The organism is Arthrobacter sp. StoSoilB13 (assembly GCF_019977255.1).
Taxonomy (GTDB): domain Bacteria; phylum Actinomycetota; class Actinomycetes; order Actinomycetales; family Micrococcaceae; genus Arthrobacter.
Genome location: NZ_AP024647.1, coordinates 1,262,361 through 1,319,575 on the forward strand (window position 1 = coordinate 1,262,361; position 57,215 = coordinate 1,319,575).

The following is a 57,215-nucleotide window of genomic DNA, read 5'->3' on the forward strand; positions in this document are numbered from 1 at the left end:
CCGGCGGTGGGCCACTGATGGTACGGCCATCGATGGCCGCCCGTCCGCTGCTGGCCGGATGAAGCCCGGCCAGGCATTTCAGGAGGGTCGTCTTTCCGACGCCGGAGGGACCGACGATGCAGACAACCTCGCCGGCATCCACGGTGAAAGTAAGGTCTTCGATGACTGCATGGGATTTTTCGCCACTCCCGTAGCTCTTGGCCAGGTGAGCCACGTCCAACCGTGGAGTGGTCGCGTTGATGCGGGTTTCTGGTTGCTGTGCCATGGCGGACTTTCTGTTTCGGGTGGAAAGGCTCGGGGCCTGTCGGATGCTCATGCTGCACGCGCCATGCGCCGGGAGCCGATGTACCAGGAGAGGACCTTGCGCCTGAGCAGGCTGAAGAGGACATTGACAAGGAATCCGATGACGCCCAGGAGCAGGATCCCGGCCCACATGTCCGCTGTCATGAAGCTCTGCTGCGCGAGCAGCGTCATGGCTCCAATGCCTTGGGAACTGCCCAGCATCTCGCTGGCGATCATCACGATGAAGGCAACCTGAAGGCTGACCTGCAAGCCGGAGAAGATTTGCGGCGCCGCCGCGGGAAGCAGGACGTTCAGGACGCGCTCCTTCCGGGTCAGCCTATAGACCCTCGCCACATCCATGAGGTCGTTGCCCACCCCACGGATACCGTCCACGGTGGCGATCATCGTTGGGAACAGCGCGGCCAGCGCGATGCTGGTCACGCGCATCTGGGTGCCGAATCCAATGAGGGAGATGAAGATCGGCACCAGGGCAACCGGCGGTATTCCCCGAAGGAAGTGGATCAACGGATCCACCATCCAGCGAACCGGGGGAACAAGAGCCGTCACGAACCCGATGGCAATCCCCGCAAAGGCTGCGATGGCAAATCCCAGGAACAGGTTTCCCAGGCTCAGCAGCACATCTGACTGGAAGTGCTCAAAGAGCCAGAGCTCCTGGAACCGGCCAACGATGGTGCGCAACGGCGGGAAGAAGGGGTCAAGGGAGCTCTCGGACTGGAACCACCAAGCCACCAACAACAGCACGGGCGCTCCGGCGCCGATCAACCAATTTCTCATTGTGGGGTTTCTCATCACGGCACCACTTCACGGTAGGACTCATGCCAGTGCAGGACACGGCGCTCGGCCAGCCGCGTGGCACCTTGGAACAGGAGGCCCAGAACGCCCAGGACGATCACCAGGCCGTAGAGGCTGGCATAATCACCGGCCGCCTGGGCTTGGTAAATGCTTTGGCCCAGGCCCGGGCCACCGCCGAGCAGACCCGCTACCACAGTGACCACCAAGGCGGCCGGGGCAGCAACCCGCATGGCTGTTCCGATGTAAGGCATGGCGCTGGGCAGGACCACGCGGGCCAGGATTTCGGGCTCGCGCATGCCGTAGGAGCGGGCAGTGTCCCTGGCAACGGGATCGGTGCTCTGGACTCCGTCGACAGTCTGCATGACGATCGGGAGGAGGCAGCCGAACACCACCAGGAACAAGGACATCTCCCCGGTTGGGCCCAGTACCAGCACCGCCAAGGGAAGAATGACGATGGGCGGAACGGGCTTCAGGAACTCCAGCACCGCCAAGGTAGCGAACCTGACGGTCTCAAAAGTCCCGACAAGCAGGCCCAGGATGACGCCTGCCACCGCGGACAAAGCCAGCGCGAGCAGGGCGATCCCGATCGTGGCTCCCAACGAGGACCAGAACGTAGCCGTCCCCAGGATGGTTGCCAGGGTGCTGAAAACAGTGGTGGCTGGCGGCAGGGCATTTCCTGCCACCTTTGCCTCGGCAAGGACCTGCCAGATGACCAGCGCTGCCGCAATGCCCAGCGCACTGAAGGTCAATGGGCGGATGGACCCTTTCATAATGAGCCTCCCATGTTCGGTTCGCGCCTACTTTCCGAAGACAAGATCGCCCGGCAGCTTCACGGGTGCACTCAGGAAACCGAGGTCCGCAAGGTTCTTGTTGGCCCTTTCAATGTCCTCCGTGCGGACGTCCTCAGGCCAGTAGTTCACTGCTCCTGATTTGACGACGTCCAGCGGGGTCTTGGTGATCTCGGCGCTGAGTTGCTGTGCCTCTTCGATGTGGCCATTGGCGTAGGCATTGGCCTTATAGATAGCTGCCTTGAAACCCTGCAAGGCCTTCTCCTTGGATTTCACGGTGTTGGCACCCGAAACCCAGAGGCCGATTGCGCCCTGTTCAAAGAATTCGACGCCCGGCGATGCCAGCAGCCTGTTGCCCTCGGACATCGCCTTCGACGTGAAAGGTGCAACGAGCGACGCTGCATCGACGCGTCCCGAGTTCAGGGATTGAAGGGCCGATGAAGGATCCAGGACCATCCAGTTCACCTTCGCGGGATCGCCGCCGTCGTCCTTGACGAGCTTGCTGACGGTGACTTCCAGTTGTGCCTTGCGGGCCGGGACGCTGACGCTCTTGCCTTCGAGGTCTTTTGGCCGGGAGATCGACGATGCCTTCTGGACCAGGAGCCCTGTGTCATCGACCCTGTTGAGGTCGCTGGATTTCCCTGCGCCGTCTTTATAGCCATCAGCAGCAGCGATGATTTTCAGTGGCACGTTCTGGCTCAGCGCATTCAGCAGCGGGATGGAGGGTGTATAGGTGAGATCGATCTGGCCGCTCTGGGCGGCTGCAATACCGGCGGGCGGGTTGGCAATAACGGAAGTCTCGACATTGAGACCTTGTTCCTTGAAGTAGCCCTTGTTGATGGCGAGCTGGATCGCGGCATCGGATCCGATACCGATGGTACCCACCTTCAGTGTGGTGGTCCCGTCAGCGGCCGGGGTGGAAGCCGGGCCTGACCCGCCGCCGCAGGCAGCAAGTGCCATGGACAGGACTGCGGCCAGTGCCAAAGGAAAACTGCGTCGCATGTGGTGCTCCTTGAATCGCGAAATGGTTGGAACGGAGGGGTTTTGTTCTAGCTGTTGGATTGGTGGACTATGCGGCCACCGCTCAGGGTGAGCCTGACCTCGGCGTCGAGGAGCTTCTCGATCTCCTCGTCATCCGGCCAGGGGTTTGACAGCAGGCAAAGATCTGCGGCCATTCCCGGTATCAGTGCTCCTTTGAAATGTTCTGCGTGGTCTTGCCAAGCTGCGCCTATGGTCATGGCGGCGAGCGCTTGGAGTCCGGTGATCCGTTCAGGATCGCCGGGGCTGCCTGGCGTGGAGCGGGTGGCACGACGAACAGCAGCCGCCACAGTCCGGCGCCAGTCGGGACTGGTGACGGGAGCGTCAGAGGCCAGGTTGAAGTGCACGCCGGCCTCCAGAGCGGAATGCAGTGGCTGGTGGCGGGAGAACCGTTCCTCGCCCAGTACCTGGCGCATCATGTCCCCGGCTTCCTCGCGGATCAGCGGGTTGGTGCTGTAGCCGATGTGGTGGGAAGCCATGGTGGCCAGGGTTTCGGTATCAGTGAAGGCGCCATGGATGATGTAGTGGCGATTTCCTGCCACTTTGGAGCCGGCTTCAGCGGTTCCATCGGCCGCCGCCACAATCGCTTCCACGGCCGCGGATGTGGCGGCGTCGCCCGTTGCATGGACTCCTGCCTGCAGTCCCGAGTCGTTGATAAGCCGAAGTATCCGGTGGAGTTCGGCAACTCTTTGGGCGTCATCGGCACCTTGGATCACCAGGTGGCCATGCGTGCAGGCGTTTCCATATGGTTCGCTCATCCACGCGGTACCACTGCGCGGAATGCCGTCGGCGAATATCTTGACGCCGGCAATCCGCAGCTGCTCCGGATCGATGCCCCGGTTCACGTAAGTGTTGGCCAGTCCGCTTCGCAGGCCCTCGTCGATGGCCTTCGCATCGGCTCCCCCGGTCCCCGCGAACAGCATCAGGACATTGATCCTTAGTGTCAGTTCACCATCTGCGGCGAGGTCACCTAGTAACTCAAGTGCCGCCGTCGAGCCCGCACCGTCCATAAGTCCGGCACTGGCAGGGCCCAAACCCGGATCTGTCAGCGACGTAATGCCCAGCGAGTGCAACTGTTCCTGCAATTGCAGCAGCGCAGGGCGAAGCGTCGCGTTCGGCACCGGCGGCATCATCTTTGAAACCAGTTGCATGGCGCCGTCCTGAAGAAGGCCAGTTGGGCTGCCATCGCCGGCCCGCACCACTGTGCCACCGTCGATGTCTGCCGTAGCAGCAGTGATGCCCGCCCGACGCAGCGCTTCACTATTGGCGAGAAGTTGATGGCCTGTGCGGTCGAACGCAACCACCGGGGTACCGGGGCGGCAATCCAGCAAATATCCGCTTGCTGGTCCGAGCAGCACTTCGTCCCAACCATGCGCACGAACCCAGCCGTCCTCCCCTGCTGGCGCCCTGTTGATGATGTCCACCACAGCCGCCCAATCCGGTGCGATTGATGGATCCAGCCGCACGTAGCCAAATGCGGCCATTGCCGCCGAAACGAAATGCAGGTGGGCGTCATTGATTGCGGGAATGAGAGCGCCTCCGGCGGCATCCACAACCACGGTGCCGGGCCCAACCGCCCTCGCAGTGTCTGTACTTCCGAGTGCCAGAATGCGTCCATCCCTGATGGCCAGGGCGTCTGACATCCGGTCCGGTTTTGCCGGGTCCATCGTGTGGACCGAGGCATTGACGATCACCAGATCGGCAAGTTCTTGCATCGGTTCTCCTCAGGTCACTGCATCCCATGTGATGCAGGCAACAAGTTCTAGAAAGAAGTATGTCGTCTGACTGGGTCACTTGACTAGGTTTTCCGGTAAAATTCTTTTCAGGGGTCTTTCCAAAGGCTCCACGGCATTGCCAGGAGCCAGCCCGGGCGCAGAACGCCTAGGATCGATGAGACCGATGATCAGCGTGCCTGATCACGGATATGACTAAGGACAGGAAGGGGCGCGGATGGCCAGGGTTCCCGCCGAAGCAAGGCGGCTGCAGTTTGTTGAGGCTGCGGCACGGGTCATTGCCCAGGATGGGCTCGCCTCGGCTACAACGCGCCGGATCGCCAATGAAGCCGACGCGCCGCTTGCGGCACTCCACTACTGTTTCCGTAGCAAGGACGAGCTTCTGGAAGAGGTCTACAACTTCCTCAGCCGCGATTATGCGAAGGCATTGGAACCAGTGGCTGATCCCGGATTGGGCCTGCGCCATATGATCGGAGCCCACGCCCGGCGAATCTGGACGCGCATGCTGGAGAATCCGCATGAGCAGGTGACCACCTTCGAGCTTTTGCTCCGGCGATTCCGCGTCGAGGTCGATGACCAGCCCCAGGCCCTGCTGATGAACCGCTCCATGTACGACGGCTGGGTCAGTTCAACCCTGGAACTGTTCCGGGGCGCGGCAGATGCCGCCGGCGAGCCAGTCCCCCACAATCTTGAGGACGTCACCCACCTCTTCATCTCCGGTATAGACGGCATCAGCATGCAGCATCTGGCCGACCCCGACGAAGAACGGTCAATGCGCCTTGTGGAGCTAATGGCCCGCTCCCTCGCCGGAGCACTGGACTACGACTGAGGCTGACGCTTCATGACCAGGTAAGTCAGAACTCCAAGCACGAACAAGCCCGCTGCGGCAGCCAGGGACACGACGAAGGCTGCACCAGGCCCCTGCGCCTGCGCCAACTGCCCGGCAAGGTAGGAACCAAGCGCGGTACCGGCCACGATCCCACTGGCAAGGGCCGTCATCACCGTGGCCATCCGGCCGGCCGGGGCAACCACGCCACCGATGCTGAACACCGTGACCATGACTGGTCCCACCGGGATGCCCAGCAAAAGCAGCACGAACACCATGGGCCAAATGCCTGCAGGAACCAGCAACAACAGTGCGAACAAGGACATCGCCAAGGCAGCTGCTACCCATCGGGCGGCAAGGCTGAAGCGCTGCGGCCAGAACGCAACGGACAGCGCCGCCACGGCTGAGCTCAAGCCCATGACGGAGTACAGGAGGCCGGCAATTTCCGCCGTAGCGTACTGGGCAGAAAAGGCGCTCAGGGCGTTCTGCGTAGCACCAAAAAACGTGCCCATGCACACCATTGCCACAACCGGCACAGCCACAACCGCGCCCGCCCGGCGACCCCCTCGCTTTGCTGCACGTTCACGGGAATTACCCACGACGGCGCCGGCAGCCTTACGGGGTGCCGGCACCACGGCATTTTGGCTGGGGTGGACGGCGAAGGCGGGTACAAGGGTGATGGTCATGAGCGCTGCCAACGCCAAAGGCAGCCAAGGAGCAATGAGGCTGGCCAGAATTCCAACCAGGGCAGGTCCGAGCACGAACGTAATCTCGTCAGCAGTGCCCTCGTAGGAAAGTGCCGTGTCCAGATCGGCACGGCTGGCCGCCACGCTCCGGCCTCCGTTCGCCGGCACTCCCGCTCCTGCTGCAGGAGCATCCTTCGTGGAAACAGTGGCCATGCGGACCGATGACAGGTTCCGGGTGGTCAGCGCCATCCAGCGAACACGGGCCATGGGGCCGACCTGCGGGCAGCTCGCCCCGGCCAGGAAACCTGCCACTAGCACGCCCGCAGCGTCCAGCACGGAGGCAGAAGTCGGGGTCATATAGGCGGCGCCAAGAAGGCCGAGGACGGCCAGAGTGTTAACAACTGCCGCAACGAGCAAAACGATGCGCTGGCCGGCACGATCGGCCAATGACCCGAGGACGGGAGCTCCCACTGCTGACCCGATACCCACTGCTCCGGCAGCCATGCCGCCAATTGCGTAGGAATGACTCACCGCTGTTACCAAGGTCAATGTACCCACGGTGAGCATTGCCAACGGGAGTCTTGCGAAGAGGCCAAGAGGCAGGAACCCTGGCCCTGCGAGTTCAGGCAGCCGCGCGAACCTTCCGGGCAGGCGGGACCGGTTGGTGGACGGCGTTGGGGTCTGATGTGAAGGCAGTGGCTTGGAAGCCAAAGAAGATTTTTCCATTGTTCCGGGTTCGCTAAAGTCTGCGCATCGTCCCTCCTCCCGATGCGCGCAACCCGGTGTAACGGATCAAGTCTATAGGATCCGGGCTCAGGCAGGCATTTCTTCGGCAACAACCACCGAGGAACCATGCCTGCCCTTGATTACGTGCAGCTGACTGCTGATGCGTTGCTTCATTTCTGCGACATGGCTGACCAGCCCGACAACCCTGCCGCCGTCGCGCAGCCCCTCCAAGGCGTCCATGACCTGTTCCAATGCTTGCTCGTCCAGGCTTCCGAACCCTTCATCGACGAAGAGCGTCTCAATATCCACTCCCCCGGCCTCCTGCTGTACAACGTCAGCCAGGCCCAGGGCCAATGACAAGGAGGCCATGAAGGATTCTCCGCCTGAGAGCGTGGATGTGTCACGACGCTGGCCCGTCCATTCATCCACCACTTCCAGTCCAAGACCTGATTTCTGGTTGCGTGCCGCCCGGGCGTCGGTGTGTTGCAACGTGTAGCGGCCATCGCTCATGGCAACCAGCCTCTCCGAAGCTGCGATGGCCACCTGCTCCAGCCGGGCAGCCAGGACATAGCTGTTCAAGCTCATGCGGTAACTGTTATCCCCTGCGCCACGAAGGGTGTCTGCAAGCCCACCCAACAAGATGGCATGCTCGCGCGGTTCCCTCCCCGCCTCGGCCAGCTTTTGATACTCGGCGCGGATCCTCTGCACAGACTGGACTGCTTTATGTGCGAGCCCCGCGGAAAGCGCAAGCGCCTTTGCCGCGTCCATGGCATGGGCAGCCCCAGTCCTGGCGACGCTGAGCTCGTCCTCCGGCAGGGGAAGCTCGCCGATGCTGACTTCCTTCGCTGCCATGACGAGTTCCTCGGCGGCAAACAGCTCATCCAGCCGGGCAGCTTCGGCCTCGAAATCCGCGAGTGCGTTCTCCAATGCCACAACATCCGACGGTGGCATGAGCTGGCGACGCACATCCTCGACCGATGAAAAACCGGACCCGGGCAGTGCCCGTTCCAAGGCAGCAAGCGCCTCCAGGCGCGCAGCTGCGGCACGTTCGAGTTCGTTCGCGGCATCTACGGCAGCCTGAAGCAACAAACCCTGGGATGTGAGAGCTTCTGCCCGCTCACGAAGGCTGGCGAAGCCCTGTCCCAGGCCGGCCAGCTCGTTTTCAAGCGCAAGATACTGTTCCTGGAGTAACTCGACAGCAGAGCTTGCTTGCACTGCGGCATTCGTTGAAGCGGCATGTTCCTCTTGCAGGAGGGTCATGCGTTTGATGAGGCCCTCATGCTCTTTGCGGAGCTTCTCCAACGCGACAGAGGCCTTTCGGGCTTCGGTCGCCGCAGCTTCGGATGCGACCAAGCGGGCGGCTGATTCCTCTGGATCTGCGGAGCCACCCTGGGCAGCCAGGCCCGCCAGCAGCTGCGCGGCTCTTGATACCTCCTCCGCGATGCGTCCCAGGGCTTTCTCGCTGGCTTCAAATAGTTTGCTGGCTTCTTCCTCTTCCTGGGCGATGGAAAGTGCAGAACGAGCTGCGGCCGCGGGATTCGGATGCTCGTTGCTGCCACAAACGGCGCAAGGCTGTCCAGGCACAAGGGCTGCCGCGAGTTCACCGGCCGCATTGGCCAAGCGCGCCTCCCTCATGTCAAGCCATGCTTGCCTGAGGTCCTGCGTTTTGTTGCGGGCACGGGCGTGGCGCTCAGTGACGTCCTGCAACCCGGCGGCGGCAGCTTCATGACGGGACACAACCGACACCAGTTCGGCCGCAGCGGCCGCCTCCCGTTCCAGGTCTTCGATCCGTGCAGCCGAGGGTTCCAGTGCTTCCATCCCCGTCTTCACCGCCGCTTCCTCGGCTCGAAGGTGTTCCAGGGACTCTGCTGCTGCCTGGGCGGCCGCCAGGTGGCTTGAGTGTTCTTTTCGCTTGGCTGCGAGCCGCGTGGCCACCTCTTCCATGCGCCGTTCATCTGGAAGCCGGGCTTCGAGGACGGCAAGGGTGGTCTTTACTGTCTCAAGCGCAGCAACAGGATGTGCAGCATCCAAACCTTTGGATTCAAGCTGCTCCCGGGAGCTGTCCCTCTCCTCCAAGGCCGAACGGAACTTACGTTCCGTGGCCTCCACGGCGTCCAGTTGTCCCCCAAGGACGGCCGCACGACGATGTGCTCCCAGCTTTTCCTTGTTCTCCAGTGCCCGCGCTGCAGCTAATTCATGCAGAACACGCCGCTGCATTCCAGCAGCGAGCCTGGCATGCCGTTGGGCCTTCTCCTGGTCCTCCTGAAGTTGTTCCGCAAGCCGTACGGCCCGTGCATCAGCCCCAGTGGCCTCGTCTTTACGTCGCCCGGCTTCTTCCAGCAGCTCCATCTCCAAGGCCGCGAACCATGCCTCTGGCGCCTCGACAGCCGTCTCCACATTTGCCGGCGCATCAGGAAGGCCAAGCTGTTCCCGTTCTGCGGCTGCCCTGTCAAGCAGCATCTTCAGTTCGGCCGCATTGTCCTGCACGGCGCGCGCAGCTTCGGCCGCCTGCCGCGCAATGTGCTTCTCCACGGACTCGAAGCGCTGCGTCCCAAAGAGCTTCTGGAGGAGCTCGAGCCGATCGTTGGCTTTGGAGCGCAGGAAAGCCGCAAAGTCACCTTGGGGAAGCATCACAACGCGCGTGAACTGGTCCCGGTCCATACCCAAAAGCTCGGAAAGCTCGGCGCCGACTTCGTCATTCCGCGAAGATTTTTCCTCCCAGACTCCGGAAACCCACTCCCGCAGCAGGGTCTTGGCTTGTTGGGTGGTGAAGCCGTTCCGGCCCCGCGCGCTGGGGCGTTCCCATGCCGGGGAACGGCTGACTTCGAAACGCCTGCCCCGCGCGGAGAATTCGCACACGACACGCGGTTCAGCACCCGGCGCTGCATGATCGCTGCGAAGGCGCTTACCTTCCTGGCGTGCACCCGGAACGGAACCATAGAGGGCGAAACAGATGGCGTCCAGGATGCTGGTCTTGCCGGCCCCGGTGGCGCCGTTGAGCAGAAACAAACCCTGGGCACTAAGTTGGTCGAAATCAATGTGTTGCGAGGTCGCAAAAGGCCCGAAAGCCTCAATTTCGAGTCGATGGATTCTCACAGTTCAGCCTCCTCCAGCCGCACGGCCTCAAGGGCGGCGCGCAGGGCAGCTTCTTCCGCAGATCCAGGACTGCGTTCCCGAACGTGTTCCAGGAATCCGCAGCAGACCTCGAGGTCGTCCTGGGCTGCTGCCAGCCTGCTGCTGTAGCTGGCTTTTTCTTTGGCCCCGGCACCCTCGGGTTCAAAGGACAGGACCAAGGTGTCAGGGAAGCGGGTTCGGAGCTGCTCCATTGCCTGGACGGGCCGTTCGGCATCCGTGAGCGTGATTTGGCAATAGGCAGCTTCGGCCCAGGAGTGCTCGCTGGATTCAAGGAGATCGTTCAGCTTGCCCCTCAACACGGCCAGGCTCTTGGCAGCTTCCCAAAGTACTTCGTGGACAGCAACGCTTCCATCGGCATCGATGTCCACCAACCACGCGCCCTTGCAATGTTTGGCTTCGGAGAACGAATACGCCAGTGGGGAGCCGGAGTAGCGGACATTCGGGGCCAGTTCCTGCCTGCCGTGCAGGTGGCCGAGTGCCGCGTACGCAAAGTCCTGGAAGAGATCCAACGGCACGGCGCCCAGCCCTCCGATGCTCAAGTCCCGTTCACTGTCCGAAGTGATACCTCCGCTGGCGAAAGTGTGTGCAAGGACCACCGGATGCACTGCGCCCGATGCACGGCGGTTCTGGAGGTCGCGCCGAATCCGCTCGGTTGCTTCACGGGTGACCTCGAAATGACTCGCTGTCTCCACCTCCAGCCGCTCCGCGACGAGCCGCGGTTCCAAATAGGGAATCCCATAGACAGCAAGTGTCGCGCTGCTCTCCCCATTTTTTCCGAAGGGAACAAGCACGGGAACATCCAGGTCCTCGACTCTTGTCCTGAGATGGACGCCGCCGCGTTCAAGCAAGCGTGACGCGAATCCGAGCCGAATGGCGGAATCGTGGTTGCCACTGGTGAGCACTACGGTGGCCCCGGCTTGGGTAATACGCACCAAGGCGTCGTCGAGAAGTTTGACGACATCCAGTCCAGGCAGGGCGCGATCATAGACGTCACCCGCAATGAGGACAACGTCTACAGACTTCGCTTCCACGAAGGACACGAGCTGGTCCACAAAACCGCGCTGGGCTTCAAGCATGCCAACGCCGTGGAATGACCGGCCGAGATGCCAATCGGAGGTATGGAGTAAACGCATATTTTCAAGCTAACTGTGGGCACCGACAAAAAAGCGCAGACAGGCCGTCCGGCGTCGATCCTGTCAGCCTCCTAGCCCTTCTTGCCGTCAAAGAAGTCGCGCGCGTCATCTGCAGCAGCTTCTTTCCGGACGGTCCCGGTCTCCACTGCCGCTGCCTCTGCCTCTGCCTCTGCCTGGAAATCGTCAGTGTCATCGGCGTCCAGGTGCTCGCCCTCGATAGTTCCGGCCGTCGCTGACGCCGCGTCATCTTCAGGGGTGGTGGCGGAGGAGGCGTAGCCAAAGCCACGGAAAGCGAGTCCGGCCAGCGCGGCGCCCATCAGTGGGGCTACCCAGAAGAGCCACAATCCTTCGACGGCCCATGACGGGCTGAAGAAAGCCAGTGCAGTTGCGCGTGCGGGATTAAATGGAAGGTTGCCAAGGACCTGGCCAAACTGCAACAACACGGCGACGCAAAGGCCCACGGCAAAGGGGGCCACAGCAGGAAAGGCACGGCGTCCGGCAGTCGCTCCAAGGAACACCGCAACCAGCAAGGCGGAGCCAATAACTTCAACGATCAAGACCCCTGCCATCTGGGTTTGGGCGGCAGCATGCTCTCCATAACCGGCCGCCACAGAGCCGAAGGCAGCCCGCGCATCCGTCAGGACCGGAACCGTCAGAACCACAACGTAGGCCAAAGCTGCGCCGATCACGCTGCCGATGATCTGCGCCGCAAGGTAGGCAACAGCTGCCAGCGCCCGGACGCGGCCGGCGATCAGGTTGCCCAGAGTGATTATTGGATTGAAGTGACCGCCGGAAACATGACCGAAGGCCAGCATGGCCACCGTCACCGTCAGGCCGGTCGCAAGTGCGGCGGGCAGGGGCGCTGATGAAGGGTTCGAGAAGATCGACACGCCCACTGCCACGAGCACAACAAACATCGAACCGACGGCTTCAGCAGACAGCCGCGCGAACAGCCCCGGTTCGTGGTCGGTCGTGGCTTGCAGAGGAGAGGTCATGTCGAATGATTCCTTACGGTTGGTGGTGTGGACGCGGGGCAAAGCCCTTGAGCATCCTGCCAGTTGAGTCTGGACGGTTGCTGGGTCCCGGCTGACTACCGATCCGAGCTTAGCCGCCCAAGGCAATGGCCGCGATCGCAGTTAGGCCAAGCCCTATCACGGCCAGGGTGCTGACAAAGATGAGCCGTGCCGAAGCTGCCTCGGTTCCAGCATGAAGCTGGCGTGATCGGACCCACACCACAGAAGCCAGGACAACGGTGGCGGCAGCAGCCATGAGGGCGCAGATACCTTGGTAATCCAGCCCGGGAAGGCCCGGAATGAGATGGCCCGTTGAGGGCTCGGAGGTAAGCCAACTGCGCCAGATGAACAGATCCACCACCACCAGCGAAATGAGGGTTCGCCGCCAGGCCAGCGTGGTCCGTTCCGGCTGTAGACCGGGATCACGGAGGTCCATGCTCAACGTGCGGGCCTCGTCATCATAGAAACCTCGTCATCGCGCAAACCCGGTCATCGCGCCACCAAAATCAACACGGCGAAAGCGAATGCCGCCACGGCCACCACGATCGTCATGAGCAGCATGACCCAGGAGAACGGCAAGGCTTCATCGTTGCGCATCGCAGCTTCCATTTGCCCCCACCTGCGGTATGACAGTGCGGCCAGGCCGGCGCCGATCAGGGACAGGAGCACACAGAGGACGATCCTGACTGGCTGGGGGGCAATGTTGGGAGCCAGTTGATCGATGGCAATGGCCCCGGCGAGCAACGCCAACGACGTCCGGATCCACGCAAGGAAGGTCCGTTCGTTCGCCAAGGAGAACCTGTAGTCAGGTGTCTTGCCTGTCCGTCGCCAAGCCGGTTCACGCACGTCATCTCTCCAAATTTTCCTAGTGCTGGGCAGCCTCCCAACCATATCAGCGGCCGTCCACATCAACTGCTTACCCAATCGGATACAGCAGGGCGCGGTAAGTTGATGGCATGAGTTTTGAAGCGTCCTCCCCCGCCACCCCGTCGTTTGAATCCCGCGTCCACGGGACACTGCTGGGAGGGGCCCTGGGTGATTCCCTTGGCTACGCAGTGGAGTTCGACCGCCTTGATGCCATTCGTGCCCGTTACGGTTCCGCCGGGCTCACGTCGTTTGACCAGCTCGACGCCATGGGCGAGTTTTCGGACGACACGCAGATGACGCTATACACGGTGGACGGCCTGGTCGACGCCCTCGAATGGGCCAATGATGGGGTGGCGGCAGATGAGATCGCCTGCCTTTGGCTTGCCTACCTTCGCTGGCTGGCAACCCAGGACGTTGCCGTTTCCCCTTCTGCCCCGGTTCCGCAACCCCGGTGGATAGACGGCCAGGAAGTACTCCGGCGTCGTCGGGCCCCGGGAAACACCTGCCTCAGCGGTTTGGCTTCAGGAGAAATGGGCACCGTGGCCAGGCCGGTTAACCCCGATTCCAAGGGGTGTGGCACAGTCATGCGTTCTGCACCGTTTGGACTCGTGCCCCATATCTCCCGTGAAGCCGTGTACAAACTCAGTTCAGATGCTGCATCGTTGACGCACGGACACCCGTCAGCGCGGTTGAGCGCGGCTGCCTTCAGCTTGATGATCCAGAATATTGTGGCGGGCAGTGACGTCCGCACCGCAGCTATTGGCGCCTTGGACTACGTCAACGGCGTGCCCACCAAAGCGCCCGAACTGCCCGGGCGATTGGAAGCGGCATTGAGGCTATCCTCGGAGCCCGTTCCCCTCAGTCCTGAAAAGCTGGTCACAGCGCTGGGTGAGGGCTGGGTCGCCGAGGAGGCACTCGCCGTCGGGCTTTATGCGGTTCTCTCCACCCAAGGCAGCGAGCCCACTGAGCACTTCCGCCAAGCCATCGCGGTGGCCATCAACCACAGTGGCGACAGCGATTCCACCGGTTCCATCGCCGGAAACATTTTGGGCGCCTACTACGGCGAAGCCTGCCTTCCTGCCGAATGGCTCGGGGCGCTGGAAGGCACAGAGGTCATTCGTGGCATGGCGGACCGGCTGCTCGCCGTCACCACAGGCTGATTAGCTTCCCACCGGACGCGGGCGTTAGTTTCCGCCCACCATTTGCAGGAACTCGCCCTCCGAGACCACCTCGATCTGCTGGCCTTTCGCGTGAAGTTCCAAGACCCGCTTGGCCTTGCCCGTCAGCCGCCCGGCGCGCAGGTCCCCGGCCACGAATCCGTCGCCCACCACAAGCACAGTGGTGCGGGCGGTCACCCTGCTTTCGGGGCGTGCACCCATCTCCGCAGCCCGGGACTTGGCCTCGGGACGGGTCATGATGAGGTCGCCGGTGAAGACCACCGTCTGGCCGAACAGCGGATGTCCCGGTTCGGCTGCGGGATTCGGCAACGGATTAGGGCCTTCCTCGGGCCATGCGGACCATGCACGTCCGGGACCGTTCAGGGCGCCGTCCAGGGTTTGCTCCGCGGGACTATTTGCCTTCCTGCCCGCGAGCGCGGCAAGGGTGGGCTTGGAGAGGCCATTCATGGGATCGAAGGCAGGTTGCCTGGGCAACGTCAGGCCCAGCGAAAGATAGAGTTCCGCGATGCTGTTGGCGTTGTTACGGCGGGCGATGTCCACCAGGATTCCTGCGCAGGCGCGTGCGTCCTCGGCGGCATCGTGGTGGTTGACCAGGGGTACTCCGGCTTCCTCCGCTGCGTACGGCAGCGAGTTGGACACCAACGAGTAGCAGCGGCGGGACAGCATCACGGTGCAAACGTACTCGTAGGCCGGGCCTGCAAGTCCGGAGACCTCCAAGCCGGATCGGATAACGCCCAGATCAAAGGCTGCGTTGTGTGCCGCAAGGACGTCGTTGCCGATGAAGGCACCGATTTCAGGGAAGAGGTCCCCGAACCTGGGACGGCCGGCAACGTCTTCGGCACGGATGCCGTGGATGCGGGTGTTGTGAAACTCGAAGTGGTCATGGTTCTCCGGCGGGCGCATGAGCCAGGAGGCTTCCTCCACCACCACACCGCCGCGGACTTTGCTGAGGCCGACCGAACACGGCGACCCCCTGAAGCCGTTGGCTGTTTCAAAGTCGATCGCCGTAAAGTCCAATGCCACTGGACAAGGTTACAGGCCGAAAGGGTGCGTTCTTGCCGGTTTCCGCGGCGGGGCGGCGTTTCCGGGCCGCATTGTGGTGAGGGTTACGACGACGGCCGTCCAGTAGGCTTGATAGGTGATCTTTACTGCGATGAACGACTTAGCCGTATCCACTTTCGGGGGCGCGGGACCAGTGCGTCCACCCATGGCCTCGTTCCTGCCGGACTGGCTTAACCCCCAGGTCTTCCTGGCTGATCCAGCCTTGGCCCCGTGGGTAGTACTGCTGGTATGCGGCATTGTCTTCGCCGAAACCGGCCTGCTGGTGGGCTTCTTCCTGCCCGGCGATTCCATGCTGTTCACCGCTGGCCTCCTTGTAGCCACAGACACCATCAAGTTCAATATCTGGGCCTTGGCCGCCCTCATCATCGTTTCCGCGATCATTGGCAACCAGACCGGCTACCTCATTGGTTCAAAGGCCGGCCCTGCAATCTTCAACCGCCCCGACTCCAGGCTTTTCAAGAAGGAAAACGTCGAAAGCGCCCACGCTTTCTTTGAGAAGCACGGCGGCAAAGCCCTGATTCTGGCCCGGTTCGTCCCCATTATCCGTACGTTCGTACCGGTGATCGTCGGCGTGGCCCAGATGGACAAACGCAAGTTCTTCCTCTTCAACGTCATTGGCGCCGCCCTCTGGGGCGGCGGTGTGACCTTGCTTGGGTACCTTTTGGGCGACCGGGTTCCGTGGGTCAGCAGCAACCTGGACATCATCTTCATCGTCATTGTCCTGATCTCGGTTATTCCCATCATCATCGAGGTAAGCCGCGGCGTCGTCGCCAAGCGCAAAGCTGCCGCGGAAGGCAGCAACCCCGTGGAGGAATTCATCGAGGAGCACGAAGGCGGAAAGCACCGCGAGAAGTAGGCCCCACCGCACTTTTTTAGCCATACAGGAGAAGGCACCGACGCAAAAGCGGGGTGCCTTCTCCTGTATGGCTAAACCTGGACTTCCAAAAAAGCCGGTTTCCAGTGTTGGTTGGAATTGTTAGCTGGAATGAACACCCGAGAGCGCTGCAACGATCGCGGGGAGCAAAGCCCGGAAAGCCTGGCCTCGATGGCTGATGGCGTTCTTTTCCTCGGATGTCAGCTCCGCACAGCTGCGGTCCATCCCCGCGGGCTGGAGCACGGGGTCATACCCGAACCCACCCTCACCACGTGGCTCGCGCAGCAGGGTGCCTTCGAGCTGCCCGTACTCAACGGTTTCGTGCGTAATTCCATCTGCTCCGGGCACTGCCAGGGCGGGCCGCGCACACAAAAGCTGCCCCGCGGAAGGTGTCCGGCACATCGGAGAGCTGCGCGAGCAGCAAGCGCAGGTTCGCTGCGTCGTCCCCGTGCTTTCCCGACCACCGGGCGGAGAAGATGCCTGGCGCTCCGCCCAGGACATCAACGGCAAGCCCCGAGTCATCCGCGATGGCCACCAAACCCGTTGCCTCAGCCACAGCACGCGCCTTCAGGAGTGAGTTCTCAGCAAAGGTGACCCCGGTTTCCGCAACGTCCGGTGCACCAACGGCAGCTGCATCCACCACTTGGGTATCGACGTCGAGCCCTGGAACCTGGCCGCGAAGCAGCTCCCGGAGTTCCTTTAACTTGCCTTGGTTGTGCGTTGCCAGAACCAGCCGCGGAGCACCGGAGGCGGAGTCGCCGCTCACGGAGCTTCCGCCAGCGTCTCGCGCTGGATAGCCGCAAGCTGGCCCGTGCCGATCAGGGCGAGGTCCAACAGGGCGTTGAGTTCATCGCGGTCGAACGGAGCGCCCTCGGCCGTGCCCTGGACTTCTACGAACTTGCCGGATCCAGTGACCACCACGTTCATGTCCGTTTCGGCCCGGACATCCTCGACGTACGGCAGGTCCAGCATCGGCACGCCATCGATGATGCCCACGGAAACGGCAGCAATCGTGTCCACCAGCGGCTCGGCATTACGGGCGATGAGCTTGTTTTCGCGGGCAAACCGAATCGCTTCGGCAAGCGCCACGTAGGCGCCGGTGATGGCCGCGGTGCGGGTACCGCCGTCGGCTTGCAGCACATCGCAGTCAAGGACGATCGTGTTCTCGCCCAGGGCTTTGGTATCGATAATGGAGCGCAGCGAGCGGCCAATGAGGCGGGAGATCTCGTGCGTGCGTCCGCCGATCTTGCCCTTCACGGACTCGCGGTCGGATCGGGTGTTCGTTGCCCGGGGCAGCATGGCGTATTCGGCGGTAACCCAGCCGCGGCCCTCGCCCTTAAGCCAGCGTGGAACGCCTTCGGTCAGGGAAGCCGTGCACAGTACCCGGGTGTTTCCGAACTCGATGAGCGCCGAGCCCTCGGCCTGCTTGGACCAGCCGCGGGTAATGCTGATAGGACGCAGTTGATCGGGGGTCCGGCCGTCGGCGCGGATAACGGGTGTGGCTGTAGCTTCAGAAGTCATGCTTCAAGCTTAGCGACGATGGGACAACGCCCGACGCCGCCCAGCGGGCCAGGCGTACAGGGCACCATCCGGAGGGGCTTAGATCGTGTAGTGGACCCCGGCGACGGCAACAGCAACGTCCCCGGCAAACACCGGCTTGGCCTCGGACATTACCTTGGTCTGCGAAGTCCACACCGGAATGTGGGTCAGAAGCAGGCGCTTGGCGCCGGCGTTCATGGCGGCCTCCCCGGCACGCTTACCCGTTAGATGCACATCCTTGATGCCGTCATCGCGGCCTTCCTCGAACGCGGCCTCGCACAGGAACAAATCAGCGCCACTGGCCGCCTCTTCCAGCCCCTGGCACGAATCGGTGTCCCCCGAATATGTCAGTACGCGGGTTACGGGCGTTCCGTCCTTGCCTGGTTCCGTTGCCGTTACACGCAATGCATATGCCTCTTCCACGGGATGGTTGACGCCGTAGGGCGTCACCGTGAAAGGACCAAGGGTGACGGGCTTCTGTTCGGCCCAATTGGTAAAGTCGAACTCCTCATGCATGCCGGGATCCAGGTCCAGCCCATAGGCAGTTGCCATCCTGTCCGCAGTTGCTGCCGGCCCCCACACGGGAATCCGGTCCCGCCCCCAACCGCCGGGCTTCCACCGGACCGCTACGTGGAGGCCACACAAGTCCATGCAATGGTCCGGGTGCAGGTGCGTGAGGAATATGGCGTCGATGTCCTCAAGATCCGTGTAACGCTGGATGGCGCCCAACGCTCCGCTCCCAAGGTCCATGACGATCTTCCATTCCCGCTCACCGTCATGCGCAGTCACCAGATAGCACGACGCCGGCGAGCCGGGACCCGGAAATGAACCAGTACAGCCCACGATGGTCAGTTTCACAGGCCACGTCCCAAGGTTGCGCTGGAACCGGGGCTGGGTCCCCTTTCCGGTTGCACGAAGTAGGAGCGACGCGACAGTCCCGCGCCGCTCCTGGCCGCTTCCAGCATTTCCGGCGTGATGCGCGCCAGGCTTCCGGTGGGGTATTGCGCGGCCACGTGGTCGACGTGCTTGACGGACAAGACCTCGGGGCCGAGGAAACGGCGGGCCAATGTTTCAAATTGGACAGCATCCCCCGTTGCAATGAACTCATGGCTGGGGGCACTTGCATCGGTTCGCTGGATACCGTGGGTGGTCAAAGCCCGGTAGACGTCCTTTGCAGTTTCCTCCGCACTGGACACCAGGGTCACGTCCTCGCCCATGACGAAAGAGATCACCCCGGTCAAGAGGGGGTAGTGCGTGCATCCAAGCACCACGGTGTCCACACCAGCGCGTTTCAGCGGCTCCAGATACTCATTCGCCGCTGCCAGAAGGTCCGCTCCCGTGGTGACGCCGGCTTCAACGAAGCTCACGAAAGCCGGACAAGCCACAGAGGTAATGGCAAGATCCGGGGCTGCCGCGAACGTGTCCTCATAGGCGCGCGAGCCTACCGTGGCGGAGGTCCCAATAACGCCGATCCTGCCGGAACGGGTGGCCGCGACCGCTCTACGCACAGCGGGCTGGATGACCTCAATAACCGGGATCCCATATCGCGCGGTATAGCGTTCACGCGCATCCCGGAGAACTGCGGCCGAAGCAGAGTTGCAGGCAATGGTCAGCAGCTTCACACCCGAATCCACGAGCTCGTCCATCACACCCAGTGCGTTGGCCCGGACCTCGGCGATGGGCAGGGGCCCATAGGGTCCATTGGCGGTGTCCCCCACGTACAGGATCGATTCGTTGGGGAGTTGATCGATGATGGAGCGGGCTACCGTCAACCCACCCACGCCGGAATCAAAGACACCAATCGGACGGGACCCCATGAGCTCATTGGGGACCACCAGGTCAGCGGGCGAGGCAGCAACCGCGACCCCTGTGGCGTCTAATGATCCGGCGCCTGTTGAATCGTCGCCCTTTGAACTGTCGCCCGTTGAACTGCCAGATGCTGAAGTCATGATTATTCGAGAATAAGGCTTCCCCTGTGTTGCGGCCATTACCTGTGGCCTCCGCCTCGTGTCTGGTGTGTCACATAGGCGGGCCCGGTGATGACCTCCCGGATCAGGATTTTGCCTGCCTGGCCGACATCATCGATTGCACCAGAGACTCCTGGAGCCAGGTGGTGAAGTTGTAGACCAACGCCAGGTAACTCTCCACGTCCTCCGCCTGGCTCCAGTCCTGCATGCTGTGGATATGCTCGGCGTCCGCCTCATCGCGGATGTCCAGGCGTTCGGCCAAAACCAGGCGAACATCATTCAAGGCCATGGACCAGCGCGTTGCGTCCTCCAGGGTCAGGACAAGATCATCCTTGTCCAGGCCCATCGCTGTGGCCTTCAACGCGCCAATCTTGTTTTCCCGCACGGAGCGTTCGGTCAATTGGCGGAACTCAAGCGAGCCGCCGTCGTCGTCCTTCATGACATTCGGCAAAAGCCGCAGCAAGGCGCGATCGCTCGGTTGCTTCACGTCCATGTCCAAGCCGATCAAGGCGGCCAGCGGGTCCTCGTTCTCCCGGGCATCGGACTCCAGCATCGAGATGACGTCGTCCAGCAGCCCGCGTAGTAGATCCCGTTCGGCAGGCTCAAGGTAGCCGGTGATTCCCTTGAGTCCGTATTTGAATGCCTTAGCCACGCTGGCGGCCGCCCTTCCCGGGTGCTTCGTTTCCGCTTGCCGCTTTCTCCACGGTGGCCCACAGTCCAAAGCCGTGCATGGCTACTGCGTGCTGCTCAACCTGTTCCTTGCCGCCATGCGCCACGATGGAGCGGCCCTTCCTGTGGACTTCCATCATGAGCTTGTGTGCTTTGGACTCGGAGTAGCCGAAGTAACTCTGGAACACATAGCTGACGTAACTCATGAGGTTGACGGGATCATTCCAGATCACCAAATTCCAAGGGATGTCCGGGGCAGTCAGGACATCGGTGGACGTCTGCTCTACGGCTTCCGTCCGCTCATCAATGTCCGTGCCAAATGCAACGCTAGGGGTCATCTGTCCATTCTATGGCGGCTCGCACTAGAGTGAATTCGTGAGTAGAGCCACGTCTTGGGACCATCCCGCCACTTCCTTGTACACCGACCACTACGAGTTGACGATGCTCCAGGCCGCCCTGCACTCGGGGGCTGCCCATCGCCGCTCAGTGTTTGAAGCGTTCGCCCGGCGCCTGCCCGACGGCCGCCGCTACGGCGTGGTAGGGGGAACCGGCCGCCTCCTGGAAGGAATTGCCGACTTCAGCTTCGGTGAAGCCGAGCTCGCATTCCTTGAGCGGAACAAGGTGGTCAACCAGGAGACACTGGACTACCTGGCCAACTACAAATTCACTGGAGACATCTGGGGCTACGCGGAAGGCGACGCCTACTTCCCCAACTCCCCCATCCTCATCGTTGAGTCCACGTTCGCCGAAGCCTGCATCCTGGAGACCTACATCCTCTCCGTCCTGAACCACGACAGCGCCATCGCCTCTGCCGCATCAAGGATGACGTCAGCGGCCGGCAGCCGGCCATGCATCGAAATGGGTTCCCGGCGCACCCAGGAAGAATCCGCGACGGCGGCTGCCCGCGCGGCAGTAATCGCCGGCTTCGCCAGCACCTCCAACCTTGAGGCCGGACGACGCTACGGCATCAAAACCGTTGGCACGGCGGCGCACTCCTTCACGCTCCTCCACGACACCGAACGCGAGGCCTTCGAAGCACAGATCGCCGCATTCGGCCCGGGAACCTCGCTGCTGGTAGACACGTACGACGTCGAAACGGCGGTGCGCACCGCCGTCGAACTGGCCGGGGACAAACTGGGCGCCGTCCGCTTGGACTCCGGCGACCTGATTGCCCAGGCGCAGTGGGTCCGGCAACTGCTGGATGACCTTGGAAACGTGAACACCCGGATAGTAGTTACCTCGGACCTGGACGAATTCGCCATAGCCGCCCTCCAGTCCGCCCCCGTGGACTCCTACGGGGTTGGCACGTCCTTGGTCACGGGCTCCGGCGCTCCCACCGCCAGCATGGTGTACAAACTGGTGAGCAGGACAAACGACGCCGGCGAGTTCATCTCTGTTGCGAAAGCGGCCAAGAACAAGGCCAGCGTAGGTGGACGCAAGTACGCCCTGCGCAAACTCAACGAACACGGAAGGGCCACGCAGGAGATCGTTGGAATAGGTCGCCGGCCGGAAGACGACGGAAACGACCGTTCATTGTTGCACCAGTTCATCAAGAATGGTGAACTCCTGCCCGGCTGGACTGGCCCCGAAGGCGTGATCCGCGCCAAAGAACGGCACGCCGCCAGCATGGCCGAATTGCCCGCCGTAGTGAACCGCCTTCAGCGCGGCGAGGCCGCCATCCCCACCATCTACGAGGAGAACTGATGTCCAGGGCCCTGATCATCGTCGATGTCCAGAACGACTTCTGCGAAGGCGGTAGCCTCGCCGTCGAAGGAGGCGCCGCAGTTGCCGGCGCCATCACCGAGTACGTGGATGCGAACCAGCAGCATTTTGACCACATCGTGGCCACCCAGGATTGGCACATCGAACCGGGCAGCCATTTCTCCGATGAGCCGGACATGGTGGATTCCTGGCCGCCGCACTGCCGGGCCCGGACCAAAGGAGCTGAACTCCACGAGGACCTGGACCCGGAATACATCCAGGCTTACTTCCGTAAAGGACAGTACACAGCGGCCTACTCCGGCTTTGAAGGCGTCCTTGCCCCGGAAGACGACGTCCCTTCCGGGGATCTCAAGGCCGGGTCCGTCGTCTCCGAGGTCCTGGATGAAGATGCCATCGGCCTCGATGACTGGCTGCAAAGCCACGACGTCGAAGAGGTGGTGGTCGTAGGCATCGCCACGGACTACTGCGTCAAGGCAACGGCCCTTGACGCCGTACAGGCCGGATATGCCACTACGGTCATTGCGGACCTGACAGCGGGAATCGCAGGGGACCTCACCGAAACCTTCGACGAAATGGAAGCCGCCGGCGTCGAGGTTGAACGCAGCCAGGTTTAACGCATCCGGGTTTAACGCCGCTAGGTCCGGCTACTTTCGCCCGATGAACCAATCCTGCAACTTACGCAACCGCGCCTGAAGTTGTTCCTCGTTCGCCTGGGCTACAGCAGGTCCACCGCATAGTTCGCGCAGTTTCGTGTGCACCACTCCGTGCGGTGTACCTGTCCGGGCGGACCACGCGGCTACGTTCTTGGCCAGTTCGTTGCGCAAGTCCATGAGCATGCGGTGGTCGGGTACGGCCGGAGAAGCTGCAGCAGCCAAAGGCGACTGGCGCTTTTTGCGCGATTGCTGTTCGTGCTGCCGCTGACGCAGCAACGTCCCTACCTGCTCGGCGTCGAGAAGCCCCGGAATGCCGAGGAAGTCCAACTCCTCATCGGAGCCGATGTCCGCTCCCGTACCGAATTCACCGCCGTCGAAAAGGACGCGGTCAAAGGAAGCCTGCGAGTCGAGGGCTTCGAACTTGCCCTTGGTGAGCTCGTCCGAGGCCTTGTCCTCGCGGTTGGCCTCGGCCATGAGGTTCTCTTCAGGGCTGAAGAGTCCGTCCTCATCCTTTTCCGGGCGGTCAAGGGCGTGATCGCGCTCGGCCTCCATGGTGTTGGCCAGCACCATCAGGGGTGGCACCGAGGGCAGGAAGACCGACGCCGTCTCGCCCCTTTTGCGGGCACGCACAAAACGGCCTACGGCCTGGGCAAAAAACAGCGGCGTCGAGGTGGACGTGGCGTAGACGCCCACCGAGAGGCGGGGAACGTCCACGCCTTCGGACACCATTCGGACGGCGACCATCCACCGCTTGTCTCCCGCGGAGAATTCCTCGATCTTGCTGGAAGCCTTGGAGTCGTCAGAGAGAATTACCGTGGGCGACTGCCCGGTGATCTTCTTAAGCTGCCCTGCGTAGGCACGGGCGTCGTCGTGGTCCGTGGCGATAACCAGCCCACCGGCGTCCGGGACCGTCCGGCGAACTTCGCCAAGGCGTTTATCCGCGGCGGCAAGGACAGCCGGAATCCATTCGCCGGTCGGGTTCAACGCCGTCCGCCAGGCCTGTGACGTGATGTCCTTGGTGACAGCCGCTTCCCCAAGGGAGGCGGCCATTTCGTCACCCGCACTGGTCCGCCAGCGCATCTGGCCCGAGTAGGCCATGAAAAGCACGGGACGCACCACGTGGTCCCGGAGGGCATTGCCGTAGCCATACGTGTAATCGGCTTTGGAGCGGCGAATGCCGTCGCGGTCCTCGGCGTATTCCACGAACGGGATGGGTGAGGTATCGGAACGGAACGGCGTACCGGTCAGTGAAAGGCGCCTTGCCGCTGGATCAAAGGCCTCGCGCAAGCCGTCTCCCCAGGACAGGGCCTCTCCACCGTGGTGGATTTCGTCCAGGATGACCAGCGTCCGGGCGGCTTCTGTCTTGGCACGGTGCAGCATCGGCTTACTCGCCACCTGGGCATACGTCACAGCGACGCCAACGAATCCACGGCCATGCTGGCCATCGGAATTCTTGAAGTTGGGGTCAATGGCAACCCCCACCCGGGCAGCGGCGTCAGCCCACTGCCGCTTCAGGTGATCCGTGGGAGCCACGATGGTGATCCTGTTAACTACGCCGCTATCCAGCAGCGTTGTGGCAATGCGCAAGGCGAAGGTAGTTTTACCGGCGCCAGGCGTAGCCACGGCCAGGAAATCCTTTGGATGCCTGGCCATGTAGAGATCCAGGGCTTCCTGCTGCCACGCACGCAGCTTGGGCGCTGTACCCCATGCGGCGCGCTCCGGGTACGCCGGAGGCAGGGATGGACCACCAAATAATGTTTCTGTCATGCGGACTCCCCCGGCCTGATGGCAGCGAAAATTAGCCCCGGTTCTCCGGGCACGCGGCAACGGACCGCATTGCGGTCACTACGGGAAGGGGCCTGTGTTCTCTCCCTACCCACTACTTGGAGTTGCCTGGGCCGCTGTCTCCACCGTCATTGCCGGGACGGAGGCCCCTCATAGATCTCCTTGCACTCCGGGCAGACCGGGAACTTCTGGGGATCGCGCCCCGGCGTCCAGACTTTGCCGCAGAGGGCAATGACGGGCTCGCCGGTCATTGCCGACTCCATGATCTTTTCCTTGCGCACATAGTGCGCGAACCGCTCGCGGTCGCCGGGCTCCACTTCCTGGCGCGTTTCCTCGCGCTCAATGGTGGATGTGGACGTTCCGGCTCCGGAAAGCTCGCGCATGGGGTCGTTTTCGAATGGATCCGGAGGAAGCGTAGTCATGGCATCCATCTTACCGTCTACAGACCCTGCCACTCCGGCTTGTTGTCATAGGTGTGGCGGTAGTAATCGGCCAGCTTCAGCGACGACGCCGCGGCCTCGTCCACCAATATTGTGGCGTGGGGATGCATCTGAAGGACGGATGCAGCGCAAATTGCGGCTACCGGACCTTCGACGAAATCCCGCACTGCCTGGGCTTTTTGCGCACCCGTAGCCACCAGGATGACGTGGCGGGCATCCATGATGGTGCCCAACCCCTGGGTGACCACATGGTGCGGGACGTCGTCGATGCTGTTGAAAAAGCGTGCGTTGTCCTTGCGGGTCTGCTCGATCAGCGTTTTGATCCGGGTGCGGGACGCCAGTGATGAACCTGGCTCATTGAATCCGATGTGGCCGTCCGTGCCGACGCCCAGGATCTGGAGGTCCACGCCGCCGGCATCCTTAATGGCATCCTCGTATGCCTGGCAGGCTGCTTCCAGGTCCTCGGCGGCACCATCGGGGCCATGCACATTCTCAGGCTTGATGTTTACCCGGTTGGTGAACTCGCGCCGGATCACCTCGCGGTACGACTCAGGATGACCTGCTTCAAGTCCAACGTACTCATCAAGCGCGAATCCATGTGCCTCACTGAAGTCCACGCTCCCGGCTTCGTAGCGCCGGGCCAATTCGTCGTAGATCGGCAGCGGAGAGGAGCCCGTGGCCAAACCCAGGACCGCGTTCGGCTTGCGGCGCACAAGGGCTTCGATGGCATCTGCCGCCAGTGCGCCAATCTGTTTGGTGCCAGGGAGAATGACAACTTCCATCGTCACTGCCTTTCTTGTGTAGGAATTGCGCGGTATTGACTCGAGGTTATCCCATGTCCCATGAGCTGGCCATGGTTGTTACGGCGTCAGCGGTTCACACTGACCTGGGCGAACATCTCCGGGCCCCGTGCATCCAACCATTTACCGCCCAGGCGCACTCCGACAATGAACAGGCCAATGCCCAAAAGTGGACCCACCCCAAGGTTAATCCAGCCGGGGACGACGCTGCCGGTAAACAGTTGGGCCCCCACCAGTGCAAGCTGCGGCAGGAGCAAAAGAACCAGGACACCCATGCCTATCATCTGCACGGCCAGCGTCTGGGCAACGTTGCCAGGTGGCTTCTTGAACGGGCTGTCACCGGGCAAGGGCACAGCAATGTTGTATCGCGCTGAGATCACCGAGGATAAACCCAAGCCGGTGAACAACGTGCCCAGCGACAGTCCCACCACGTTCGGAGCCCACGCCCAGGAACCGGCGAAGAAGAACGGACCTATGGAAAAGAGAAGCACAAGAGGCAGGGCAATGGTCAAGCACGCAATGGCACGGCCCAGGCGGTCATCCACACCCCTGACACCTGCTGCCAGGTGAAGGGCAAAAGCGGTGTTGTCATAGGAAACATCAGCGCAGATGGACCACGCCATGACAAACGCCGTCAGCGGCCCAAGGAGCATGAGCATCCCGTAATCACCGCTTTGGCTCCCGCTGAAGAAGAAAATCACCGGAAACAGTGGAACGACCACCAGCGAGCCCGCGTATCGAGGGTCTTTCATCCAATAAATCAAGGCGCGGGCAGCAACCGCGCCAGCCGGTGTACCTGGCAGTACATCGAACAGCCCACGCTTGCCGCCCTTCTTGGCAGAACCTCCGGCGTACGGCGGGGTCACCAAAGCGTGTTGCAGCAGCAGGTGCCAGCACAGCAGCAATCCGGATAGGGTTGCAGCAGCAATGAGGAGTTTCAGTCCGGCGGAAGCAACGTCGCCAGCCTCGAGGTCACCGCCCAGGGACCAGGCCGCGCCAAGAGGGGTCCAAGAGACTGTACGGGCAAGCCCAGGGAGATAATCCGCCGTGCCGCGAACTCCGTCGACGATACCCACGATGATGGGACCCATCAGCATGAGCGGGATGAAAAAGACGATGCTGCTGACGTCCTTGAAACGGCGGGACGATGCCAGGCCGGCAGTCGCAGTCGTCACCACTTTGGACAACACCACGCAGGTCAAGGCTCCCAAAATCGCGCCCAGCAACGCACCCGCCACGGATGGAAAACTCCGCCACCACGTGCCAACAGTGGCCAGCGCGACAAGGGCTGTGGCAAGGCCCGGAATCCCGATGAAACCCGCCAAAGCAAGGCCGGTGAGAAGCTGGCGGGGTGGGATCGCAGATGTGGTGAACCGCGCGGGATCCAGCGTCATGTCGGCTGCGGATGCTAGAAGGGGAACCACTGCCCAGCCCAGCATTGCCGCAGCACCGCCCAAGACCACCACGGTCCGGGCGATTTCAGGGTCCGCCCAACGCAGGGCAATCAACGCTCCAATCAACAGGACCACGATTCCCAGCGCATACAACAGCCCGATGCCCATTCCGATGAGCTGCGCGGGGCTGCGCTTGAAGCCGTTCAGGAGCAACCGCCATTTAAGGCTTAGAAGGTGCGCAACCACTCCAGTCCCTCCGTCCGGTGCCCGCCGCCTACCAACTGCACAAAACGTTCCTCCAGCGTGGAACCGTTCCGGACTTCATCCACGGACCCCGCCGCGAGTACACGTCCTGATGCCACAACCGCCACATGGCTGCACATGCGCTGCACGAGGTCCATGACGTGGCTGGAGACGATGACCGTACCTCCGGAAGATACGTAGCTCTCAAGGATGCCCCTGATGTTTGCCGCCGATACCGGATCCACCGATTCAAAGGGCTCGTCCAATACGAGCAGCCGCGGAGCATGGATCAGCGCCGAAGCCAACGCGATCTTCTTGGTCATACCTGCCGAGTAATCAACCACCAAGGATCCGGCATCGGCTTCAAGGTCCAAGGCCGCCAACAGTTCGGTCACCCGGGGACGAACCACGTCCCGGTCCATGCCACGGAGCAGGCCCGCGTATGTGACCAGCTGTTCCCCGGTCAGCCGGTCAAACAAACGGACACCATCGGGCAACACACCCATGAGCTTCTTGGCCTCCAGCGGCCGGGCCCAAACGTCCACACCATGGACCAACGCCGTGCCAAAGTCCGGCCGCAGCAGCCCAGTGGCCATAGACAATGTGGTGGTCTTGCCGGCACCGTTCGGACCCACCATTCCATAGAAGGAACCCACGGGAACCTCCAGGCTCAGGCCATCGACAGCGATCTTTCCACCGAACCGCTTGGCCAGGCCGCGGATGGACAGAGCCGATACCGGCAGGTCCCTGTCCGGGTCTGCTGACAGTCCGGCTTCTTCAACCGCGGAATCCTGGGGTGCAGGCCGGCGAAGCCGGGATGGCTGGGAGAGTGGTTCATGGCGCGGTTCCGTCATGGCTCCAGCCTAGCCCCGGCTTACAGTGGTGTCGGGACGTGCTAGAAGCCGTGGCGGGGTATGGCTCTGCGGTACTGCGGAACCCAGGAAATTTCGTGTCCGAGCTCATAAGCGGCCCTGAGCCACCAGTGCGGATCGCGCAACGCTGCCCGCGCCATGAAGACCGCATCGGCACGCCCGTTTGCCACGATATCCTCGGCCTGGGTGGCACTTGTGAGCAGGCCCACTGCGCCGGTGGGTATACCGGCGTCGCGTTTTACCTGTTCGGCGAATCCAGCCTGGTAACCGGGAGCGGGCCGGATTTGTTGATGGGCGACCGCCCCGCCACTGGAGACATCCACGAGGTCGACACCGCGTTCGGACGCGGCCTTGGCAAGGCGGACGGAGGCATCGACATCCACTCCCCCTTCCGCCCAATCAGTTGCGGAAATCCGCAACAACAATGGCATGGAATCCGGAATGACCTCTCGCACGGCGTCTACGACCGCGAGCATCAACCGGTTCCGCCCATTCTCAGTGCCACCCCACTTGTCAATACGGGTGTTGATAAGGGGGCTTTGGAACTGGTGAAGCAGATACCCGTGTGCGCCATGGATTTCCACGGTGTCAAAACCTACGGCCACAGCCCGGGCGGCCGCAGCTGCAAAGTCGGCAATAACTCCATGGATGTCTTCTTCGCTCATGGCTTCCGGCGCCGCATAACCGTCGTAGGGCTGTTGGGTAGGACCAAAAGTGACCCAGCCGCCGTCGGAAGCTGGAACGGAACCGGTCCGGTCTGAAAACGGCCAGTACGTCGACGCCTTACGCCCGGCGTGCGCGAGCTGGGCGCCGATCTTGCAGTCGACGGCGCCGTGCTGGTGAACGAAGTGGACAATCCGCTCCCAGCCGGCAGCCTGCTCATCGGAGTAGAGTCCAGCGTCCCTGGGGCTGATCCGGCCTGAGGCATTCACCGCAGCAGCTTCACTCAGGATCAACGCAGCACCACCGGCCGCAAAGGATCCCAGGTGCATCAAGTGCCAGTCGTTGGGTTCACCCGTTTCCGGGGTGCAACTGTACTGGCACATGGGTGAAACCCACCCACGATGCGCAATGTGGAGCGAACGCAGCTGCAGGGGCGTAAACAGCGCCGAGGGCACTAGAACAGAACCCTCGCAAGTCCTTGACGGGCTTTGGCCACCCGCTCATCCGACGTGCCCACTACTTCGAAAAGTTCAAGCAGGCGTAGACGGGCGGTCTCGCGCTCGGGACCGAAATTCCGGCCGATGAATGCAATGATGCGGTTGAATCCATCCTCGATGTGCCCGCCGGAGATGTCGAGGTCGGCCACGCCCAGCTGGGCCTGCACATTGTCGGGCTCCTGTGCTGCCAGTTCCCGGAGGTTTTCAGCTTCGGCAGCTGAGATCTTCTCAAGCCGGGCCATCAGCTCCACCTGCGCCAAGCCTGCCTTGGCGTCTGCGTCGGCGGGCATTTCCAACAGTGCTTGCTTATAGGCAGCCGCCGCTCCGGCGTAGTCTCCGGCCTCGATTGCATCGATGGCTGCTTGATGGAGGGGAGGCAGCGGTGCTGGTTCCGCTTCGCCCTCCGGCGCAGCATCACCGATGCTTCCGGTCACGCCGTTGGCGGCTGCAACCTTGAGCAGTTCATCAACGAGGCTGCGGATCTGCTCGTCATCGGCAGGACCCTGGAACAACGGCACGGGCTGCCCTTTGACGACGGCAACAGCCGTGGGCACTGCCTGGACCTGGAAGGCCCTGTGCGAGTTGAGGGAACGCATCAACGTCAGCGGCAGCAAGAACCAAGCGTCCGCCATAGCTTTCGACGACGCGCTGGGCTGCGTCGAGGACAGCCGGAGATTCGGCGGCATAGCGCGACCAGAGAAGGAAGAGGACAGGTATCTGGGCGGACAACTGCACCAGATCCTGGAAATTGGTTTCGGTAGCGTCCACGCGAAGGGGTGCACGTCCCGATTCGGCTCCGCTGGGTGCCCCCGATTCCGGGCTGGCGGAATCGGTTGGCGCGCCTGCAGGCGGCGACTGGGGCGGGGCGGCGGGCCGGCGCAACGACGAGAGGTCGACGGCGCCGCGCAGGTTCAGCTGGCTGGCAGCGGCTGGAGTGGGTCGGTATCCGGGCGAACTCATACCGTCCACTCTAGCCGCTGCCTTGCCATGGGCATGTCCTACTTGAAGCTGGCTCCCACGAGTCCGCGGGTAGCGGCTACGAGCTTCATGGGATCAGCAGAACCTGCCGGCGGAATGTAAACGGCCACCGATTCGGCGAAGTTCAGGACCATACCTGTGGTGGTTTCCTTGCCGCCGGCGAAAACAGCGGAGTCGTCCTCGAGAATCAGTTTGTCCCCTGCCGCCTTCGGTGTTCCTTCAAAAGCGAAGTCCAGGCGCCCGACCACCAGGGCGCCGCCATCTGCCGTGCGCAGCACCACGGTCTGGTTGTTCACCGGTGTATGGGAGAACTTGAAGTTGGCACTGGTTCCGTTCTTCACGGTGTCCGCCTGGTAGGCAAGGGCACCGGCGATGTACGGCGAGGACTGACCATCAGCGAGCTTGCTCCTGTTGGGTGAGTCAGGAGTTGTCAGCATCTCGCCAAGGATTCCCAAGGCTTCGTTGCCGCTGTAAGCCAGTCCGGTCTTGTCATCAGCTGCTGCAGGAGCGGTTCCGTCACGGGGAACGGGGAACGACGGGAAGTTGGTGCCCGGCTGCAACGGAGCGCTGCCCCAGAGCTTGTAGTTTTCCCGCGGTGAGAGCTGGACCAACGTCAGGACCTGGGGCACGACGTTGCCCTCACCCTGGGTCAGGGCAAAGACCGTACGCGGCCAGTCGCGCTTGGTACTGATGACGCTGCTCTGGAGCTTGGTGGCACGAACCGGCATCCGGGGCTCGTAAGCAGACACCGTGGAGCGAATCTTGTAGTTCTGGGTGCGGACTTGGAGTTCCATCTTGTCCACGCGCGGCGCGAGCTTGGCCGCATCCTTGGCGGCATCCGCTGCGTCCACAGTGCTGGCAACCTGCTCCAGGATGCGCTGCAGCTGGGATTCGAGCATTACAGGTGCCGCGTCCCCTTCCGTCGAAGCGGAAGAAGAGTTGGTGGGCTTGGGCGTGGACGTTGCCTGGGCAGCGATCGCCGAACTTCCCACAAGCGCGGTTGCGAGTGCAGCGGCAACGGCAGTAACGCGCAGGCTTGAGCCTTCTGCTCCAGCGCCCCGGCGACCGTCAGCCTTGCCGGGCGGCGCCTGGACGGGCAGGGTGGTGGTTTCCCCGCCACCACGCGGTCCACCGAAGTCATCACCCTTGCGGTGCTCATCGCCCTTGCGGCGGTTGCTGATGGCCTTGGAAACGAACGGGAGGGCTACTCCGGCAAGCATGATGATAATGCCAAGCACGATGAGCGGCACGGCCCAAGGCGTGGTTGCGTTGTTGGGGAAAGTCATCGAGATTGACGACGGCGCAGGCTTGGTTCCGTCGCTGGCTACCAGGAGGGACCACTCGCCTCCAGCAGGAGGATTCCAGGTGTAGTCCAGTTCTCCGCTGGCGTCTTCTGTGTTAACCCACAGATCCGAACCTACAGGAGAGGGAGCAGTTGCTTCCCCGTCAGTGGAGGCAACCTCAAGGGACTTCTGGTCCTGGGAGACTCCCGTCAGAGTGTTGTGGGCAGTTTTGCCCACCCAGGCTTCGACGTCGTCCGGGCGGCCCGTGGCAACGATGAAGTTGCCTTCACCCTGGATCTTGATCTTCACCGGCCCGTCATGGAGGGCGATCAACTTTTGGTCGATCACGGTCAGCGGGGCAGCTTTTGTGTCACTGGGAACCGAGGCCGTCACGGTCTCGGCGGGGGCCCAGAAGGTTAGCTGGCCAATGCCGGCCAGCATCGTCAGCAGGCCCAGCAGCACCAGCAAGGCTGCAGTCTTCAAACGCACAGGATCACCTATCATCAGCGGTCGTTGAACTTCAAGGGTAACCGTTTTGTTATCAAAGAGTCAGATCGGCCCATCCCGCCGGGGACGCCTGGTTCCCTGCAACGGCGCCGCCAAGGCCGGATTCCGGGCTCCTGATAGTGTGGCGATGATCATGATATCCAGGCGACCAGCGCCTGAATCGCAGCGTCACCACCGCATTTAGCTAATAACCTAGACAAAAAGTGCAAACAACGTAGAAAAGGCAGCAGAACCGCGTGAAAGACCACTTGGAGCCCCGTCCCATCGATGAGTCAGGGTCAACTGTGGTGGATGCCCCCGCGGATGGGACCTCCGCTACTGTTCCGGTCCGCACCGGACGCCTGGCCGCGATAGCCCGCAAGCTGAGGCAACCCATCCCTGGAGCCCGCACCCGGGTCAGGTTCGAGATGCCTCCCGAGGACGAGGCCGTTGTTGCAGCGGAAGGCATCAAGGCCGACGAAGAAAATGACTTCGGCGCTCCCGGTCCCCGAATGTCCTCCCAGCACCCGTTATATGTGGGCTTCATGGGCACCGCGGGGGTCGGCGTGGCCCTGCTGGTCTTTTACATCGCGAGCAATACCACCCAGCTGATCCTATGGATCGTTGCCGCGCTCTTCATCGCCCTCGGGCTGGATCCGGTAGTCCGATGGCTTGAGACCCGAAAGGTGCCGCGCCCTGGCGGCATCCTGATATCTGTCTCCGTCCTGGTCCTTGCGGTTGCCGGGTTCTTCGCAACGTTGATTCCCACCATCGTGGAACAGGTTTCCGAGATCGTCCGGCAAGCGCCCGAGTGGATACGGGGCTTCCTCGACTCTGATTTCTTCCGGACCGTGGACAGCCAGTTCGGCATTCGCGACCGCATCACTACCGAATTGGATAAGTTCGTTAAGGATCCCGAAGCCATGGGTGGCATCTTCGGCGGCGTGGTGGGCTTCGGTTCCACTGTGGCCAACGGATTGTTCGGCACGCTGATTGTCCTGGTGCTTAGCCTGTACTTCCTGGCTGCCCTGCCATCCATGAAGAAATGGGCCTACCGCCTGGCGCCGAGGTCGCGCCGCCCCCGTGTCGAGGCACTTTCGGAAGCGATTACCGATTCAGTGGGCAACTACGTGATTGGCCAGGCCCTGCGTTGCCCTGCTGAACGCATTCTTTGCCTTCATCGTCATGAGCATCCTCGGCATTCCCTTCAGCGTCCTGCTTGCCTTCGTGGTGGCGCTGTTGGCCTTCATCCCGCTGGTTGGCGGCATGATCGCCGCAGTTGTGGTTATCCTCGTGGCGCTGACAGCCGGATGGCAAACGGCCGTTATCTATGCGATCGCCTACTTTGCCTACCTGCAGTTCGAGGCCTACTTCATCTCGCCGCGCATCATGCAGCGGGCAGTGGCCGTTCCGGGTGCCGTCGCCGTGATCTCAGTCATCGCCGGCGGAAGCCTGCTGGGTGTCCTGGGTGCGTTGATTGCCATTCCGACAGCGGCGGCCATCATGCTGCTGATCAAGGAAGTCTTCATCATGCGCCAGGACAGGCACTGATTTTCCCCGTCCAGTCGTCCCGCGCTGGCCTAATCATCCCGCGTTGGCCTGCTCATCCCGCGTTGGCCTGCTCATCCCGCGTTGGCGACCGGGCCCGCCCACTCACGTGGCAGACCGTTCACGCCGGCACCTGCCGGAGTGACGTCGTCGACGATTTCGTCCAGGACGCGCGCTGCGTACTTCTCCCCCACCCACAGGTGCTTGGCACCGTCGACGCCCACCACCCGCGCCTGCGGTATCAGGCTGAAGCGCTGGGCTGCCTCCGCGGGTCGAAGGTAATCGTCGTGTTCCGGAACCAACACGGTCAGCGGCTTTCCGGAGGCTGCCCACTCCTTGAGGTGGACGTCCGTTGCCCGGTGGAGTGGCGGAGACAGGAGGACCGCGCCCTCGATCTGTGACGCCACAGGTTCCACTGCGCCGTACATCAGTGCCAGTTCCGTCCCGAACGACCAACCCACCAACCACCGGTTCGGCAGGCCACGCTCAACGGCGAACCGGACGGCGGCTTCGACGTCGTAACGCTCACCGATGCCCTCTTCAAACTGCCCCTGGCTGGTACCGCGCGGCGAGTGTGTGCCACGGGTATTGAACCTCAGGACCGCCACCCCTGCCAGCGCAGGAAGCCGGTAGGAAGCCTTGCGGTAGACATGCGAGTCCATGAAGCCGCCATGGGTCGGCAGCGGATGAAGGGTGATCAACGTTGCGGTGATCTCCCCCGACTCCGGCACGGCGAGCTCCCCCAGCAGGAGTTTTCCGTCGTCGGTGGTGAATTCCACATTCTCCCGACGCGCGGGAAGGACGGTGGAGGCCCGGATCGCCGAGGGAGCATCCTGCGCAGTGAAAACGAACGAGGCGGGGTCGAAAGTCATGCTCCCAAGCCTAAGGGAATCGGCGGGACCTGGTCAGCGGTACCGGTAGGTTCGTGACGTCCAGCAGTTGGTGTGCCAATGCCTGCGCTCGGCCAACCCGGCGGCTTCGCCAAAAAGGTGGTTGTCAGACCACACCACCAAATGGGCGATACCGGGGAGGATGGCTGTCGAGCAGCCCGGGCAGATGTACTGCTTCTCCGCCTTCCGCGCCGTCATGGTGCGGACCATCCAGTCGCCATCGGGGGCGCTTTCCCTGCGCGCAATCCCCGCCCTTGCCCGTTCCAGGTCCAGTTCCGGGGCCTCGTCTGCCCACTTGCCGGCAGGTTTGTTCGAACGTGTGCTGGCGGCGTTGCGACGAGGGCGGTTGGAACGGGGCATGATTCCATTCTGCCCCAGCGACCGGCCGCCACCGGGTAAGGTAAGGCGGGTGCGACTCGTCATAGCCCGTTGTTCTGTTGATTATGTTGGCCGTCTCAAGGCCCACCTCCCACTCGCCACCAGGCTCCTGCTGGTCAAGGCCGACGGCTCGGTGCTGGTGCACTCCGACGGCGGCTCGTACAAGCCGTTGAACTGGATGAGCCCACCGGCCACGCTGCGCGTAACATCCCCCGAGGAAACCGAAGTGGAAGAGGGCGTCGTTGAGCAGTGGACCGTGCAGTCGGCCAAGACCGATGACCGGCTCATCATCAACATCTATGAGCAACTGCATGACACCTCACATGATCTGGGTGTCGATCCTGGACTGATCAAGGACGGCGTGGAAGCTGACCTGCAACGCCTCCTGGCAGAACAGATCGAAACGCTCGGAACCGGTTACTCACTCATCCGGCGGGAATACTTCACTGCGATCGGACCCGTAGACATCCTTGCCCGGGACGCAACCGGCGCAACGGTGGCGATTGAACTGAAGCGGCGCGGCGACATCGACGGCGTCGAGCAGCTTACCCGATACCTGGAGCTGTTGAACCGGGATCCACTGCTGGCGCCCGTCCGTGGGATTTTTGCAGCCCAGCAGATCAAGCCCCAGGCCAAAGTCCTGGCCAACGACCGCGGAATCGACTGCATAACGCTGGACTATGACGCCATGCGCGGTGTGGACGACAGCGAATCCCGCCTCTTCTAGCGAGTGTGCCGCAGACCACTAGAATCAGAGTCATGACTGCCGCAGACCATTTCGTCCATTCTTCCGCGCCCAGCCACCAAATCCTCACGGGAACGCTCGTAAGTGACGGTGTGGTGGTGGAAGACGGCCTTCTGGCCATCGACGGCGACCGCATCGCCTACGCAGGGCCGGCGGACGGCTTTGACGCGGACGCGTTTGAAGGATTCGGGCACGCCATACGCATTGGTGCGCCCAGCGGCCACTTCATCTTCCCTGGCTTGGTGGACGTCCACTGCCATGGCGGAAATGGTGGTGACTTTCCAGGCGGAGAGGAGGCCTCGGCCCGTAAAGCAGTAGAGTTCCTGCACCGTTCCGGCACCACAACTTTCCTCGCAAGCATGGTTACGGCGCCCCGGGAGGACCTCCTTCGCGGGATCGAACTCTACGTGAAGCTCGTCGACGAAGGTCTGGTGGCCGGCATCCATTTGGAGGGTCCTTTCCTCTCCCATGCACGATGCGGCGCCCAGAACCCGGATTACCTGCTGGAGCCGGACCTGGACCTCATGAACGAACTCGTGGGCGCTGCCGCCGGCAAACTTGCCACTATGACGTATGCCCCGGAATTGCCCGGGGCCGCTGCCCTGGTGGACTTAATGACCTTCCACGGCGTGACGCCCTCGTTGGGACACACGGATTGTGACGACGCCACTGCCGCTGCATCGTTGGCTGCGGCCCGCGAGGGACTGGAATCGGCAGGGTTCGACGGCGTCAGCTCGCTACCGACAGTGACGCACCTTTTCAACGGGATGCCACCCATGCATCACCGCGCGCCAGGCCCTGTTGCTGCCTGCTTGCGGGCCGCCCAGGCGGGAAAGGCTGTGGTGGAACTTATCGCCGACGACACCCACCTGGACCCCAGTACCGTGGCCACCGTTTTTCAGTTGGTGGGTGCCGCCAACATTCTCCTGGTGACTGATTCGATGGCCGCTGCTGGGCTTTCGGACGGAAACTACATGCTTGGACCATCGCCGGTGACCGTCAGCAATGGCGTGGCAACCCTGGATGCCACCGGCTCCATCGCAGGGGGCACGGCCACGCTCCTGGAAGTGGTCCGCAAGACGGTGGCCGCCGGCGTCGCCCTTCCGGACGCCATCTGCTCAGCGACTGCAGTGCCTGCAGCCATTCTTGGACTCTCTGACGAGGTGGGTGGATTGCGACGCGGCCTTCGCGCTGACGTTGTTACAACCGATCAGGAACTCGGCCTTACTGCGGTCATGCGTAACGGACAGTGGTTGGCTTAGGACAATCAGATCGCGGCGAATTGCGGTTGTCCGCGTTACCTTCTTTTTACCGAAAATTTTCCCGAATTGCCTTAAAGACCGTTGACCTCCGGCACGCCACATGAAAGTGTTGTAGCAGTCTTTGTGTAGGTGGTTTTCATGCTCGCAAGACGAGTTGCGAGCGTGAAGCTCCTGCGAAACCGGACAGGCCAAGCCTGGACGGAATCCGGATCTTCTCGCGGAGTAACAAGGGCCGGTACGAGGTGTATCGGACTGCTGTTCCATAATGAGGAGAAATACATGGCACTGGGAACCGTCAAGTGGTTCAACGCTGAAAAGGGCTTCGGCTTCATCACCCCGGATGACTCGGATGGGGATGTTTTCGTTCACTACTCCGAGATCCAGACCGGTGGCTTCAAGACCCTCGATGAGAACCAGCGCGTTCAGTTCGAGATCGGTCAGGGCGCCAAGGGTCCCCAGGCAACCGGCGTTACGGTCGTCTAGTCTTAGCTGTTGGTTTTGTTTGTTGGAGTTTCAACAAACATGTTGGTCCCGGCTTTCCAGTCGGGATCAACGTGTTTAACAGCCGGAATGTCGGATGAAATGTCTGATATTTCGACAACCCTTGTTACAAAGCGTGAAGAAATGCTAAACGGCCTCAGAGAAAAGACGTCGTGAATTCAAGCAACCAGTGTCCGCAGCAGTCTGGCAGATTGCCGCACGGACAATCCCGGAAGGTATGCGCGGCTCAGCGCCCTGCCTATTGCGGGCAGGTGCAACGGCTCCTGGTAATACATATACAAAGTTCTGTAATCGGGTTGGAACCGTGACTTAAAGGAAGCAAGGGAACGGAACCCATAGACGGGTTCCAGGGCCTGGCCAACCAAGTCCAACATGCCGGCAAGTCCCTCGGCTTGCTGATCAATCTCGTCCTTCTCCCGCGCCAAGGGCGAACCGGAGAGTGAGATAACTTCCACCGACTCCCTGAGATGGAGGATGGCGGAGGCAATCAGGAATTCCATCACTCCCGGGAAGGCATCGCCGCGCCGACGCATGAAGTCCAGGGTCCAGCTGACAACACTGCCGTTCCGGTAGACAGGAAGCCAGCTGGTGACGCCATAAACGAACCCCTCAGCATCAGTGGCCACGCAGCACAACACGTCAGGGTCCTCAAGTTCATCCAGGCCGCCCAACGTAAATCCCATTTCAGGTACGCGTTTTTGTGCAGCCCACTCTTCAGACACCTCGCCCACTTGTGCACGCAGGGCATGGGGCAAACCGTCGTACCGGCCCCATGTGGCAGTGATCCCCATCTTTGCTGCCCGGTTGAGGGACGTCCTGACGTTCTGCCATTCCTTGCCGCGGAACTCCAAACCCCTGATCCTCAACCGGGTTTCCTGCGCGACAGCAACCCTTCGAAAGCCGCGGGCCTGAAGCATGGGCCACAACTCATCTGTACATGAGTAGAGGCAAGGTATCAGGGCATGCTGGGAACAGAAATCAAGGAATCCTCCAGCAGTCTCTACATGGTGCTCCCCCGCGCCCACGGGACCGGCCAAGGTCAGGGCGACATGGCCGTGCTGCTGGTATGCCACTGCCCCCGTACCGCCAGGATTGAACCAATATTTGTTCGGCTCCCAGAGCGCCATCCACGACAACGAATCACCACCGGCTTTCACCAGCTCGCGTGCACGGTCCCGCCCTTGATGGTCCAAGCCGGCAGCATGATGGCCTCGGATGAGGAGTATCCAGACTCCAATCAACGCCACAAGCCAGAAGACGGTCCCGGAGTAGGAGAACAGAAAGACTTCAAAAGCGTCGCGCTCAGCAAAGACCTTGCGGTACACGCTGGGCAACGGAACCGGCAGGTACTGCCGGGCGAGCTCTGCACCCAAACCCAGCAAGCCGCCGTCGCGCGTCATGCCGCCCGAGGCCAGCCATACGGCAGTGTATGCAAGCGCCAGGGACGCACCTGTGAGGCCAACCAGCCAAAAGACGCGCCGCCGCAAACGGGCAGAGGATTCGACCCGGAAGTGTCCACGATAAGCAAACAACAGGACCGCCAGGGTAAGCGGAACCAGGACCAAGGGGATCAGATGCACAACTGCCGGGTTCAACATCGCCGCTTGACGTCCCGGGGGCATTGGAATGCCCGCAAAAAGGCTCAAGTAGACAGTCGAAAGGGCCACTACGACCAACTGGACACCGATCGCTATCCCCAACGCCAGGCGCCGCCCACGCCGCATGCCGTCGGCACAGATCAGCAACAAGACCACAGGCACAACCGCAAGTGCCAGGCCAAACGGACCCGTATAGCCCTGACGGCTTAGCTCGAGGCAAGCCACGTCAATGGTGCCGCCGCAATTGCTTTCCAGTTGGCTCAGAGTGGGGAGCGGGTTAAGGATGACATCCCGCAACAAGGCCAGAGGTCCCGAAGGGCTCTTGGCTGCAGCGGTCAGTATGGGGCCGGCAGCGAAAATGGCCATGGTGAGGGCCAGCAGGTTCCGCACTTCACGGGCCTGTGGAGCGGTGCAGGTGAAGGTGCCCTTGGCTGCTCTGGGTCCACCACGCAGCCCCCAAGCCCAACAAAGCCCCCACAAGCCCCATCAAGGTCTCGGCGTGCCCGATGTACAGCACGAGCAGCAGGGACAGGGAGAGGACCACGGTCCTCAATCGTCGTTGCCAAAGCGTTGGCAACATGGCGCTGGCGGCAAGCGCTGTGGCTATCAAGGCACCGTAGGGTCCTATCAGCCGGGTATCCACCATCCTGGAGATCCAACCATCATCCATGTACCGCGCCACCTGGGTGACCAGGAGGAATGCCGCAACGCATGCAAACTGGCTGCCCAGGAAGACCCCGGCCGTCCGGAAGAAGCCGAATCGCCGCTCTGCAAGCCCCAACAGGAACAGGATCATGAGCGCAGCAGTGACAAACGCCAGCAGGTTGGTCGTAAAGAACAATGACGTCCAGATAGACCACCACTCCCCCGACCGCAGCCCAGCCAGGGTCACGCCCGCCACAGGCAGCAATGATTCCGCAGGACCCCCAAGGATGCTGCCGGACACAACGGACACGGCCACGAACAGCGCAAGCACGAGCGTGGTGAAGGGAGTAGCACGGAGATGTTTGGCGGCTTGCCTCAAGACGGGCTGCACGACGCCTTTCAGGGCAAGGCTCACTGGACTATTCCCCAACGGGAAGACAAGAAATCCAGCGCATCAGGCATACCCCTGACCACAGCATCCCACGAGTGGCCGGCGTGCTGGATTGAGTGTGCTTGGACGCTAAATCCCGCTGCCGTTCCAGCGTCGGCAAGAACGTGCATATAGTCTGTGAACTCGGTGTCCGTGGCGCCCGCTGCCAAGTACAGGCCGCTGCCCGCGTAATCCCGCTGTTGCATCAAAAACAAAGGGGTCCTTGACTCGAAAGCGGCCACGTCGCCGTCGAACGAGTCTGCGATGGTCTTGTTCCGGTCCTTCGCCAGCGATGGCTCCCGCTCAGCGGAAAAACCCACTACCGAAGTAAACAATTCCGGATGCTTTGTCCCCATCTGTACCGCGCACGTACCGCCATACGAAAAGCCACCCACTGCCCACAGCCGGTGATCGTTTGATACATCCAAGGTGGAGCTGATCCAGGCAGGTACGTCCTGGGAGAGATAGGTGTCAGCCTGCGCGATGCGGCTGTCCATGCATAACGTGTTGGCGTTTGCCGAGCCGTTTGGGTCCACCACGACCGCGACGGGGGCGATCCCGCCATGGGCGTCAGCAAACCTGTCCAGTTGCGCACGGAGTTGGCCCCCTGTTAACCAGTCGGCGGGGCCCCCGGGTTGGCCTGAAAAAAGCACCAGCACAGGCAAGCTTGGCCGTGCTGCGGTTTGATAGGCCGGAGGCAGGTAGATGTAGGCCTCCCGTGCTGTGAAGCCCGATATGTTTCCCGGGATCTGGGACTTTCGAAGGATGCCGCCCCGCGGCATTGACTCGGGAGCTCTCCAAACCGACGGCGCAGGTCCAGGCTTGCTGTCCGGAGCGCGTTGAAGGCTGCCCTCCAAGGGCTGGATACGGGCGACGGCTGTACCTAGAAGGTCAGCCACCGTGTTGTTCAGTCCGAAGTAGGCATTGACTTGGACAACACTCAAGAGAACCACGCCCAGCGTCGCTACCAGGCCGCGGGCACGACTTTTCCACGTGGCCTGGGGAAATCGCGTCGCAAACAGCAGAGCGGCCGCGACAGCCGGAACCGACCACGCCAGGGTCTCAAAGGGAAGGTTTTCCGAGAAGATGGCCAGCAGATCAACCAGGACCCAGTGGGCCAGCGCCACAACGGCGACGCCACCCGCAACGCAGGCCGCGACGGCCAGTGGCCAGGAACGCTGACGCCTCCATAGAAGGTACGCGGCTCCCACCACACCGCCGATAATGCTCAACCACAGGAATGGTCCATCAACAAGGCTGACGTCCAGAAGAAAATCCATGGGGCCTAACGCCAGGTTCCGACGCCGATGACAGGTCCGGCCTCGAGCCAGGAAGAAAGACCGGCATAGGCATCGAAGTTCATGGCAAGCATGAACTTCTTACCTTCATATTGGAGTTCAACCACGACGACGCCGGGCTGCACCTTGACGAGCTCATCCTCAGTGGGTTGACGCCGGCCAAGCAGCTCCAACGAACTGCGTTTATATCTGTGTTTTGGGATCACGCTCAGGGACATCAAGCGGAACCACTCAAGTTCATTGTCCTGATAACGACAAACCCCCATCTGCCAGCTGTTTCCAGCCGTGCAAATGGAGGCGTCGACCGTGCCCAGGGCGCGCCGCAGATTGAAGCGGCGCACCCCAAAAAGGCACAGTGAAAAAATCAGCAACGCAAACGCCGTTGCCAGGGCGATGAACGGAATAAGGGAATCGTCCATCAAGGTCGTGCTATCGGATCCCCGCTGTAGCCGCTTCGCCCAGTTGGGCGTTGTCAGCAACAATGACCACACGATCGTTGTCGACGGAGAAGAAACCACCGTCAACAACTACCGCAATACGGTCACCGGAAACCGGCTGGATTGCCAGCTCACCCTCGGCCAGGATGGCCAGGAGGGGCGAGTGGCCCGGCAGGATTCCGATTTCACCATCGCTGGTGCGGGCCTTCACCATCTTGGCCGCGCCGGACCACACAAAGTGGTCCGCTGCGACAATCTCAACCTCGAGCTCAGCCATACTACTTGGTCTGTTCCTGGATCTTGGCCCAGTTGCGCTCGACGTCATCCAGGGCCACCGACGTTGAAGAACGCCTGCTCTGCGATGTGGTCCAGCTCGCCGTCGCAGATAGCGGTGAAGCCTTCCACAGTGTCCTTGATGGACACGGTGGAGCCTTCAACGCCGGTGAACTGCTTGGCGGTGTAGGTGTTCTGGGACAGGAACTGCTGGATACGGCGTGCACGCGACACGACGATCTTGTCTTCTTCAGACAGTTCGTCAACGCCGAGGATGGCGATGATGTCCTGGAGTTCCTTGTTCTTCTGCAGGATCTGCTTGACACGGACAGCCGTGTTGTAGTGGTCCTTGCCGATGTACTGGGGGTCCAGGATGCGGGAAGTCGACGTCAGCGGGTCAACGGCCGGGTACAGACCACGGGAGGCGATTTCACGGGAAAGTTCCGTGGTCGCGTCGAGGTGTGCGAAGGTCGTTGCCGGAGCCGGGTCGGTGTAGTCATCAGCAGGCACGTAAATAGCCTGCATCGACGTGATGGAGTGACCCTTGGTGGACGTGATGCGCTCCTGGAGGAGGCCCATCTCGTCAGCAAGGTTCGGCTGGTAACCCACAGCGGACGGCATACGGCCAAGCAGCGTGGAAACTTCCGAACCTGCCTGCGTGAAGCGGAAGATGTTGTCAATGAAGAGCAACACGTCCTGGTTCTGAACATCGCGGAAGTACTCCGCCATGGTCAGTGCGGACAGGGCCACGCGCAGACGCGTTCCCGGCGGCTCATCCATCTGGCCGAAGACAAGAGCGGTGTCCTTGAGAACGCCGGCCTCTTCCATTTCAACCCAGAGGTCGTTACCTTCACGGGTACGCTCGCCAACACCGGCGAATACGGAAGTACCACCGAAGTTGCGGGCAACACGGGTGATCATTTCCTGGATCAGAACGGTCTTGCCAACACCGGCGCCACCGAACAGGCCGATCTTTCCACCCTTGATGTACGGGGTGAGGAGGTCGATGACCTTGATGCCGGTCTCGAGCATCTCCGTGGAGCCCTCGAGGGAAGCGAAGGCCGGAGCCTTGCGGTGGATCGGCCAGTAGGCGTCAGCCTTGATCTCGGATTCTTCGACGTCCAGCGGCTTGCCGAGGACGTTGAAGATGTGGCCCTTGACGCCGTCGCCGACGGGCACGGAGATCGGAGCACCCGAGTCCTGCACGGTGGTTCCGCGGACGAGTCCGTCGGTAGCCTGCAGGGAGATGGCGCGGACGAGGTTGTCACCCAGGTGCTGGGAGGTCTCGAACGTGATGGTCTTGGTCTGGCCATTGAGTGTGATCTCAGTGGTCAGAGCGTTGTAAATCGAGGGGATTGCGTCAGCCGGGAATTCGACGTCGACAACCGGACCAATAACACGGGCAATGCGGCCGGTGGCACCGGCCGTTGCTACGTGTTCGGTAGCAGTGGCAGTCATCTCTCTCACTTCACTCAGTAGATGGCGTGGGGTTAAGTTTATCTGTTTGGTGCAGGTGCGGCTTCGAGCCGAATCCGTTACCGGCTAGGACGCGAGGGCGTCGGCGCCGGCCACGATTTCGGAAAGCTCCTGCGTAATCTCGGCCTGGCGGGCCGTGTTGCGAAGGCGCGTGTACTTCTTGATCAGTTCCGTAGCGTTGTCACCGGCCGACTTCATGGCACGCTGGCGGGCTGCGAGCTCGGAAGCTGCGGCCTGCAGCATGGCTGCAAAGATGCGGGATTCGATGTAACGCGGAAGCAGGGCATCAAGGACCTGCTCCGTTTCCGGTTCGAACTCGTACAACGGCAGCAGGTCGGACTCCGAAGCGGCTTCTTCTTCGACGACTTCCAGAGGAAGCAAACGGATAACCGTCGGCTCCTGCGTCACCATGGACTTGAAGCGGGTGTATACGACGTGGATTTCGTCCACGCCACCTTCTTCGTAGTCGGTGGCGAAGTCTTCGAGGAGTGCAGCTCCGACTTCCTGTGCGGTTTCGAATTCCGGTGCATCCGTGCCGCCAGTCCAATTGCGGGCGTAGTCACGGTTGCGGAAATCGAAGTACGCCTGCGCCTTGCGGCCCACCAGGTACGCCTTGACTTCCTTGCCTTCTGCGTGAAGAAGCTCGGTGAGACCTTCAGCCTGCTTCAGCACACTCGCGGAGTAGGATCCTGCAAGGCCACGGTCTGAAGTGATAATCAGGACTGCGGCACGGCGGATCTGCTCCGGCTCAGTGGTCAGCGGGTGGTCGATTTCGCTCTGACTTGCGACAGCAGAAACGGCACGGGTAATCGCGTTCGCGTAAGGCAGTGAAGCTGCTACGCGGGCGCGGGCCTTACCGATGCGCGAGGTAGCGATCAGTTCCATCGCCTTGAAGATCTTGCGCATCGACGTCGTCGAGCTGATCTTCTGACGGTAGACCCGAATCTGGGCTCCCATACTTATCCTTTCCTAAGTTCCCGACGTACTGCCCTGCCGGGGCCCCTTGAGGACCCCGGCAGAACAGGTCATCGAAACTAGCGCTTCTGCTTGACGATCTTTTCCTGGTCGACGTCGCCGCCGGAAATCGCTTCGTGCTCTTCGTGGCCGGCGCCAACCAGACGGTCGTCGCCTTCACCGAAGAAGCCCTTCTTGAAGGAAACGATTGCTTCCTTCAAGGCTGCGGCGGTGTCGTCATCCAGGACGTTGGTCTGAGCCAGCGTGGTCAGGATGGAGGACTTGTGCTTCAGGTGCTCCAGGAACTCGGACTCGAAGCGGCTGATGTCTTCAACCGGGACGTCGTCCAGGTAGCCGTTGGTGCCGGCCCAGATGGAAACAACCTGGTCCTCAACCGGGAACGGTGAGTACTGGCCCTGCTTGAGCAGTTCCATCAGGCGTGCGCCACGGGTCAGCTGCTGGCGGGAAGCCGCATCCAGGTCAGAGGCGAACATGGCGAATGCCTGCATGTCGCGGTACTGGGCCAGGTCCAGCTTCAAGGTACCGGAGACCTTCTTCATGGACTTGACCTGGGCAGCGCCACCAACGCGGGAGACGGACACACCAACGTCAACAGCAGGGCGCTGGTTGGCGTTGAAGAGGTCCGACTGGAGGAAGATCTGACCATCCGTGATGGAGATCACGTTGGTGGGGATGTAGGCGGAAACGTCGTTTGCCTTGGTTTCGACGATCGGAAGACCGGTCATCGAACCTGCGCCGAGCTCGTCGGAGAGCTTTGCGCAACGCTCCAGCAAGCGGGAGTGCAAGTAGAAGACGTCACCGGGGTAAGCTTCGCGTCCCGGCGGACGACGCAGCAGCAGCGACACGGCGCGGTAGGCTTCAGCCTGCTTGGACAGGTCATCGAAGATCACCAGAACGTGCTTGCCACCGTACATCCAGTGCTGGCCGATGGCCGAGCCTGCATACGGTGCCAGGTACTTGAATCCGGCAGGGTCCGAGGCCGGGGAGGCCACGATGGTGGTGTACTCCAGCGCGCCGTGATCCTCAAGGGTCTGGCGTACTGCGGCAATGGTGGAAGCCTTCTGGCCAACACCAACGTAGACGCAACGTACCTGCTTGGTAACATCGCCGGAAGCCCAGTTGGCCTTCTGGTTGATGATGGTGTCCACAGCGATTGCGGTCTTGCCGGTCTGGCGGTCACCGATGATCAGCTGACGCTGGCCGCGGCCGATCGGAATCATGGCGTCGATAGCCTTGAGGCCGGTCTGCATCGGCTCGTGAACCGACTTGCGCTCGGTGACGCCCGGAGCCTGGAGTTCCAGTGCACGGGTGGTCTCGGCCTTGATCTCGCCGAGGTCGTCGATCGGCTGGCCCAGCGGGTCGACAACGCGACCGAGGAAGGCATCGCCAACCGGAACGGACAGGATCTCACCGGTGCGGTGAACTTCCTGGCCTTCTTCGATACCGGTGAAGTCACCGAGGATAATGACACCGATCTCGCGGACGTCAAGGTTCTGGGCGAGGCCCAGCGTGCCATCTTCGAAGCGAAGCAGCTCGTTCGCCATGACCGAGGGAAGACCCTCAACACGGGCGATGCCGTCACTTGCGGTGGTCACACGACCAACCTCTACGCGCTCTGCGTTTCCGGGTTCGTAGGACGCCGCGAACTCGTTCAACGCATTACGGACGTCGTCGGCGTTGATGGTCAATTCGGCCATCTGCAGTCCCTGCTCTCCTGTTTTCGTGATCATCGTTGCTCACGATGACCGGGTTTTATATCAGTTAAGTTGTGCTTTGTCTTCGCTAGACAGCGAGCTGACGGCGGAGGTCGGTCAGGCGGCCGATAACAGAAGCGTCAAGCACTTCATCACCCACCTGAACCCGGATTCCACCAATCAGGCGGGGGTCAACATTGACGTTGACCTTCAGCTCGCGGCCGTACAGGGCATTCAGCCCGGCCTGCAGACGGCTGGCCTGCGTTTCCGTCAACGGACGGGTAACGCTGACAGTTGCAATCCAGCGCTGCTGACGCTTGGCTGCAAGCTTGGCGAAGGACTCGACGAGCTTGCTCGGCTTGACACCGCGCGGCTGAGTTACGGCCTGGCCAATGAGAACCTTTGCTTCCTCGCTGCTGCCAGGAACAAGTTTCTCGGCCAGGACCACCTTGGCCGCGGCGGATGCCTGCGGCTCAGACAGAGCACGTTGTACTTCGTGGCTGGAAGCGACGGCCTGGTTGAAAGCAAACAGATCGTTTTCCAGCTCTTCCAGCCCCGTAATACCAGAGGCAGAAACGGCCGACTTGTTTTCAGCTACGGCAATGACAACCGTGGCGGCAAGAGTCTCGAGTGCATCGCCGATATCGCGTGCAGATGCCCAGCGCAAGCCAGCCAGTCCGCCCGCGATTTCAGCAGCATCAGCGGAGACTTTTCCGCTAACCAGCTGCTTGACCAGCGCCGACTTCTCGTCTCCACTACGGGACGGGTCAGTCAGGGCGCGGCGCAAGCCAGCCGAGCTGTCCACCGTTCCCAGGATTCCGAAGAGGTCCTTTGCCAACTGCAGCGAGGCAAAAGGAAGCTTGGCTTCCAACTGCGCCAGCGCCGTGGTCAGCGATTCGCTCGATATACCTGCCATTACTTAGCTGCACCTGCGTTCTGGGTCTCCAGATCTGCCAGGAAGCGGTCCACAACGCGTGCGGCACGCTCATCATCAGTGAGTGCTTCACCAACGATGCGGCCAGCCAACGTGGTAGCCAAAGTGCCAACCTCTGAGCGAAGCGAGACAACGGCTGCCTGGCGCTCGGACTCAATGGCAGCGTGTGCCTGCTCTGTGATGCGGGCAGACTCGGCAGCAGCCTTGGCCTTGAGGTCCGCGAGGATCTGGGCGCCTTCAGCGCGTGCTTCTTCGCGGATCCGGTTGGCTTCGGCGCGGGCGTCGGTGAGCTGCTGCTTGTACTCTTCAAGAGCTGCAGAAGCTTCGGCCTGTGCCTTTTCTGCCTTTGCGATGCCACCTTCAATCGCTTCGGCGCGCTCTGCGAAGGTCTTCTCGAACATCGGGACAATGAACTTGACCACGATGTACAGGAGGACAGCAAAGCCGACGAGGACGACGCCCATTTCCCAAACATTGGGAACGAGAGGGTTAGCGGCCTCTTCGCCTTCAGTGGCGGCTGAGATGATCAGCTGATTCATATTTCACCCGTCCTATCTACTCGGTTGCGGAATTCGCTTTGTTCGAAAGTCGAAGACTAGAGAACGAAAGCGAAGACGAGGCCGAGGATGGCAAGAGCTTCGGTCAGTGCCAGACCAAGGAATGCGATCGGCTGCAGCACGCGCTGAGCTTCCGGCTGACGAGCAACACCGTTGATGTAAGCCGCGAATACGAGACCCACACCGATACCACCGCCGATTGCGGACAGACCGTAACCTACGAGGTTGAGATTGCCTTCCATTTTTTTCCTTTCAAGATGCCACCCATGTGGCAGGTTGTTTGGTTTACTTCAATCCCCTCAAGGGGAAGTTTTGAGCCTAGTGGCTGTCGGCGTGCAGGGCGCCTTCAATGTAGATCGCGGTCAGCAGCGTGAACACGTAGGGCCCTGCAGGGCCATGATGAGGGCCTCGAGCATGTACATGGCAATAGCGCCAACAAGGACGAGAACCGACGTGCCCTTCAAAAGGACGTTCTCCTGCATGATCAGGAACTCAATACCGGAACCGGCGAGCATGACGATCAGGTGGCCGGCCAGCATGGTCGCGAACAGACGGAGGCTGTGCGTAACGGGGCGGACCAGGAAGTTGGAGATGATTTCGATCGGAACAACGATCGGCAGGATGTACCACGGCACACCAGACGGAACGGTTGCGAGCTTGAAATACTTCAGCCCGTTCTTCTTGATGCCGATGGCAATCCAGGTGAAGTACACGATGCCGGCCAGCACATAGGCGCCGCCAACGTGCGAGAAGCTCGGGAGCTGGATCAGCGGGATGGCGCCGTAGATGTTGTTCACCAGAATGAAGAAGAACAAGCTGAACAACAGCGGGACGTACTTGATGAAGTCCTTGCCGCCGATGATGTCCTTGGCGATGCTGTTGCGGACGAAGCCATAGGCCATTTCGCCTGCGAACTGCAGCTTGCCGGGAACCAGCTGCTGCTTACGTGCAGCGAGGATGAAGAATGTAGCGATAATGACGACCGAAAGGATCACCAGCAGCATCTGCTTGGAGAAGCCATCGTGCGCACCCCAAGGCAGGATTGCCGGCAGGTGCATTTCGTCGATTCCGGGTGGGGTGAATGACCCCGAATCCTGGGCGGGGAGCGCAAGCGCGATCAACGCGTTTCCTCTCTGCTGTGTCCATCATTGGGCATTGGTTGGAAGCCGGACGCGCTCGACGCATCCATATTCCGTGTGAAATTATTTGGCATTACTGTCCCCGTCCGTGGACGGACCGCTGTCTGCGTTGCTCTCGCCAGAAGAAGAGCTTTGCCTGGTGAGGCCGTGCATATGGGAAAGATAGAACCCTCCTGCGGCTCCCAGCAGAGCGCCAAGGAGCACAATCCAGCGGGTCCCCCACAGATTATCCAGACCCCAGCCTATCAAACTCCAGACAATGATCCCGCCAACGATGTAGCTGAAGACGGCGATGCCGGCGTTGTATCCACCATCGTTTCCGGCGTCGGCAGAATCGTTGGCCGAACCTTGCGACGGAGTGTGGCTTGACAGGGACTTGCGCTTACGCAGAGACATCCGTGCCACCCTTCCCATCCGCAGGATCGTTGTAGATCTGGAGGCGGGCTTTGCTGAAACCGTAAATCTCTGCAGACTGCCAAAGGATGACAGCCACAACTGCGCCGATCACGAACCATCGGCCGTGCAACCAGGCGGGAGTACCGATCACAAAGAGGATCACGGCAAAGCCGACGACTTTTACGAAGTACGTCGCCACGAACAGGCCGACGGCGCCGGAAGGATTATTGCGGCCAACGAAATGACCGATCAGAAGGCTGATCGCAAAGAAGAGCATGACCAGCGCGGCACCGAATGCTGCTGAAAGCGCACCTTGGCCACCATTCATGAACGCAGCGACGATACTCGTCACGAGCAATCCGGCCAGAGCAGCAGCGGAGCTCAAGAGCAGCAAGCGCAGCCACAGGTTGGAGGTTTCCCCGGAAACTCCAACAGCGCGTTTACCGGACGGGCGTCCGGAATCGGCGTTGGATGTCATGGGGATACCAATCCTCGTGGCACGGGTGCCATATTCTCAAAGTGGGGTTACGGGCGAGTGACTGTCCGCAGAAAGAATTCTACATGAGATAGAACTGTGACCATAACCGGAAGTCATGAGCGCTCCCCCGGGCCCGCGGTATTCCGCGTGAAGTACGGCCATGCGGTAACAGCGGCCATGACGAGAGCAGCAACAACCACCACGATCAACACAATCTGCCAAGGGAACACTGCGAACGCCACCCCGCCGAACGCCAGGATGCACGTCCAGACATAAAGCATGACGACGGCGGTGCGGTGCGAGTAGCCGAGGTCCACGAGCTTGTGGTGGAGGTGCCCACGGTCTGCGGACCAAGGAGACTGTCCCCGGGCGGTCCTGCGAACCACGGCCATTCCGAAATCCAGGAGCGGAAGGGACAGCACGGCGAACGGCAGGAGGATCGGGATGATCGTCGGGATGCCGTTGGCGCGGTCATAGAGCCCGGATCCGATTTGCCCCGTTGCCACTACGCCGGCTGAAGCCATGAGGAGACCGATGAGCATGGCACCGGAGTCCCCCATGAAGATCTTGGCTGGAAACCAGTTGTGCGGCAGGAATCCTATGCAGCCGCCCACCAGGATCGCCATCAGGAGTGTCGCAAGGTCTGAATTGTCAGTGGATGGGTTGTTCCGATGGACCCAGTACGCAGTGAGGAAGAAGGCACCGCCGCCTATGGTGGCTACACCTGCAGCCAATCCATCCAGCCCATCAATGAAGTTGACGGCGTTCATGGTGGTAACAATCAGCCCTGCTGTCAGGACAATCTGGACGAGCTCGGATTCAATCAGGATCGGTTCGGGGATGAACGGAACCACGGACATCCTCACACCCCAAATGGCGACGATGAAAGCCGCTGTTGCCTGCCCCAGGAGCTTGATCCACCAGCGGATATCGAGGATGTCGTCCGCGACCCCCACTGCGACGATCACGACTGCTCCGGCCAAGATGCCCCACGGAGCATCGTTATGCCTGAATATGTCCTTCACGAAGAACGAGTTGCTTGCCACCACAAGGGCAACAAAAAAGCCTGCAAAGATGCCAAGCCCGCCCAGTTTTGAGATGAGTGCGGAGTGCATGTCCCTGCTGCGGATGGGACGGTAAAGCCGTAATTTGTTACCGAGTACGCGGGCTCCCCACGTGCCGGCATAGGATACCAAGGCAGCCGTGAGCGCCATCAGCAGGTACATAATCATGACGCGGCTCCGGAAAGCAGCACAATGCCGGAATCAGCTGCACGGACCAACGTATGCAGCCGGTGCATCGCTGGAAAGCCGTGTAGTTCCGGGCAGGTCAAGGTGTGGATTTCTGTCTGTCGATAAATGGAACTACTCCGTCGCCATGCCTGCACCGGCTGTGCCAAATGATGCTGGGATTTCTGTGGACTCTAGTCACGATACTAATGCCAATGGTCGTGGCCACCGGCGTGACGCAGCCGCAAGACTACAGCTGATGTGCTGTAGCCACGCGGCCGGCTTCTACCTGGCAGGCTCCTGGACGTTACGCAGGGCGTAGATCCCCTTGAGCACTTCGGCGTTGGACCGGGGCGCCTTCAAACTATGGCGCAGGCCCTTGAACAAGCCATCAAGCAGTATTTTGCGGTTTGACGACGCAGCAATGGTCTTGGCCCAATTGCGTAGCGAAGCTCCCGTAAAGAGGACCTTTTCCCAAGGAGCCAGGGCGTTGGATCTCGTGTAGACCCAGAGCTTGTTACGAACTTCGTAGTAGAACCGGGGGCCGGGGTCCGCCCCTGCATCTCCAAACACTTTGGTGTGATGACTGGCAACCGACGCACTGGTAGCGAGGGCAGTTCCCCGGCGCGAAACCCTGGCCGTGTATTCGAGGTCATCGTTCCAGATGAAGTAATCGGCAATGGGCAGTCCGTGACGCCGGATCTCGTCAGCGCGAATCAGGACAGAGACGAAGGATGCGCTGCGGATCTGAACCGCTCCTAGCCGGGCAGCGGTGCTGCGCGCCGCCTCGCTGGCACCGATGCGTGGACGCATGCGGTTCATTGGGTGGTCGCGACCATCCGTCCACACCACCCGGCTCGCGATGAACGCGGGAGCTTCCCCGGTTTCCTGTTCATAAGCCTCGGACACATCCAGCGCCTCGCGAAGTGCGCCGGGCTGCGGTTCGGTGTCGTCGTCCATGATCCAGACGTGGTCAGCGCCGTGGTCCAGGAACTGCGCGCTCCATGCCCACAACAAATCCCCCGGCGCCGCCCACGTTGGCGTTGAGCGTAACAACGTCCGTGGGCACAGCTCCCCGATAGGCCCTGAGGAACTCCGCAGTTTCGTCTGTGGAGGCGTTGTCCACGACGACGACGGCGTCCGGCACCTCGGTCCCGGCGGTGATGCCGGCCAAGGTGGTCTCAAGGAGTTCACGCCGGTTATAGGTCACCACAACGGCGACCACAACGGGTTTGGACGTCATTTACTTGCCTTTGGTCTGGGATGGCTGGAAGTGGCGCCGAATCAACAGGCCCGCCAACTTCCACGGTTCAACAAAAACTCTGTAGGCAACACGGCCCGGATGGAGAACCAGGCGCCACGCCCATTCGAGCCCAAGGCGCCCGAGCCAACGCGGCGCGAGCTTCTGGACGCCGGCCACCTGTTCAATGGCACCGCCAACGGCACAATACACAGCGGGCGGAAACTGAGTGAGTCGCCGATGCAGCACCGTCTCCTGGAGCGGCATGCCAAGGCCCAGCAGCACCAGTTGAGGACGGAAGCGGTCCAACCACTCCACGACAGCCATTTCCAAGGCCTCGTCCCATCCTTCGCCGGGCATTCCATCTACCGTCGCATCAGGAATGATGGTGCGCAGCCGGGCCACCGCCTGCGTATTTGCCGCCCGTCCGGCGCCGATCACGGCGACCCGTTCCAGCCCCTTCACTCCCCCAAGAGCCGGGATCCAGTCCATGGATCCAAGCCGGTAGGCCATGGGGCCTTGTCCCAGGGGCTTCAGTTGCCGTTTGTGGGCCAAGCCCCAAAGCATGGCTACCGGGGCGCCGTCGAGGAGGACGATCGAGCTTTGATCGTAAAGTGAACGGAAATCTGCGCACGAGTGGAACAGCGTAATGCTGTGAAGATTGTGTCCGAGCACAGTGCGGGTGGTTCCGGTGGAGATGAGTCCATCCAGTGCATCGATCAATTCATTGACGCGCAGCGGAGTCGCGTCTACGTCAAGGACGGGGACGCGCTGGCGTTCCGGAATCATTCGGGTTTGGCTTCACGTGGGGCGTCGGGTGCCGATGCTGATACAGCAGGCGCCGGATCCTCGACGGCGGGTGCTTCCGTTACTTCGACAGGTGCGTCCTGCGCCGTGGCCGCTTCGGAGACAGGTTTTTCCTGTGCTGCTGCCGCGGTTTCTGCCGCCGGAGCAACAGAAGGTACAGGCTCGTCAACGCCGAGGACGGAAGGAACAACTTCACGCAAGCGTTCCAGGGAGATGGCGCCCTGACGTACCACCCGGAAGGGTTCGGAGGTCGCATCCACGATGGTGGAAGGCAGTGCAGCAGTACCCTTCACGGGCCGGAAGCCGCCTTCAAGGTAAACTTCCACGGAATCTGCGAGCTGGAGCCGCGCCTCTGAGGCGGTCTGTGCTGCTTCCTGGCCCGTGCGGTTGGCCGATGACACAGCCAGCGGGGCCCTGTAAGGCCCAGGAGCTCCAGTGCGAGTTCGTCGTCGGGCATCCGCAGGGCCACCGTGCCCTTGGTATCACCCAGGTCCCAATCCAAAGACGGCTGGGCGTGGAGGATGAGCGTCAATCCACCGGGCCAGAACGCCTGCGCCAAGGCCCTGGCGTTGGCGGATACATCGCTCGCGAGTCCGTCCAGGGCATTGATGCGCGGAATCAGGACCGGAGGGGGCATTTGCCGGCTACGGCCCTTGGAAGCCAACAACATTGTCACGGCCAAGGGGGAAAAGGCGTCAGCTGCAATGCCGTACACGGTGTCCGTCGGCAGCACGATGCACTTCTTTTCGCTGATGGCACGCTGCGCGTGCTGAAGTCCTTCAGCCCGCTGGTCATCGGAAGTGCAATTGTAGGTTGTGGTCACAGCGCTATTCTTTCACTCATCAGGAGCCTTGTTTGCCAGCACCGCACTCGTGGCACGTTCCTTGCCGTTGAGGTCAAAGTGCGTCATGATGTCCTGCCAACGTCCCGCTCGACGCAACATGCCGCTGATCCAATCCGCCTGGACTTCTGCGTGTTCCATCACGAAGTAGCCGCCGGCTTTCAGGAGGCGGCCCGCGGTAGCCGCTGCCGCCGTCGGGAGTTCCATGCCATCCGCTCCCCCGCCGTACAGTGCTTCGGGCGGATCATGCAGCGCAACTTCCGGCTCGTTCGGGATGGCTTCGGCAGGGATGTACGGAGGATTGGACACCACAACGTCAAAGGAGCCGTTGTGTTCGGGCAAGGCATCCCTAAGATCACCCTGGACCAGGTGGACGCCCAGCGGTTCAAGGTTCCTGCTGGCCCAGGCATGGGCAAAAGTGCTGAACTCCACGGCATGGACTTCAGCCCCTGGAACCTCCTGGGCGATTGAACCGGCAATGGCTCCGGAACCGGTTCCGAGGTCCACGATCTTGGGGTGGGACATTCCGGCCACGTGGTCGATGACAAGCTGGACAACGGATTCCGTTTCGGGCCTGGGGATGAATACGCCAGGGCCCACCCGCAGCTCAAGGTGGCGGAAATACGCGACGCCGGTGATGTGCTGAAGCGGGACGCGCCCGGCACGCTCAGCCACCAGTTCGGCGTAGCCTTCAGGTGCGGGCGAATCACCCAGGAGCATTGCCCGCAACCGGCCCAGCCCCACGCCCAACAGGTGCTCCGCTAGAAGTTCGGCATCGACGCGCGGGGTGGGGACTCCGGCGTCGGATAAAACCGCAGTGGCCTCGCGAACGGCGTCCGCGAGGCTCTGGCCTGGGAAAATCGTCATATCTATGCCCTGACAGCTGGAAATCGGGAGCTGGCGGTGCTCTGCTATTCGCCCAGGGCGTCCAGGCGCGACTGCTCGTCGGCTTCAATCGCCGACTGGATGACCGGTTCCAGATCACCATTCATCACGGCGTCGAGGTTGTAGGCCCTTATACCCGGTGCGGTGGTCCGCGATCCGGTTTTCCGGGAAGTTGTAGGTGCGGATGCGCTCCGAGCGGTCCATCGTACGGATCTGCGACTTGCGCTGTTCGGAGTTGGCGGCGTCGATCTGTTCCTGCTGGTGGGCCAGGAGCCGGGCACGAAGCACGCGCATACCGGCTTCACGGTTCTGCAACTGCGACTTTTCGTTTTGCATGGCCACCACGATGCCCGTAGGCAAGTGGGTGATACGAACTGCGGAGTCGGTGGTGTTGACGGACTGGCCGCCGGGACCGGAGGAACGGTAGACGTCGATCTTGAGGTCGTTCTGGTTGATTTCCAGTTCTTCGGGTTCATCCACTTCCGGAAGCACCAGGACACCGGCTGCGGACGTGTGGATACGGCCCTGCGACTCTGTAACCGGAACGCGCTGTACCCGGTGCACGCCGCCCTCGAACTTCAACCGCGCAAAGACGCCCTCCGCGGGGTCGTTCGAGTTGCCCTTGATGGCCACGGACACGTCCTTGTACCCACCCAGGTCAGACTCCGTGGCGGATATCATCTCGGTCTTCCAACCCCGGGACTCGGCGTAACGCATGTACATACGCAGAAGGTCACCAGCGAACAACGCAGCTTCGTCGCCGCCTTCGCCACCCTTGACCTCAAGGATGACGTTGCGGGCGTCGTCAGGATCACGGGGAATCAGCAAACGGCGCAACTTCTCCTGGGCAGCAGGAATCTGCTCCTGCAGCACCTCCACCTCTGCGGCGAAATCGGGATCCTCGGCAGCCATTTCCTTGGCCGCCTCGAGGTCGTCATTGAGTCCGCGCCACTTGTTGTACGCCTCCACAATGCCCTGGAGCTGGGCGGAACGCCGCCCCAGTTTCCGGGCCGCAGACTGATCGGCATAAACAGCAGGATCACTCAACTGCGCCTGGATAGCAGCATGTTCATCAAGCAATCCCTGAACGGACTCAAACATTTTCAAACCTCTTTCGACTTCAACAAGTCTAATAACTGCGACGAGGGGCTACGTACATCCCTCGTCGGCTGTGCCAACACACGCCGCGCTGAGCACTTGTGGTGCCGAGCCAAGGATCTCCGGTTAAACAAAGACCGCTCAAAATATGCCGGCCAGGGAAGGTGGGCCGGGAACGGAACGAGCCGCCGATTCTGCTGCCCCGGGAGTGGCTTCGGGCCTGCCGGAGCGTGGTGGCCAAGTCCGTAAGGACGTGGCCACCACGCGTAGGGGCGGGGGCAGCAGAATCAGCGGCTCAGTAGGCAGCTATTTGTCGTTGTCCGACTTCGCTCCAAGCGTCGTCTTCTGAACCTGCATGAGGAACTCGACGTTGCTTTGCGTCTCCCGGATCTTGTTCGTCAGCAGCTCAAGGCTCTGCTGCTGCTCAAGGCCTGAAAGGACCCGGCGCAGCTTCCACATGATCTTGACTTCTTCCGGTGAGAGCAGGTTCTCTTCGCGACGCGTGCCGGACGCGTTGACGTCCACGGCCGGGAAGATTCGCTTGTCTGCCAGCTGACGGGACAGGCGGAGCTCCATGTTGCCGGTGCCCTTGAACTCCTCGAAGATAACCTCGTCCATCTTGGAGCCGGTCTCGACCAGAGCCGTTGCCAGGATGGTCAGCGAGCCACCGTTTTCGATGTTGCGGGCAGCACCGAAGAAGCGCTTCGGCGGGTAGAGCGCTGCGGAGTCCACACCACCGGACAGGATACGGCCGGAGGCTGGTGCTGCCAGGTTGTAGGCGCGGCCCAGGCGGGTCATGGAGTCCAGGAGGACCACCACATCCATGCCCATTTCGACGAGGCGCTTGGCGCGTTCGATGGAGAGCTCGGCAACCGTGGTGTGGTCATCTGCGGGACGGTCGAAGGTGGAGGCAATGACCTCACCCTTGACGGTGCGCTGCATGTCCGTGACTTCTTCGGGACGTTCGTCAACCAACACCATCATGAGGTGGACCTCAGGATTGTTGGTGGTGATCGCGTTCGCAATGGACTGCAGGATGAGCGTCTTTCCGGCCTTGGGCGGGGAGACGATCAGGCCACGCTGGCCCTTGCCGATCGGAGCCACGAGGTCGATGACACGCGGACCGATCTTCTTGGGGTCGGTTTCCAGGCGCAGGCGCTCGGACGGGTACAGCGGCACGAGTTTGGCGAACTCGACGCGGTCCTTGAGCTCTTCAGGAGTCTTGCCGTTGACCGAAGTAACACGAACGAGGGCGTTGAACTTCTGGCGCGAGGACTGCTGGTTGCGGTCTTCACCTTCGCGTGGCGCACGGATGG

General features: G+C 61.7%; 48 protein-coding genes and 10 pseudogenes (2 of these 58 cut by a window edge). 9 read left to right on the top strand and 49 right to left on the bottom strand.

Going from position 1 to position 57,215, the window contains the following annotated elements:
- The 5 genes in view from LDP01_RS05960 to LDP01_RS05980 are tightly spaced (at most 47 nt apart) and all read right to left on the bottom strand, a layout consistent with a single transcriptional unit that may run on beyond the window.
- Positions 1 to 316: the 5' portion of an ABC transporter ATP-binding protein gene (locus tag LDP01_RS05960; RefSeq protein ID WP_224090894.1), read on the bottom strand. It extends 539 nt beyond the left edge of the window; 316 of the gene's 855 nt are visible here — the first part of the coding sequence; the start codon lies at positions 314 to 316; its stop codon lies beyond the left edge, outside the window.
- Positions 313 to 1,092 (bottom strand): ABC transporter permease, encoded by a 780-nt coding sequence (locus tag LDP01_RS05965; RefSeq protein ID WP_527249058.1) that lies wholly within the window; start codon positions 1,090 to 1,092, stop codon positions 313 to 315. The genes LDP01_RS05960 and LDP01_RS05965 overlap by 4 nt, the downstream gene beginning before the upstream one ends.
- Entirely contained in the window at positions 1,092 to 1,865 is a 774-nt protein-coding gene (locus LDP01_RS05970) for an ABC transporter permease (protein WP_224090898.1), read from the bottom strand. The genes LDP01_RS05965 and LDP01_RS05970 overlap by 1 nt, the downstream gene beginning before the upstream one ends.
- Positions 1,866 to 1,892: 27 nt before the next feature.
- Entirely contained in the window at positions 1,893 to 2,885 is a 993-nt protein-coding gene (locus tag LDP01_RS05975; protein ID WP_224090899.1) for an ABC transporter substrate-binding protein, read from the bottom strand.
- Positions 2,886 to 2,932: 47 nt separating this feature from the next.
- The gene (locus LDP01_RS05980) at positions 2,933 to 4,636 is read right to left on the bottom strand and encodes an amidohydrolase (RefSeq protein WP_224090900.1); all 1,704 of its coding nucleotides are present in this window, start codon (positions 4,634 to 4,636) and stop codon (positions 2,933 to 2,935) included.
- 235 nt (positions 4,637 to 4,871) lie between these two features.
- Here LDP01_RS05980 and LDP01_RS05985 point away from each other — a divergent pair, with 235 nt between their 5' ends.
- Positions 4,872 to 5,483 carry a TetR/AcrR family transcriptional regulator gene (locus tag LDP01_RS05985; RefSeq protein ID WP_224090901.1) on the top strand — a complete coding sequence of 204 codons (612 nt, stop codon included), beginning with the start codon at positions 4,872 to 4,874 and terminating at the stop codon, positions 5,481 to 5,483.
- On the opposite strand, the gene LDP01_RS05990 is transcribed toward LDP01_RS05985, so the two are convergent.
- The 6 genes from LDP01_RS05990 to LDP01_RS06015 form a co-directional block, all read right to left on the bottom strand.
- Positions 5,474 to 6,892: an MFS transporter gene (locus LDP01_RS05990; protein ID WP_224090907.1), complete on the bottom strand. Its 1,419-nt coding sequence runs from the start codon at positions 6,890 to 6,892 to the stop codon at positions 5,474 to 5,476. The genes LDP01_RS05985 and LDP01_RS05990 overlap by 10 nt on opposite strands.
- A gap of 87 nt (positions 6,893 to 6,979) precedes the next feature.
- Entirely contained in the window at positions 6,980 to 9,988 is a 3,009-nt protein-coding gene (locus tag LDP01_RS05995; protein ID WP_224090908.1) for an AAA family ATPase, read from the bottom strand.
- On the bottom strand, positions 9,985 to 11,160 hold the full coding sequence (locus LDP01_RS06000; RefSeq protein WP_224090909.1) for an exonuclease SbcCD subunit D: 1,176 nt from the start codon (positions 11,158 to 11,160) through the stop codon (positions 9,985 to 9,987). The genes LDP01_RS05995 and LDP01_RS06000 overlap by 4 nt, the downstream gene beginning before the upstream one ends.
- 71 nt (positions 11,161 to 11,231) lie before the next feature.
- Positions 11,232 to 12,155, bottom strand: a complete 924-nt coding sequence (locus tag LDP01_RS06005; RefSeq protein ID WP_224090911.1) for an MIP/aquaporin family protein — start codon at positions 12,153 to 12,155, stop codon at positions 11,232 to 11,234.
- A gap of 109 nt (positions 12,156 to 12,264) precedes the next feature.
- Entirely contained in the window at positions 12,265 to 12,609 is a 345-nt protein-coding gene (locus LDP01_RS06010; protein ID WP_224091073.1) for a DUF202 domain-containing protein, read from the bottom strand.
- A 53-nt stretch (positions 12,610 to 12,662) separates the two neighbouring features.
- Positions 12,663 to 13,019, bottom strand: a complete 357-nt coding sequence (locus tag LDP01_RS06015) for a YidH family protein (RefSeq protein ID WP_309929050.1) — start codon at positions 13,017 to 13,019, stop codon at positions 12,663 to 12,665.
- Between the two features lie 110 nt (positions 13,020 to 13,129).
- Between LDP01_RS06015 and LDP01_RS06020 the strand changes: the two genes are divergently transcribed.
- The gene (locus tag LDP01_RS06020; RefSeq protein ID WP_224090913.1) at positions 13,130 to 14,200 is read left to right on the top strand and encodes an ADP-ribosylglycohydrolase family protein; all 1,071 of its coding nucleotides are present in this window, start codon (positions 13,130 to 13,132) and stop codon (positions 14,198 to 14,200) included.
- A gap of 24 nt (positions 14,201 to 14,224) precedes the next feature.
- Here the strand turns inward: LDP01_RS06020 and LDP01_RS06025 are convergent, their stop codons facing one another.
- A complete protein-coding gene (locus LDP01_RS06025) occupies positions 14,225 to 15,241 on the bottom strand; it encodes a 3'-5' exonuclease (protein ID WP_224090915.1) in 1,017 nt (338 codons plus the stop codon).
- A 130-nt stretch (positions 15,242 to 15,371) separates the two neighbouring features.
- Here LDP01_RS06025 and LDP01_RS06030 point away from each other — a divergent pair, with 130 nt between their 5' ends.
- On the top strand, positions 15,372 to 16,136 hold the full coding sequence (locus tag LDP01_RS06030; RefSeq protein WP_224090919.1) for a DedA family protein: 765 nt from the start codon (positions 15,372 to 15,374) through the stop codon (positions 16,134 to 16,136).
- 120 nt (positions 16,137 to 16,256) lie between these two features.
- Here LDP01_RS06030 and rdgB read toward each other — a convergent pair.
- From rdgB to clpS, 6 genes and pseudogenes are all read right to left on the bottom strand, one after another.
- Positions 16,257 to 16,920: pseudogene (gene rdgB / locus LDP01_RS06035) on the bottom strand (RdgB/HAM1 family non-canonical purine NTP pyrophosphatase).
- Complete coding sequence (rph, locus tag LDP01_RS06040; RefSeq protein ID WP_254186194.1) at positions 16,917 to 17,675, bottom strand: ribonuclease PH; 759 nt, start codon at positions 17,673 to 17,675, stop codon at positions 16,917 to 16,919. The pseudogene rdgB and the gene rph overlap by 4 nt, the downstream one beginning before the upstream one ends.
- A gap of 78 nt (positions 17,676 to 17,753) precedes the next feature.
- Positions 17,754 to 18,551, bottom strand: coding sequence for an MBL fold metallo-hydrolase (locus LDP01_RS06045; RefSeq protein ID WP_224090920.1), 798 nt, complete (start codon positions 18,549 to 18,551; stop codon positions 17,754 to 17,756).
- Positions 18,548 to 19,510 carry a glutamate racemase gene (gene murI / locus LDP01_RS06050; RefSeq protein WP_527249065.1) on the bottom strand — a complete coding sequence of 321 codons (963 nt, stop codon included), beginning with the start codon at positions 19,508 to 19,510 and terminating at the stop codon, positions 18,548 to 18,550. The genes LDP01_RS06045 and murI overlap by 4 nt, the downstream gene beginning before the upstream one ends.
- A gap of 235 nt (positions 19,511 to 19,745) precedes the next feature.
- Entirely contained in the window at positions 19,746 to 20,312 is a 567-nt protein-coding gene (locus tag LDP01_RS06055; protein ID WP_224090922.1) for a DUF2017 domain-containing protein, read from the bottom strand.
- Positions 20,305 to 20,667 carry an ATP-dependent Clp protease adapter ClpS gene (gene clpS, locus LDP01_RS06060; RefSeq protein WP_224090924.1) on the bottom strand — a complete coding sequence of 121 codons (363 nt, stop codon included), beginning with the start codon at positions 20,665 to 20,667 and terminating at the stop codon, positions 20,305 to 20,307. Before clpS ends, LDP01_RS06055 begins: the two co-directional genes overlap by 8 nt.
- Before the next feature lie 37 nt (positions 20,668 to 20,704).
- Between clpS and LDP01_RS06065 the strand changes: the two genes are divergently transcribed.
- Both LDP01_RS06065 and LDP01_RS06070 read left to right on the top strand, forming a co-directional pair.
- On the top strand, positions 20,705 to 22,033 hold the full coding sequence (locus tag LDP01_RS06065; RefSeq protein ID WP_224090926.1) for a nicotinate phosphoribosyltransferase: 1,329 nt from the start codon (positions 20,705 to 20,707) through the stop codon (positions 22,031 to 22,033).
- Positions 22,033 to 22,665 (top strand): isochorismatase family protein, encoded by a 633-nt coding sequence (locus LDP01_RS06070; protein WP_224090928.1) that lies wholly within the window; start codon positions 22,033 to 22,035, stop codon positions 22,663 to 22,665. Before LDP01_RS06065 ends, LDP01_RS06070 begins: the two co-directional genes overlap by 1 nt.
- Before the next feature lie 30 nt (positions 22,666 to 22,695).
- On the opposite strand, the gene LDP01_RS06075 is transcribed toward LDP01_RS06070, so the two are convergent.
- From LDP01_RS06075 to LDP01_RS06110, 8 genes and pseudogenes are all read right to left on the bottom strand, one after another.
- Complete coding sequence (locus tag LDP01_RS06075; RefSeq protein WP_224090930.1) at positions 22,696 to 24,471, bottom strand: DEAD/DEAH box helicase; 1,776 nt, start codon at positions 24,469 to 24,471, stop codon at positions 22,696 to 22,698.
- A 112-nt stretch (positions 24,472 to 24,583) separates the two neighbouring features.
- Positions 24,584 to 24,920, bottom strand: a pseudogene (locus LDP01_RS06080) (DUF3039 domain-containing protein).
- Between the two features lie 8 nt (positions 24,921 to 24,928).
- Positions 24,929 to 25,711, bottom strand: a complete 783-nt coding sequence (gene nagB, locus LDP01_RS06085; RefSeq protein WP_216923939.1) for a glucosamine-6-phosphate deaminase — start codon at positions 25,709 to 25,711, stop codon at positions 24,929 to 24,931.
- Between the two features lie 86 nt (positions 25,712 to 25,797).
- Entirely contained in the window at positions 25,798 to 27,369 is a 1,572-nt protein-coding gene (locus LDP01_RS06090; RefSeq protein ID WP_224090932.1) for a transporter, read from the bottom strand.
- Positions 27,351 to 28,220: an ABC transporter ATP-binding protein gene (locus LDP01_RS06095; RefSeq protein WP_224090934.1), complete on the bottom strand. Its 870-nt coding sequence runs from the start codon at positions 28,218 to 28,220 to the stop codon at positions 27,351 to 27,353. The genes LDP01_RS06090 and LDP01_RS06095 overlap by 19 nt, the downstream gene beginning before the upstream one ends.
- Positions 28,221 to 28,261: 41 nt before the next feature.
- Positions 28,262 to 29,356 carry an NADH:flavin oxidoreductase/NADH oxidase gene (locus tag LDP01_RS06100; RefSeq protein ID WP_224090936.1) on the bottom strand — a complete coding sequence of 365 codons (1,095 nt, stop codon included), beginning with the start codon at positions 29,354 to 29,356 and terminating at the stop codon, positions 28,262 to 28,264.
- A pseudogene (locus LDP01_RS06105) lies at positions 29,356 to 30,358 on the bottom strand (tetratricopeptide repeat protein). The gene LDP01_RS06100 and the pseudogene LDP01_RS06105 overlap by 1 nt, the downstream one beginning before the upstream one ends.
- Before the next feature lie 38 nt (positions 30,359 to 30,396).
- Positions 30,397 to 32,163 carry a DUF8094 domain-containing protein gene (locus LDP01_RS06110; protein WP_224090940.1) on the bottom strand — a complete coding sequence of 589 codons (1,767 nt, stop codon included), beginning with the start codon at positions 32,161 to 32,163 and terminating at the stop codon, positions 30,397 to 30,399.
- 239 nt (positions 32,164 to 32,402) lie between these two features.
- Between LDP01_RS06110 and LDP01_RS06115 the strand changes: the two are divergent.
- Positions 32,403 to 33,696 (top strand): annotated as a pseudogene (locus LDP01_RS06115) (AI-2E family transporter).
- A gap of 71 nt (positions 33,697 to 33,767) precedes the next feature.
- Here the strand turns inward: LDP01_RS06115 and LDP01_RS06120 are convergent.
- Positions 33,768 to 34,565 carry an alpha/beta hydrolase gene (locus LDP01_RS06120; RefSeq protein ID WP_224090941.1) on the bottom strand — a complete coding sequence of 266 codons (798 nt, stop codon included), beginning with the start codon at positions 34,563 to 34,565 and terminating at the stop codon, positions 33,768 to 33,770.
- A gap of 33 nt (positions 34,566 to 34,598) precedes the next feature.
- Positions 34,599 to 34,943 carry an Rv1322 family protein gene (locus tag LDP01_RS06125; RefSeq protein WP_224090942.1) on the bottom strand — a complete coding sequence of 115 codons (345 nt, stop codon included), beginning with the start codon at positions 34,941 to 34,943 and terminating at the stop codon, positions 34,599 to 34,601.
- Between the two features lie 49 nt (positions 34,944 to 34,992).
- Here LDP01_RS06125 and nucS point away from each other — a divergent pair, with 49 nt between their 5' ends.
- The 3 genes from nucS (at position 34,993) to LDP01_RS06140 (ending at position 37,451) form a co-directional block, all read left to right on the top strand.
- Complete coding sequence (gene nucS / locus LDP01_RS06130; protein ID WP_216923947.1) at positions 34,993 to 35,688, top strand: endonuclease NucS; 696 nt, start codon at positions 34,993 to 34,995, stop codon at positions 35,686 to 35,688.
- A 32-nt stretch (positions 35,689 to 35,720) separates the two neighbouring features.
- Positions 35,721 to 36,968 carry an N-acetylglucosamine-6-phosphate deacetylase gene (locus LDP01_RS06135; protein WP_224090944.1) on the top strand — a complete coding sequence of 416 codons (1,248 nt, stop codon included), beginning with the start codon at positions 35,721 to 35,723 and terminating at the stop codon, positions 36,966 to 36,968.
- Between the two features lie 279 nt (positions 36,969 to 37,247).
- Positions 37,248 to 37,451 carry a cold-shock protein gene (locus tag LDP01_RS06140; RefSeq protein WP_018776337.1) on the top strand — a complete coding sequence of 68 codons (204 nt, stop codon included), beginning with the start codon at positions 37,248 to 37,250 and terminating at the stop codon, positions 37,449 to 37,451.
- 176 nt (positions 37,452 to 37,627) lie between these two features.
- Here LDP01_RS06140 and LDP01_RS06145 read toward each other — a convergent pair.
- The 21 genes and pseudogenes from LDP01_RS06145 to rho all read right to left on the bottom strand — a co-directional run.
- A pseudogene (locus LDP01_RS06145) lies at positions 37,628 to 40,142 on the bottom strand (phosphatidylglycerol lysyltransferase domain-containing protein).
- Entirely contained in the window at positions 40,124 to 41,422 is a 1,299-nt protein-coding gene (locus LDP01_RS06150; RefSeq protein ID WP_224087983.1) for an alpha/beta hydrolase, read from the bottom strand. Before LDP01_RS06150 ends, LDP01_RS06145 begins: the two are co-directional and overlap by 19 nt.
- Before the next feature lie 5 nt (positions 41,423 to 41,427).
- Positions 41,428 to 41,859, bottom strand: coding sequence for a DUF2550 domain-containing protein (locus LDP01_RS06155; protein ID WP_224091077.1), 432 nt, complete (start codon positions 41,857 to 41,859; stop codon positions 41,428 to 41,430).
- 10 nt (positions 41,860 to 41,869) lie between these two features.
- Entirely contained in the window at positions 41,870 to 42,154 is a 285-nt protein-coding gene (locus LDP01_RS06160) for a F0F1 ATP synthase subunit epsilon (protein ID WP_216923952.1), read from the bottom strand.
- A gap of 1 nt (position 42,155) precedes the next feature.
- Positions 42,156 to 43,608 (bottom strand): annotated as a pseudogene (atpD, locus tag LDP01_RS06165) (F0F1 ATP synthase subunit beta).
- Between the two features lie 84 nt (positions 43,609 to 43,692).
- Positions 43,693 to 44,583: a F0F1 ATP synthase subunit gamma gene (locus LDP01_RS06170; RefSeq protein WP_224087984.1), complete on the bottom strand. Its 891-nt coding sequence runs from the start codon at positions 44,581 to 44,583 to the stop codon at positions 43,693 to 43,695.
- A 77-nt stretch (positions 44,584 to 44,660) separates the two neighbouring features.
- Positions 44,661 to 46,298 (bottom strand): F0F1 ATP synthase subunit alpha, encoded by a 1,638-nt coding sequence (gene atpA, locus LDP01_RS06175; protein WP_216924164.1) that lies wholly within the window; start codon positions 46,296 to 46,298, stop codon positions 44,661 to 44,663.
- Between the two features lie 85 nt (positions 46,299 to 46,383).
- A complete protein-coding gene (locus tag LDP01_RS06180) occupies positions 46,384 to 47,211 on the bottom strand; it encodes a F0F1 ATP synthase subunit delta (protein ID WP_224087985.1) in 828 nt (275 codons plus the stop codon).
- On the bottom strand, positions 47,211 to 47,768 hold the full coding sequence (locus LDP01_RS06185) for a F0F1 ATP synthase subunit B (RefSeq protein WP_224087986.1): 558 nt from the start codon (positions 47,766 to 47,768) through the stop codon (positions 47,211 to 47,213). Before LDP01_RS06185 ends, LDP01_RS06180 begins: the two co-directional genes overlap by 1 nt.
- Before the next feature lie 56 nt (positions 47,769 to 47,824).
- Positions 47,825 to 48,028 carry an ATP synthase F0 subunit C gene (gene atpE / locus LDP01_RS06190; protein ID WP_009356484.1) on the bottom strand — a complete coding sequence of 68 codons (204 nt, stop codon included), beginning with the start codon at positions 48,026 to 48,028 and terminating at the stop codon, positions 47,825 to 47,827.
- A gap of 76 nt (positions 48,029 to 48,104) precedes the next feature.
- Positions 48,105 to 48,907 (bottom strand): annotated as a pseudogene (atpB, locus tag LDP01_RS06195) (F0F1 ATP synthase subunit A).
- An 81-nt stretch (positions 48,908 to 48,988) separates the two neighbouring features.
- Positions 48,989 to 49,321 (bottom strand): hypothetical protein, encoded by a 333-nt coding sequence (locus LDP01_RS06200; protein ID WP_224087987.1) that lies wholly within the window; start codon positions 49,319 to 49,321, stop codon positions 48,989 to 48,991.
- A complete protein-coding gene (locus LDP01_RS06205; RefSeq protein ID WP_224087988.1) occupies positions 49,308 to 49,799 on the bottom strand; it encodes a Cg1360 family ATP-synthase-associated protein in 492 nt (163 codons plus the stop codon). Before LDP01_RS06205 ends, LDP01_RS06200 begins: the two co-directional genes overlap by 14 nt.
- A 113-nt stretch (positions 49,800 to 49,912) precedes the next feature.
- A complete protein-coding gene (locus tag LDP01_RS06210) occupies positions 49,913 to 51,031 on the bottom strand; it encodes an MraY family glycosyltransferase (RefSeq protein WP_224087989.1) in 1,119 nt (372 codons plus the stop codon).
- 282 nt (positions 51,032 to 51,313) lie between these two features.
- The gene (locus LDP01_RS06215) at positions 51,314 to 52,042 is read right to left on the bottom strand and encodes a glycosyltransferase family protein (protein ID WP_224087991.1); all 729 of its coding nucleotides are present in this window, start codon (positions 52,040 to 52,042) and stop codon (positions 51,314 to 51,316) included.
- Positions 52,002 to 52,271, bottom strand: coding sequence for a glycosyltransferase (locus LDP01_RS06220; RefSeq protein ID WP_224087992.1), 270 nt, complete (start codon positions 52,269 to 52,271; stop codon positions 52,002 to 52,004). The genes LDP01_RS06215 and LDP01_RS06220 overlap by 41 nt, the downstream gene beginning before the upstream one ends.
- Positions 52,272 to 53,057: a WecB/TagA/CpsF family glycosyltransferase gene (locus LDP01_RS06225; protein WP_224087993.1), complete on the bottom strand. Its 786-nt coding sequence runs from the start codon at positions 53,055 to 53,057 to the stop codon at positions 52,272 to 52,274.
- Positions 53,054 to 53,898: pseudogene (locus tag LDP01_RS06230) on the bottom strand (L-threonylcarbamoyladenylate synthase). Before LDP01_RS06230 ends, LDP01_RS06225 begins: the two are co-directional and overlap by 4 nt.
- 12 nt (positions 53,899 to 53,910) lie before the next feature.
- Complete coding sequence (gene prmC, locus LDP01_RS06235; protein ID WP_224087994.1) at positions 53,911 to 54,783, bottom strand: peptide chain release factor N(5)-glutamine methyltransferase; 873 nt, start codon at positions 54,781 to 54,783, stop codon at positions 53,911 to 53,913.
- Between the two features lie 44 nt (positions 54,784 to 54,827).
- Positions 54,828 to 55,902 (bottom strand): annotated as a pseudogene (prfA, locus tag LDP01_RS06240) (peptide chain release factor 1).
- Positions 55,903 to 56,205: 303 nt separating this feature from the next.
- Positions 56,206 to 57,215: pseudogene (gene rho / locus LDP01_RS06245) on the bottom strand (transcription termination factor Rho); it runs 1,118 nt beyond the window's last position.

What these genes read in the sequence shown, in the direction of transcription:
- LDP01_RS05965 (WP_527249058.1), bottom strand. Translation starts at nt 1,092, where the DNA reads ATGAGAAACCCCACAATGAGAAATTGGTTGATCGGCGCCGGAGCGCCC.
- LDP01_RS05970 (WP_224090898.1), bottom strand. Translation starts at nt 1,865, where the DNA reads ATGAAAGGGTCCATCCGCCCATTGACCTTCAGTGCGCTGGGCATTGCG.
- LDP01_RS05975 (WP_224090899.1), bottom strand. Translation starts at nt 2,885, where the DNA reads ATGCGACGCAGTTTTCCTTTGGCACTGGCCGCAGTCCTGTCCATGGCA.
- LDP01_RS05980 (WP_224090900.1), bottom strand. Translation starts at nt 4,636, where the DNA reads ATGCAAGAACTTGCCGATCTGGTGATCGTCAATGCCTCGGTCCACACG.
- LDP01_RS05985 (WP_224090901.1), top strand. Translation starts at nt 4,872, where the DNA reads ATGGCCAGGGTTCCCGCCGAAGCAAGGCGGCTGCAGTTTGTTGAGGCT.
- LDP01_RS05990 (WP_224090907.1), bottom strand. Translation starts at nt 6,892, where the DNA reads ATGGAAAAATCTTCTTTGGCTTCCAAGCCACTGCCTTCACATCAGACC.
- LDP01_RS06000 (WP_224090909.1), bottom strand. Translation starts at nt 11,160, where the DNA reads ATGCGTTTACTCCATACCTCCGATTGGCATCTCGGCCGGTCATTCCAC.
- LDP01_RS06005 (WP_224090911.1), bottom strand. Translation starts at nt 12,155, where the DNA reads ATGACCTCTCCTCTGCAAGCCACGACCGACCACGAACCGGGGCTGTTC.
- LDP01_RS06010 (WP_224091073.1), bottom strand. Translation starts at nt 12,609, where the DNA reads ATGGACCTCCGTGATCCCGGTCTACAGCCGGAACGGACCACGCTGGCC.
- LDP01_RS06020 (WP_224090913.1), top strand. Translation starts at nt 13,130, where the DNA reads ATGAGTTTTGAAGCGTCCTCCCCCGCCACCCCGTCGTTTGAATCCCGC.
- LDP01_RS06030 (WP_224090919.1), top strand. Translation starts at nt 15,372, where the DNA reads ATGAACGACTTAGCCGTATCCACTTTCGGGGGCGCGGGACCAGTGCGT.
- rph (WP_254186194.1), bottom strand. Translation starts at nt 17,675, where the DNA reads ATGACTTCTGAAGCTACAGCCACACCCGTTATCCGCGCCGACGGCCGG.
- murI (WP_527249065.1), bottom strand. Translation starts at nt 19,510, where the DNA reads ATGGGGTCCCGTCCGATTGGTGTCTTTGATTCCGGCGTGGGTGGGTTG.
- clpS (WP_224090924.1), bottom strand. Translation starts at nt 20,667, where the DNA reads ATGACCCCTAGCGTTGCATTTGGCACGGACATTGATGAGCGGACGGAA.
- LDP01_RS06070 (WP_224090928.1), top strand. Translation starts at nt 22,033, where the DNA reads ATGTCCAGGGCCCTGATCATCGTCGATGTCCAGAACGACTTCTGCGAA.
- LDP01_RS06075 (WP_224090930.1), bottom strand. Translation starts at nt 24,471, where the DNA reads ATGACAGAAACATTATTTGGTGGTCCATCCCTGCCTCCGGCGTACCCG.
- nagB (WP_216923939.1), bottom strand. Translation starts at nt 25,711, where the DNA reads ATGGAAGTTGTCATTCTCCCTGGCACCAAACAGATTGGCGCACTGGCG.
- LDP01_RS06095 (WP_224090934.1), bottom strand. Translation starts at nt 28,220, where the DNA reads ATGACGGAACCGCGCCATGAACCACTCTCCCAGCCATCCCGGCTTCGC.
- LDP01_RS06110 (WP_224090940.1), bottom strand. Translation starts at nt 32,163, where the DNA reads ATGATAGGTGATCCTGTGCGTTTGAAGACTGCAGCCTTGCTGGTGCTG.
- LDP01_RS06120 (WP_224090941.1), bottom strand. Translation starts at nt 34,565, where the DNA reads ATGACTTTCGACCCCGCCTCGTTCGTTTTCACTGCGCAGGATGCTCCC.
- LDP01_RS06125 (WP_224090942.1), bottom strand. Translation starts at nt 34,943, where the DNA reads ATGCCCCGTTCCAACCGCCCTCGTCGCAACGCCGCCAGCACACGTTCG.
- LDP01_RS06135 (WP_224090944.1), top strand. Translation starts at nt 35,721, where the DNA reads ATGACTGCCGCAGACCATTTCGTCCATTCTTCCGCGCCCAGCCACCAA.
- LDP01_RS06140 (WP_018776337.1), top strand. Translation starts at nt 37,248, where the DNA reads ATGGCACTGGGAACCGTCAAGTGGTTCAACGCTGAAAAGGGCTTCGGC.
- LDP01_RS06150 (WP_224087983.1), bottom strand. Translation starts at nt 41,422, where the DNA reads ATGGATTTTCTTCTGGACGTCAGCCTTGTTGATGGACCATTCCTGTGG.
- LDP01_RS06155 (WP_224091077.1), bottom strand. Translation starts at nt 41,859, where the DNA reads ATGGACGATTCCCTTATTCCGTTCATCGCCCTGGCAACGGCGTTTGCG.
- LDP01_RS06160 (WP_216923952.1), bottom strand. Translation starts at nt 42,154, where the DNA reads ATGGCTGAGCTCGAGGTTGAGATTGTCGCAGCGGACCACTTTGTGTGG.
- LDP01_RS06170 (WP_224087984.1), bottom strand. Translation starts at nt 44,583, where the DNA reads ATGGGAGCCCAGATTCGGGTCTACCGTCAGAAGATCAGCTCGACGACG.
- atpA (WP_216924164.1), bottom strand. Translation starts at nt 46,298, where the DNA reads ATGGCCGAATTGACCATCAACGCCGACGACGTCCGTAATGCGTTGAAC.
- LDP01_RS06180 (WP_224087985.1), bottom strand. Translation starts at nt 47,211, where the DNA reads ATGGCAGGTATATCGAGCGAATCGCTGACCACGGCGCTGGCGCAGTTG.
- LDP01_RS06185 (WP_224087986.1), bottom strand. Translation starts at nt 47,768, where the DNA reads ATGAATCAGCTGATCATCTCAGCCGCCACTGAAGGCGAAGAGGCCGCT.
- atpE (WP_009356484.1), bottom strand. Translation starts at nt 48,028, where the DNA reads ATGGAAGGCAATCTCAACCTCGTAGGTTACGGTCTGTCCGCAATCGGC.
- LDP01_RS06200 (WP_224087987.1), bottom strand. Translation starts at nt 49,321, where the DNA reads ATGTCTCTGCGTAAGCGCAAGTCCCTGTCAAGCCACACTCCGTCGCAA.
- LDP01_RS06205 (WP_224087988.1), bottom strand. Translation starts at nt 49,799, where the DNA reads ATGACATCCAACGCCGATTCCGGACGCCCGTCCGGTAAACGCGCTGTT.
- LDP01_RS06210 (WP_224087989.1), bottom strand. Translation starts at nt 51,031, where the DNA reads ATGATTATGTACCTGCTGATGGCGCTCACGGCTGCCTTGGTATCCTAT.
- LDP01_RS06220 (WP_224087992.1), bottom strand. Translation starts at nt 52,271, where the DNA reads ATGACGTCCAAACCCGTTGTGGTCGCCGTTGTGGTGACCTATAACCGG.
- LDP01_RS06225 (WP_224087993.1), bottom strand. Translation starts at nt 53,057, where the DNA reads ATGATTCCGGAACGCCAGCGCGTCCCCGTCCTTGACGTAGACGCGACT.
- prmC (WP_224087994.1), bottom strand. Translation starts at nt 54,783, where the DNA reads ATGACGATTTTCCCAGGCCAGAGCCTCGCGGACGCCGTTCGCGAGGCC.